Annotated in this window: 55 protein-coding genes and 1 riboswitch (2 of these 56 cut by a window edge); of the genes, 35 read left to right on the forward strand and 20 right to left on the reverse strand. The window is 70.0% G+C overall.

Annotated features, from left to right (window positions below; genetic code table 11):
• A protein-coding gene (locus ABZX12_RS06305; protein WP_355690357.1) for a GntR family transcriptional regulator crosses the window boundary here: on the forward strand, window positions 1–44 show its end. The gene continues 646 nt to the left of window position 1, outside the view; only the last 44 of its 690 coding nucleotides appear in the window; its start codon lies off the left edge, out of view; it ends in the stop codon at window positions 42–44.
• Here ABZX12_RS06305 and ABZX12_RS06310 read toward each other — a convergent pair.
• From ABZX12_RS06310 to ABZX12_RS06325, 4 genes are read right to left on the reverse strand one after another with little or no spacing between them, the layout of a single operon-like run.
• A complete protein-coding gene (locus ABZX12_RS06310) occupies window positions 10–747 on the reverse strand; it encodes a PIG-L family deacetylase (RefSeq protein WP_355690359.1) in 738 nt (245 codons plus the stop codon). The two genes, ABZX12_RS06305 and ABZX12_RS06310, sit on opposite strands and share 35 nt — an antisense overlap.
• Window positions 747–1,211 carry a PPOX class F420-dependent oxidoreductase gene (locus tag ABZX12_RS06315; RefSeq protein WP_355690361.1) on the reverse strand — a complete coding sequence of 155 codons (465 nt, stop codon included), beginning with the start codon at window positions 1,209–1,211 and terminating at the stop codon, window positions 747–749. The genes ABZX12_RS06310 and ABZX12_RS06315 overlap by 1 nt, the downstream gene beginning before the upstream one ends.
• Window positions 1,212–1,242: 31 nt before the next feature.
• Window positions 1,243–1,605: a hypothetical protein gene (locus tag ABZX12_RS06320; protein WP_355690363.1), complete on the reverse strand. Its 363-nt coding sequence runs from the start codon at window positions 1,603–1,605 to the stop codon at window positions 1,243–1,245.
• A complete protein-coding gene (locus tag ABZX12_RS06325; protein WP_355690365.1) occupies window positions 1,602–2,144 on the reverse strand; it encodes a hypothetical protein in 543 nt (180 codons plus the stop codon). Before ABZX12_RS06325 ends, ABZX12_RS06320 begins: the two co-directional genes overlap by 4 nt.
• A 76-nt stretch (window positions 2,145–2,220) precedes the next feature.
• On the opposite strand from ABZX12_RS06325, the gene ABZX12_RS06330 reads away from it, so the two are divergent.
• Window positions 2,221–3,036 (forward strand): hypothetical protein, encoded by an 816-nt coding sequence (locus tag ABZX12_RS06330; protein ID WP_355690367.1) that lies wholly within the window; start codon window positions 2,221–2,223, stop codon window positions 3,034–3,036.
• Window positions 3,036–4,649, forward strand: coding sequence for a DNA polymerase Y family protein (locus ABZX12_RS06335; RefSeq protein WP_355690369.1), 1,614 nt, complete (start codon window positions 3,036–3,038; stop codon window positions 4,647–4,649). Before ABZX12_RS06330 ends, ABZX12_RS06335 begins: the two co-directional genes overlap by 1 nt.
• A 1-nt stretch (window position 4,650) precedes the next feature.
• On the opposite strand, the gene ABZX12_RS06340 is transcribed toward ABZX12_RS06335, so the two are convergent.
• Window positions 4,651–5,262 carry a GNAT family N-acetyltransferase gene (locus ABZX12_RS06340; RefSeq protein WP_355690371.1) on the reverse strand — a complete coding sequence of 204 codons (612 nt, stop codon included), beginning with the start codon at window positions 5,260–5,262 and terminating at the stop codon, window positions 4,651–4,653.
• Window positions 5,263–5,321: 59 nt separating this feature from the next.
• Between ABZX12_RS06340 and ABZX12_RS06345 the strand changes: the two genes are divergently transcribed.
• Entirely contained in the window at window positions 5,322–5,708 is a 387-nt protein-coding gene (locus tag ABZX12_RS06345) for a VOC family protein (protein ID WP_355690373.1), read from the forward strand.
• Between the two features lie 3 nt (window positions 5,709–5,711).
• Here ABZX12_RS06345 and ABZX12_RS06350 read toward each other — a convergent pair whose 3' ends face one another.
• Window positions 5,712–7,022: a glycosyltransferase gene (locus ABZX12_RS06350; protein ID WP_355690375.1), complete on the reverse strand. Its 1,311-nt coding sequence runs from the start codon at window positions 7,020–7,022 to the stop codon at window positions 5,712–5,714.
• Window positions 7,019–9,238, reverse strand: coding sequence for a glycoside hydrolase domain-containing protein (locus ABZX12_RS06355; protein ID WP_355690377.1), 2,220 nt, complete (start codon window positions 9,236–9,238; stop codon window positions 7,019–7,021). The genes ABZX12_RS06350 and ABZX12_RS06355 overlap by 4 nt, the downstream gene beginning before the upstream one ends.
• A gap of 150 nt (window positions 9,239–9,388) precedes the next feature.
• On the opposite strand from ABZX12_RS06355, the gene ABZX12_RS06360 reads away from it, so the two are divergent.
• A complete protein-coding gene (locus ABZX12_RS06360; protein ID WP_355690378.1) occupies window positions 9,389–10,195 on the forward strand; it encodes a class I SAM-dependent methyltransferase in 807 nt (268 codons plus the stop codon).
• On the opposite strand, the gene ABZX12_RS06365 is transcribed toward ABZX12_RS06360, so the two are convergent.
• The gene (locus ABZX12_RS06365) at window positions 10,128–11,321 is read right to left on the reverse strand and encodes a sigma-70 family RNA polymerase sigma factor (RefSeq protein WP_355690380.1); all 1,194 of its coding nucleotides are present in this window, start codon (window positions 11,319–11,321) and stop codon (window positions 10,128–10,130) included. The genes ABZX12_RS06360 and ABZX12_RS06365 overlap by 68 nt on opposite strands.
• Window positions 11,321–11,689, reverse strand: coding sequence for a YciI family protein (locus ABZX12_RS06370; protein ID WP_355690381.1), 369 nt, complete (start codon window positions 11,687–11,689; stop codon window positions 11,321–11,323). The genes ABZX12_RS06365 and ABZX12_RS06370 overlap by 1 nt, the downstream gene beginning before the upstream one ends.
• A gap of 193 nt (window positions 11,690–11,882) precedes the next feature.
• Between ABZX12_RS06370 and ABZX12_RS06375 the strand changes: the two genes are divergently transcribed.
• From ABZX12_RS06375 to ABZX12_RS06425, 11 genes are all read left to right on the forward strand, one after another.
• Window positions 11,883–12,479: a CDP-alcohol phosphatidyltransferase family protein gene (locus ABZX12_RS06375; protein ID WP_355690383.1), complete on the forward strand. Its 597-nt coding sequence runs from the start codon at window positions 11,883–11,885 to the stop codon at window positions 12,477–12,479.
• Window positions 12,476–13,318 carry a DUF881 domain-containing protein gene (locus ABZX12_RS06380; protein WP_355690385.1) on the forward strand — a complete coding sequence of 281 codons (843 nt, stop codon included), beginning with the start codon at window positions 12,476–12,478 and terminating at the stop codon, window positions 13,316–13,318. The genes ABZX12_RS06375 and ABZX12_RS06380 overlap by 4 nt, the downstream gene beginning before the upstream one ends.
• Window positions 13,315–13,647, forward strand: a complete 333-nt coding sequence (locus tag ABZX12_RS06385; protein WP_012920789.1) for a small basic family protein — start codon at window positions 13,315–13,317, stop codon at window positions 13,645–13,647. Before ABZX12_RS06380 ends, ABZX12_RS06385 begins: the two co-directional genes overlap by 4 nt.
• A gap of 1 nt (window position 13,648) precedes the next feature.
• Window positions 13,649–14,512, forward strand: a complete 864-nt coding sequence (locus ABZX12_RS06390; RefSeq protein ID WP_355690386.1) for a DUF881 domain-containing protein — start codon at window positions 13,649–13,651, stop codon at window positions 14,510–14,512.
• Window positions 14,513–14,563: 51 nt separating this feature from the next.
• Entirely contained in the window at window positions 14,564–14,947 is a 384-nt protein-coding gene (gene gcvH / locus ABZX12_RS06395; RefSeq protein WP_355690388.1) for a glycine cleavage system protein GcvH, read from the forward strand.
• A gap of 131 nt (window positions 14,948–15,078) precedes the next feature.
• Window positions 15,079–15,618: an FHA domain-containing protein gene (locus ABZX12_RS06400; protein ID WP_355690389.1), complete on the forward strand. Its 540-nt coding sequence runs from the start codon at window positions 15,079–15,081 to the stop codon at window positions 15,616–15,618.
• On the forward strand, window positions 15,605–16,303 hold the full coding sequence (locus ABZX12_RS06405; RefSeq protein ID WP_355690391.1) for a MerR family transcriptional regulator: 699 nt from the start codon (window positions 15,605–15,607) through the stop codon (window positions 16,301–16,303). Before ABZX12_RS06400 ends, ABZX12_RS06405 begins: the two co-directional genes overlap by 14 nt.
• A 74-nt stretch (window positions 16,304–16,377) precedes the next feature.
• Window positions 16,378–16,872 carry a bifunctional nuclease family protein gene (locus tag ABZX12_RS06410; RefSeq protein WP_355690393.1) on the forward strand — a complete coding sequence of 165 codons (495 nt, stop codon included), beginning with the start codon at window positions 16,378–16,380 and terminating at the stop codon, window positions 16,870–16,872.
• A gap of 259 nt (window positions 16,873–17,131) precedes the next feature.
• A complete protein-coding gene (locus tag ABZX12_RS06415; RefSeq protein WP_355691311.1) occupies window positions 17,132–17,701 on the forward strand; it encodes a MerR family transcriptional regulator in 570 nt (189 codons plus the stop codon).
• A gap of 63 nt (window positions 17,702–17,764) precedes the next feature.
• Window positions 17,765–17,854: riboswitch (glycine riboswitch) on the forward strand.
• Window positions 17,855–17,923: 69 nt separating this feature from the next.
• A complete protein-coding gene (gene gcvP / locus ABZX12_RS06420) occupies window positions 17,924–20,758 on the forward strand; it encodes an aminomethyl-transferring glycine dehydrogenase (protein WP_355690395.1) in 2,835 nt (944 codons plus the stop codon).
• Window positions 20,755–22,056: a serine hydrolase domain-containing protein gene (locus tag ABZX12_RS06425; RefSeq protein WP_355690397.1), complete on the forward strand. Its 1,302-nt coding sequence runs from the start codon at window positions 20,755–20,757 to the stop codon at window positions 22,054–22,056. Before gcvP ends, ABZX12_RS06425 begins: the two co-directional genes overlap by 4 nt.
• Here ABZX12_RS06425 and ABZX12_RS06430 read toward each other — a convergent pair.
• Entirely contained in the window at window positions 22,053–23,114 is a 1,062-nt protein-coding gene (locus tag ABZX12_RS06430; protein ID WP_355690398.1) for a tetratricopeptide repeat protein, read from the reverse strand. The two genes, ABZX12_RS06425 and ABZX12_RS06430, sit on opposite strands and share 4 nt — an antisense overlap.
• Before the next feature lie 168 nt (window positions 23,115–23,282).
• Between ABZX12_RS06430 and ABZX12_RS06435 the strand changes: the two genes are divergently transcribed.
• The 7 genes from ABZX12_RS06435 (at window position 23,283) to ABZX12_RS06465 (ending at window position 31,687) form a co-directional block, all read left to right on the forward strand.
• The gene (locus tag ABZX12_RS06435) at window positions 23,283–24,779 is read left to right on the forward strand and encodes a pyridoxal-dependent decarboxylase (RefSeq protein WP_355690400.1); all 1,497 of its coding nucleotides are present in this window, start codon (window positions 23,283–23,285) and stop codon (window positions 24,777–24,779) included.
• The gene (locus tag ABZX12_RS06440) at window positions 24,776–26,404 is read left to right on the forward strand and encodes an IucA/IucC family protein (protein WP_355690402.1); all 1,629 of its coding nucleotides are present in this window, start codon (window positions 24,776–24,778) and stop codon (window positions 26,402–26,404) included. The genes ABZX12_RS06435 and ABZX12_RS06440 overlap by 4 nt, the downstream gene beginning before the upstream one ends.
• Entirely contained in the window at window positions 26,401–26,913 is a 513-nt protein-coding gene (locus tag ABZX12_RS06445; protein ID WP_355690404.1) for a GNAT family N-acetyltransferase, read from the forward strand. The genes ABZX12_RS06440 and ABZX12_RS06445 overlap by 4 nt, the downstream gene beginning before the upstream one ends.
• 1 nt (window position 26,914) lies before the next feature.
• Complete coding sequence (locus ABZX12_RS06450; RefSeq protein ID WP_355690405.1) at window positions 26,915–28,171, forward strand: SidA/IucD/PvdA family monooxygenase; 1,257 nt, start codon at window positions 26,915–26,917, stop codon at window positions 28,169–28,171.
• Window positions 28,168–29,871: an IucA/IucC family protein gene (locus tag ABZX12_RS06455; protein ID WP_355690407.1), complete on the forward strand. Its 1,704-nt coding sequence runs from the start codon at window positions 28,168–28,170 to the stop codon at window positions 29,869–29,871. The genes ABZX12_RS06450 and ABZX12_RS06455 overlap by 4 nt, the downstream gene beginning before the upstream one ends.
• A 323-nt stretch (window positions 29,872–30,194) precedes the next feature.
• The gene (locus ABZX12_RS06460; RefSeq protein ID WP_355690408.1) at window positions 30,195–31,097 is read left to right on the forward strand and encodes a hypothetical protein; all 903 of its coding nucleotides are present in this window, start codon (window positions 30,195–30,197) and stop codon (window positions 31,095–31,097) included.
• A gap of 44 nt (window positions 31,098–31,141) precedes the next feature.
• A complete protein-coding gene (locus ABZX12_RS06465; protein ID WP_355690410.1) occupies window positions 31,142–31,687 on the forward strand; it encodes a hypothetical protein in 546 nt (181 codons plus the stop codon).
• On the opposite strand, the gene ABZX12_RS06470 is transcribed toward ABZX12_RS06465, so the two are convergent.
• From ABZX12_RS06470 to ABZX12_RS06485, 4 genes are all read right to left on the reverse strand, one after another.
• A complete protein-coding gene (locus tag ABZX12_RS06470) occupies window positions 31,656–32,696 on the reverse strand; it encodes a carbohydrate kinase family protein (RefSeq protein ID WP_355690411.1) in 1,041 nt (346 codons plus the stop codon). The genes ABZX12_RS06465 and ABZX12_RS06470 overlap by 32 nt on opposite strands.
• 67 nt (window positions 32,697–32,763) lie before the next feature.
• Entirely contained in the window at window positions 32,764–33,009 is a 246-nt protein-coding gene (locus tag ABZX12_RS06475; RefSeq protein WP_355690412.1) for a hypothetical protein, read from the reverse strand.
• Window positions 33,010–33,213: 204 nt separating this feature from the next.
• Window positions 33,214–34,743, reverse strand: a complete 1,530-nt coding sequence (locus ABZX12_RS06480; RefSeq protein ID WP_355690414.1) for a PfkB family carbohydrate kinase — start codon at window positions 34,741–34,743, stop codon at window positions 33,214–33,216.
• Between the two features lie 92 nt (window positions 34,744–34,835).
• A complete protein-coding gene (locus ABZX12_RS06485; protein WP_355690415.1) occupies window positions 34,836–36,923 on the reverse strand; it encodes a hypothetical protein in 2,088 nt (695 codons plus the stop codon).
• Between the two features lie 135 nt (window positions 36,924–37,058).
• Between ABZX12_RS06485 and ABZX12_RS06490 the strand changes: the two genes are divergently transcribed.
• Window positions 37,059–37,712, forward strand: a complete 654-nt coding sequence (locus ABZX12_RS06490) for a class I SAM-dependent methyltransferase (RefSeq protein WP_355690417.1) — start codon at window positions 37,059–37,061, stop codon at window positions 37,710–37,712.
• On the opposite strand, the gene ABZX12_RS06495 is transcribed toward ABZX12_RS06490, so the two are convergent.
• Both ABZX12_RS06495 and ABZX12_RS06500 read right to left on the reverse strand, forming a co-directional pair.
• On the reverse strand, window positions 37,713–39,119 hold the full coding sequence (locus ABZX12_RS06495; RefSeq protein ID WP_355690419.1) for a metallopeptidase TldD-related protein: 1,407 nt from the start codon (window positions 39,117–39,119) through the stop codon (window positions 37,713–37,715).
• Window positions 39,116–40,627, reverse strand: a complete 1,512-nt coding sequence (locus ABZX12_RS06500) for a TldD/PmbA family protein (RefSeq protein WP_355690420.1) — start codon at window positions 40,625–40,627, stop codon at window positions 39,116–39,118. The genes ABZX12_RS06495 and ABZX12_RS06500 overlap by 4 nt, the downstream gene beginning before the upstream one ends.
• A gap of 114 nt (window positions 40,628–40,741) precedes the next feature.
• On the opposite strand from ABZX12_RS06500, the gene ABZX12_RS06505 reads away from it, so the two are divergent.
• Genes ABZX12_RS06505 through ABZX12_RS06515 form a run of 3 tightly spaced genes read left to right on the forward strand, consistent with a single transcriptional unit; the run spans window position 40,742 to window position 42,567 of the window.
• Window positions 40,742–41,251, forward strand: coding sequence for a sigma-70 family RNA polymerase sigma factor (locus ABZX12_RS06505; protein ID WP_355690422.1), 510 nt, complete (start codon window positions 40,742–40,744; stop codon window positions 41,249–41,251).
• The gene (locus ABZX12_RS06510; protein WP_355690424.1) at window positions 41,248–41,904 is read left to right on the forward strand and encodes a hypothetical protein; all 657 of its coding nucleotides are present in this window, start codon (window positions 41,248–41,250) and stop codon (window positions 41,902–41,904) included. Before ABZX12_RS06505 ends, ABZX12_RS06510 begins: the two co-directional genes overlap by 4 nt.
• Before the next feature lie 45 nt (window positions 41,905–41,949).
• On the forward strand, window positions 41,950–42,567 hold the full coding sequence (locus tag ABZX12_RS06515; RefSeq protein WP_355690426.1) for a hypothetical protein: 618 nt from the start codon (window positions 41,950–41,952) through the stop codon (window positions 42,565–42,567).
• Here ABZX12_RS06515 and ABZX12_RS06520 read toward each other — a convergent pair.
• Complete coding sequence (locus ABZX12_RS06520) at window positions 42,564–43,256, reverse strand: nucleotidyltransferase domain-containing protein (protein ID WP_355690427.1); 693 nt, start codon at window positions 43,254–43,256, stop codon at window positions 42,564–42,566. The two genes, ABZX12_RS06515 and ABZX12_RS06520, sit on opposite strands and share 4 nt — an antisense overlap.
• Window positions 43,256–44,098 carry an alpha/beta hydrolase gene (locus ABZX12_RS06525; RefSeq protein WP_355691313.1) on the reverse strand — a complete coding sequence of 281 codons (843 nt, stop codon included), beginning with the start codon at window positions 44,096–44,098 and terminating at the stop codon, window positions 43,256–43,258. Before ABZX12_RS06525 ends, ABZX12_RS06520 begins: the two co-directional genes overlap by 1 nt.
• A 165-nt stretch (window positions 44,099–44,263) precedes the next feature.
• On the opposite strand from ABZX12_RS06525, the gene ABZX12_RS06530 reads away from it, so the two are divergent.
• The 5 genes from ABZX12_RS06530 to ABZX12_RS06550 are packed head-to-tail and all read left to right on the forward strand — an operon-like array spanning window position 44,264 to window position 49,825.
• On the forward strand, window positions 44,264–45,193 hold the full coding sequence (locus ABZX12_RS06530) for an ABC transporter permease (protein WP_355690429.1): 930 nt from the start codon (window positions 44,264–44,266) through the stop codon (window positions 45,191–45,193).
• Entirely contained in the window at window positions 45,193–46,191 is a 999-nt protein-coding gene (locus ABZX12_RS06535; protein ID WP_355690431.1) for an ABC transporter permease, read from the forward strand. The genes ABZX12_RS06530 and ABZX12_RS06535 overlap by 1 nt, the downstream gene beginning before the upstream one ends.
• Window positions 46,184–47,179, forward strand: coding sequence for an ABC transporter ATP-binding protein (locus ABZX12_RS06540; RefSeq protein WP_355690433.1), 996 nt, complete (start codon window positions 46,184–46,186; stop codon window positions 47,177–47,179). The genes ABZX12_RS06535 and ABZX12_RS06540 overlap by 8 nt, the downstream gene beginning before the upstream one ends.
• On the forward strand, window positions 47,172–48,158 hold the full coding sequence (locus tag ABZX12_RS06545; protein WP_355690435.1) for an ABC transporter ATP-binding protein: 987 nt from the start codon (window positions 47,172–47,174) through the stop codon (window positions 48,156–48,158). Before ABZX12_RS06540 ends, ABZX12_RS06545 begins: the two co-directional genes overlap by 8 nt.
• On the forward strand, window positions 48,155–49,825 hold the full coding sequence (locus ABZX12_RS06550; protein WP_355690437.1) for an ABC transporter substrate-binding protein: 1,671 nt from the start codon (window positions 48,155–48,157) through the stop codon (window positions 49,823–49,825). Before ABZX12_RS06545 ends, ABZX12_RS06550 begins: the two co-directional genes overlap by 4 nt.
• Before the next feature lie 3 nt (window positions 49,826–49,828).
• Here the strand turns inward: ABZX12_RS06550 and ABZX12_RS06555 are convergent, their stop codons facing one another.
• Together ABZX12_RS06555 and ABZX12_RS06560 are read right to left on the reverse strand one after the other, a co-directional pair.
• Window positions 49,829–50,323: an HAD family acid phosphatase gene (locus ABZX12_RS06555; protein WP_355690439.1), complete on the reverse strand. Its 495-nt coding sequence runs from the start codon at window positions 50,321–50,323 to the stop codon at window positions 49,829–49,831.
• A complete protein-coding gene (locus tag ABZX12_RS06560; RefSeq protein WP_355690440.1) occupies window positions 50,316–50,867 on the reverse strand; it encodes a GNAT family N-acetyltransferase in 552 nt (183 codons plus the stop codon). The genes ABZX12_RS06555 and ABZX12_RS06560 overlap by 8 nt, the downstream gene beginning before the upstream one ends.
• Before the next feature lie 173 nt (window positions 50,868–51,040).
• Between ABZX12_RS06560 and ABZX12_RS06565 the strand changes: the two genes are divergently transcribed.
• The 3 genes in view from ABZX12_RS06565 to ABZX12_RS06575 are tightly spaced (at most 36 nt apart) and all read left to right on the forward strand, a layout consistent with a single transcriptional unit that may run on beyond the window.
• Window positions 51,041–52,168 carry a metallophosphoesterase gene (locus tag ABZX12_RS06565; RefSeq protein ID WP_355690442.1) on the forward strand — a complete coding sequence of 376 codons (1,128 nt, stop codon included), beginning with the start codon at window positions 51,041–51,043 and terminating at the stop codon, window positions 52,166–52,168.
• A complete protein-coding gene (locus ABZX12_RS06570) occupies window positions 52,165–54,906 on the forward strand; it encodes an AAA family ATPase (RefSeq protein WP_355690443.1) in 2,742 nt (913 codons plus the stop codon). The genes ABZX12_RS06565 and ABZX12_RS06570 overlap by 4 nt, the downstream gene beginning before the upstream one ends.
• A 36-nt stretch (window positions 54,907–54,942) precedes the next feature.
• A protein-coding gene (locus ABZX12_RS06575) for an AAA family ATPase (RefSeq protein ID WP_355690445.1) crosses the window boundary here: on the forward strand, window positions 54,943–55,651 show its beginning. 2,234 nt of this gene lie beyond the right edge of the window; 709 of the gene's 2,943 nt are visible here — the first part of the coding sequence; the start codon lies at window positions 54,943–54,945; the stop codon falls past the right edge of the window.

Here is a 55,651-nt window from a genome sequence, read left to right on the forward strand (position 1 = left end):
TGCAGCGCATCACCGCGACGATGGAGCGCCGTTCGAAGCAGTGAGCTCCTCGAAACGGTCGTGCTGCCAGCCGGCCGCGTCGAACACCGCACGCAGCAGCAGTCCGTCGCTGCTTGCCCTGTGTACGCCGAGGAGTTCTGCGAGCGGCTTGCTGCCCAGACCCTCGTAGTACGCGTCCAGTGCTTGCCGCCGTCGCTGCTCTGACGCTCCACCGATCACTTCCAGCGGCGCCTCGCATCCCTTGACCTTGCCCGAGCCGACACGCTCGCCTGGCGCGAGCTGTTGGACCAGTTGCTCGCCGGCGCGTACGTCTTGCGCCCTGACTCGTGCACCGAGCGCACGGCAGTCAAGGCGCCGCAGGGCTTGCTGGACGCCTTGTGAGATGGCGATGTGGTCCGGGTGACCCGTCAGTCCGTCGCTGCCCACGGTGAGGATGAGCTCCGGCTCGACCTGGGCGGCCGCGACCTCGATCGCTTCGGCCAGGGCGTCCGGCGACGCCGCGGCCGGCGAGCGCGGTCCACCGCGCCCGCCGTCGTCGATCCACTGGTCGACGTCTCCCAGCCAGTCCCACTCCTTGATCCCGAGCAGTGCGCAGGAGACGCCGAGGTGATCGAGGGCTCCGTGCATCCCGCCGGTGGCGACCCGCAGGACGACATGCCAGCCCTGATCGCTCAGCACGGACGTGGCGGCACCTGTGGCGAACACCTCGTCGTCCGGATGCGCGTGGACGACCAGTGCCGTCGGCATCAGTCGGCCAGGCGCGCCGGGAACCCACCGGTGGCGATCGGGCTCCAGCGCTCCGGGGTGATGCGGATCAGGCACTTGCCCTGCTTCACCATCGCCTCGCGGTACTCGTCCCAGTCCGGGTGCTCACCGGAGATGGAGCGGTAGTAGTCGACCAGCGCGTCCACTGCTTCCGGCAGTTCGATCACTTCGCCGCTGCCGTCCACTTGAACCCAGGCGCCGTTCCAGTCGTCCGACAGCACGACGACGCCGGCCTTGCCGGACCGCTTCACGTTCGTGCTCTTGGCGCGCTCCGGGTACGACGAGATGACGATCCGTCCCTCGGTGTCCACGCCGCCCGAGACCGGCGACGCCTGCACGGTCCCGTCGGCCCGGGTGGTCATCAGCAGCATGTGGTGCCGCGGCCGCACGAACTCCAGCAGACCGTCGAGCTCGACCTTGGTGTTGGTGGCAATAGTCCTTGGCATGCCTTCACCCTATGCGTCGCTGGAGAAGTCGCTAGAGAACTGGGGTCTCCTGCACCGCCAGCCAGCGGAGCTCGCCGGTGAGTACCGCGGTGACGCGGCGCAGACTGCCGACCGAGTGCCGCTCCAGGAACCTGCACACCGCCAGGTCGGGCGTGTGGGTCACGACCTCGAACTGCTCGATGTCGATCTTCAGTCCGGGCACGGCGTTGTGTGAGGTGGACAGTGCGTTCATGAGCGCCGGGAGGTCGACGCGGGCGCCGTCTATGGCGACGAGGACGAAGTCCGGGTGGTGTGCCCCGTGGAACGTGTCGAGGACGTCGGGAGCAGCCTCACCGGACAGCCAGCTCGCCAGGTGTTCATGGTGCCGGACGACCTCGGCGTACAGCTGGTTCATCGGGTTTCCTTTCGGTGCAGGTCCGCCGGGGTGAGCAGGTGTTCCAGCTCGTCGTCGGTGAGCTGGTTGACGAGGTGCTTCGCGCGCTGCGCCTCCGGTGTTGTGGGAAGCACCCCGTCCAGCAGATCGGGCAGCAGCAACTCGTATCCGGCCCGGGCGCGCGGCGAGTAGCGGTGGCGGGTGCGGGCGACCGCGGAGCAGACGCGGATCGCGTGCTCGTTCCCTGGCGGTACGTCGGGGCGGTCGGTCTCCCGGGCCGCGAACCGGAACCCGTTCGCCCGGTCGCAGCCCGGGCAGCCGGAGTCGCCGGCGCCGAGTGTGGAGCCGCAGTCCGGGCAGGTCAGCCGGTTCAGTGCGCCGTCGACGATCCGCCAGTCGAACTCGGAGGTGTCCTGCAGGACGACCTCGGCCAGCTCGCACGCTGCCGCCGTCCCCGGGGCGACGCCGGAGTCGGCGCAGAAACTGTCCCAGGCGGCCTCGATACTGTCCTCGACGCGCCGTAGCGCGGTGGTGAACCGAGGGTGTTCGACGCGTCGCATGCCCCGGACTCTAGCCAGCTGCGGGCCTGTGGACGACCGGATTGACTTGTTCGAACAGGTGTTCGAACATGGAGTCATGACGGGGAACGAGGCAGCGGAAGGCCGGGTCACGGCCCTCGATCACGCCCGCCTGCTCCTCGCCAGGGCAAGCGCCCAGAAGAAGGCGCAGAGGGATGAAGTCGACGAGGAGGAGACGCGACTCGCTCCGGTCGGGGGCGCGGGCCGGGTGCCTTCGGTGGCCCGGGTGCAGCAGGCGCTGGACACGGCGGGAGTGGACCGGGAGCTGCCGACGCATCCGGCGGTGAGTGAGCTGCTGGCGGGCGCGAGCCTGCGCGGCGGTTCGGTGTATTCGGTGCGCGGGAGTGCCGCGCTGGTGATGGCCCTGATGGCCGGGCCGTCCGCGGAGGGCGCCTGGTGCGGTGTGGTCGGCGTGCCGTCGTTCGGGGCCGAGGCGGCGCGTGGGCTCGGGGTGGACCTGGAGCGTCTCGTGCTCGTCCCGGATCCGGGGCGGGAGTGGCTGAGCGTCGTGGCCGCGCTGGTCGACGCGCTGACCGTGGTCGTCGTCCGTCCGCCCGGCGAGGTGACGCCGGGGGAGGCGTCCCGGCTGGCCGCGCGGCTCCGCACTCGCGGCGCGATGCTGATCGCCTACGGGTCGTGGCCGGGCAGCGAGGCCCGGTTCGAGATCGAGAGCAGCACCTGGACCGGCCTCGGCGACGGCGAAGGTCTGCTCACCGCCCGTCGGGCGACCGTCGCGGTGACCGGCCGGCGCGCCGCCGTGCGGGCCCGCCACGACCTCTGGCTGCCCGGCCCCGACGGCGCGATCCGCTCCGCAGAGCCGGCTGAGCCTGGCTGGCAGGAGGAGTGGGCGGACCGGATCGGCGCGGTGGGCTGATGGACAGCGGGCTGACCCGGACGATGGTGATCTGGGTGCCGGACTGGCCGGTGGCGGCGGCCGCGGCGGCGACCGGGCGTTCGCCGGACGAGCCGATCGCGGTGCTGGAGAAGGGGAAGGTGCTCGCCACCTCCGCCGCTGCCCGCGCCGACGGGGTGCGTCGCGGGCAACGGGCCCGGGACGCGCAGTCGCGCTGCCCGGAGCTGGTCGTGCTGAAGTACGACGCGGTCATCGACGCGCGGGCGTTCGACCCGGTGATCTCGTGCCTGGAGGCGATCACGCCGGGCGTGCAGGTGATCCGTCCGGGGATGTGCGCGTTGAAGGCGCGCGGACCGGCCCGGTTCTACGGCGGCGAGGAGACCGCCGCGGCGAAGCTGCTCGACCGGCTGGAGACGTTCGACGTGCCCGGCAGCCGGATCGGGGTCGCCGACGGCCCGTTCGCCGCGGAGCAGGCGGCCCGGGTGAGTTCCGCGCGGACCCGGGTGCACGTGGTGCCGCCGGGCGGTTCGCCGGAGTTCCTCGCGCCGCTGTCGGTCGACGTGCTCGAGCAGCCGGCGCTCACGGATCTGCTGCGTCGGCTGGGACTGCGATCGCTCGGTGCGTTCGCACGGCTGCCTCGCACCGAGGTGCTGACCAGATTCGGCCCGGACGGCGCCTTCGCGCACCGGCTCGCCCGAGGTGGCGACGACCGCCCGGTGACCGGCCGGGAGATCCCGCCGGAGCTGACCCGCACGCTCGACTTCGAGCCGCGGGTCGACCGTGTCGACCAGGTCGCGTTCGCGGTCCGGGTGGTCGCCGACGAGTTGATCGTCCGGCTGACCGAGCTCGGCCTGGTGTGTACGACGCTGCGGGTCGAGGTCGGCACCGAATCCGGGCGGATCCACGAGCGGGAGTGGTTGCATCCGCGCTGGTTCACCGCGGCGGACGTGGTGGACCGGGTGCGCTGGCAACTGCAGGGGAGCGGGACGGCGACCAGCGAGCTGACGTCACCGGTGGTCCGGGTGCGGCTGATCCCGGACCAGGCGGATCCGGTCGGTGCGCATGCCGACGGCTTGTGGGGCGGCGGGCCGGACGAGCGGATCCACCGCGCGTTGTCGCGGGTGCAGAGCATGCTCGGTCACGGTGCGGTCGCGTCCGTGGTGATCGGCGGCGGGCGCGGCTTCGCCGAGCGGCAGACGCTGGTCCCGTGGGGCGACCCGGCGGTGCCGGCCCGGCCGCCGGACCAGCCGTGGCCCGGCGCGATCACCGGCAGCGAGCGCTGGCCGGCCCTGGCGCCGACCACGATCTTCCCGGAGCCGATCCCGGCGAAGGTGTTCGCCGCCGACGGCACCCAGGTCTCGGTCACCGCCCGCGGCGAGCTGTCCGGCATCCCGTCCGCCTTCACCCTGCTCCCCACCGGCACCGCCGCCCGCGCACCTGGCGTCCAAGTTGCCGACAGCAACAAGATCCACCCGATCACCGGCTGGGCCGGCCCGTGGCTCACCGCGGAGCGCTGGTGGGACCCGGCCACCGAGACCCGCCAAGCCCGCTTCCAGTTCCAGACCGCCGACACCCGCGCCTGGCTCTTCATCCTGCACCGAGCCGCCTGGCAGGCCCAGGCCACCTATGACTGAGTCAGGTGAAGTCGATCCGCAGGACGGTGCGGCGCAGGGTGGGGTGGGTGAGTTGGCGGAAGCCGGCTTCTTCGAAGGCCTGGTGGGGGCCGACGTGGAGTTCGCCCCAGGTGATGGTCTTGCCGGGCTGGGTGAGCATCGGGTAGGCCTCGAGGGCCCGGGCGCCGCGCGTTCTGGCGTACGGGATCGTGGCGCGGGCGAGGTGGTAGGTGAGGCCGCGGCCGCGGAAGCCTTTGCGGACGGCCATGCAGGTGACGGCCCAGACGCTCTCGTCGTCCTTGTCCTCGGAGCGGTCCGCCCAGGGGATGCGCGACGTCCGCAACTTCGGGTACGCCGTCCGCGGCTCGACGGCGACCCATCCGGCCGGCTCGCCGTCGACGTACGCGACCAGGCCGGCCGTCGACGGCGCGTCCGGCGTACCGCAGGCGGTCTGGTCCTGCAGCCTCGTCATCCGCTCGTCGAGCGTCGAGTCCCGCCAGATCCAGCCGCGGATCTTGAACCGCTGGCACTGGCACTGCCCCGCGTCCGTCGTTCCGAACACGGCCTGCAGGTCCTCCCACGGCACCTCGTTCGCCGGGACGACGGTGACCTGCGACTCCTCGAGCGCTTCCATGCCGAGCAGGCTAACCCCGGTTCCGGACGACCCCCGTCCGGAACGTTAGGTTGGTTCGTATGCATCGGAGCCGGGTTTCCACGTTCCTGATCGACGTCCGGCGCGACGAGGTGGACGACGCCGCGGCGTTCTGGTCGCGGGCGCTGGGCGTCCGGACCTCGTCGCCGGCGGGGGAGCCGCAGTTCACCACGCTGCACGACGCGGTCCCGGGATACGTGACCGCGATCCAGTCCGTCGACGACGAGCCGCGCTACCACCTCGACATCGAGACCGACGACGTGCCGGCCGAGGTGGCGCGGCTGACCGGGCTCGGCGCGGTCGAGGTCGCGAGCTGGCAGGGCTGCCACACCCTCCGCGCGCCCGGCGGTCACCTGCTCTGCGTCATCCCGGTGCACAGCGACCCGGCGTACTTCGAACAGCACGCGACCGTCTGGAGCGGCGAGTAGACCTCAGGCGACGTGGACGGCGGGCGGCTCGGCAAGCGCGAAGAGTCGGTCGAACACCGCGGCCCGATCGAACTGCAACGCGTACGCCCGCGCGCGCCGCTCGGCCTCCGCCCGCTGCTCACGCGTCCAGTCGCAGACGACCTCGTCGAGCACGGCTCGCAGTGTGACCGGGTCGTGCTGCGGCACCAGCAGTGCCGTGTCGCCGACCGCCTCGGGCACGCCGCCGGTCGCGCAGGTGATGACCGGCCCGCCGCCGGCGAGCGCCTTCTCGACCAGTGCGATCCCGAACGTTTCCACGAACTCCGGCTGCTCGCGGGTCGGCAGCACGAACGCCGCGCTGCCGGCCATCAGCGCCGGCTTCTCCGCGTCGTCCACGTCCGTCAGCACCCGCACCCGCTCGCCCAGGCCCGCTGCCGCCACCCGCGCCACCACTTCGTCCTCCTGCGGCCCGCGCCCGGCCAGGACCAGTTGCACGCGTTCGGCCGACCGCGACCCGGCGTAGGCGTCGATCAGGTCGTCGACCCCCTTCGCCGAGGCGATCCGGGACAGGAACAGCACGTACCCGTCCCGCGCGAGGCCGCGCCGGGCGAGGGTTTCGGCGATCCTGTCGTCGGTGAGCGACAGGTACGACCAGGAGTCGACCGCCGGGTAGGAGATCGCGATCCGCTCCCGGCACTGCTGCGCGAACGTCGTGCCGTGCATGCCGTCGAGGGTCGCCGCCGCGGCCACGATCAGGTCCCTGGTGTACTCCGACACCGCCACGCAGTGATCGGCGGCCAGGTAGACCGACAGGATGTGCGCGGCCGCCCCGAACCGGCCGGTGTCCACGCACTCGCGCACCACGTTGGTGATGTCCGAGCCCACCGCCTCGGCCACCGTGATGACCTGGGCGGGCCCGATCCGGCGCGCCACCTGGACGGCCTCCTGGACGGCGATCGCGTGCGGGCTCAGGTACAGCGACATGGCCACTGTCGGCACCCCGTCGCTGAACAGCTCGACCAGCCGCCCGACGAGTCCGGACAGGTAACGCCCGTCCGGAACCCGGTAGTCGCCGACCGGGCCGGGCCGCTCCACGGTGATCCCGGGGCTGTACGGAAGCACGCGATCGAGCGGTTTCAACGGCAGCCCGGCCGCCTCGAGCGCGTCGAGCGGCCACGTCACGATCCGTACGTCGTCGAACCCGCGGGTGAGCGCCACCTCTGCGAGGCACCGCGCCTCACCGGAGTGCCCGCAGATCACCGGGTCGGCGCGAACGACGATGACCAGGCGGCGGTCGGGTGTGGACGGCTCGGGGGAGTGGTCGTCGATGGTCATGCCTCACCTCCAGTGGTGTGCAGTGGGTCGGACGTGGACGGTGGCCGGATCCGGGTGCCCCAGCCGGACGGCCGAGGGCCGAGCTCGATGTGCAGGGTGCGGATGTGCCGCAGTTCCCGGCCGGAGATCCAGGGGCGCTCGAGGGTCTTGCCGTCGACCGCGATGGATTGGACGTAGGAGACCGGTCCGCCTGCCTCGACCGGCTCGAAGCCTGTCGTGGTGATGGACAGGTCGCCCTCGGGCAGCCGGGTCGTGGACTCCGCCACGGCCGGCGCGCTCACCAGGAACAGGTTCTGGCCGGCGACCGGGAACAGCCCGAGAGTCGCCCACACGTACCACGCGGACAGCCCGCCGGAGTCGTCGTTGCCCGGCAGGCCGCCCCGGCCGGTGCCGAACTGGTTGGCGATCGCGGCGTGCACGACTTCGGCGGTTCGGTCCGGCCGGCCGGCGTAATGGTAGGACCACGGCGCCTCGTAGTCCGGCTCGTTGTTCAGTCCCTCGAACCGGCACAGGCCGTACCCGGCGTCCATCTCGGCCACGCTCGGCGCCACGCCCGGCTGGGTGACCGGCGCGGCGTCGTACCCGAAGAACGTGTCGAGCAGCCCGACGAAGGCGTCGTCGCCGCCGGCGAGGGCGATCCGGGCGCGCATGTCGTGGAGCAGCCGGAAGGAGTAGTTCCACCGGCCGCCCTCGTAGAACGTCGAGTCGCGCAGCAGACCGGTGTCCGGGTCGTACGCCGCCCGCCAGCCCTGCGCGAGGTCGCGCATCTGCCGCGCCAGCGGCCGGTCGCGGACCTTCTGGGCGATTGCCGCGGTGCAGTGGTAGGCGTACGCGAGGTCGAGGGTGTGGCTGATCGGGTGCGCCACGCCGTGCACCAGGTAGTCCTCGCCGTACGTCCGGCGCAGGTCCATCTCCAGGTGCACCATGGCCCAGTCCCAGTCGATCCCCGGCAGGTCCAGGTGGCACAGGTCGGCCAGGAAGGTGTGCGCGAGTGCGCTGCCCTGCCGGGAGAACCGGTCGGCGCCCTTGGCCATCCGGTAGCCGATCGGCAGGTTGCCCTCCTGCTCGCAGATCGACAGCATCGCGCCGGCCAGCGCGACCGAACGCTGCGGGAACAGCGTGGTCATCAGCGGCAGTTGGGTGCGGTAGATGTCCCACATGGTGCAGATGTCGAACGCGTACGGGCCCTCGGTCGTCCACGAAGGGCTCTCGTCCGGGGCGAAGCACGGTTTGACCAGCGAGTGGTAGAGCGCGGTACCGAACACCGTCGCCTGGTCGTCGGATGCGGCGTCGATCGCCACCTTGCCGAGGTGGTCGCGCCAGGTGGCCGCCGTACGGTCCCGCCGTACGGCGAAGGTGGTCCGGGTGCGGCCGACGTCCGAGTGCAGGTTGTCGCGGGCCGTCTCGCATCCGCGCAGGGAGAACCCGAGCCGCACCTCGACGGCCTGCTCGGCGCGCGAAGGGCCCATGAAGATCAGCCCGAAGGGCCGCAGTGTCGTCGGCCGGATGTAGTCGAAGTCGAGGCGGGTGCCGCCGGGCATCAGGCGCCGGTCGTACCACAGCAGTTGCCGCCAGCCGGGGGCGTCGACCTCCAAGTGCACGGCCAGCGGCACGCCCTCGACGTGGATCTCGCCCTGCGCCACGCCGGGCTCCAGCAGTGCCAGGTGCGCCTTCAGCGGAACGGTCTTGCTGTGCGGGATCGCGAGGCCGCCGGTCGACGCGTCGATGACGATCCGGGCGGCGTCGTGCGACGGGAAGGTGTACCGGTGCACAGCCGACTTGGGGCCGACCGTCACCTCGCAGCGCACCCCTGAGCTCAGCGTCGCGGCGTAGTAGCCGGGCTCGGCGACCTCGTCCAGCAGGTCCCACGTGGTGCCCAGGTCGTCGAGCGGTCCGAGCATCGGCGTGACCCGGAAGTAGTTGTAGTACTTGCGGATCGCGCCGGTGCCGGACTGCTGGAAGTGCGTGAAGCCGGAGGCGACCGGGCGGTCGTACAAGTGTCCGGGCAGGCCCTCGGTGTTGAAGTCGTACAGCCCGTAGCCGGTCGGGTAGGCGCCGGAGTACGGGCAGGCCGACACCATCCCGAAGGGGTGCAGGGCGCCCGGGTGGGTGTTGCCGACCTGCGGCTTGGGCCACCACCACGTCGCGGCCAGGCCCTTGGGCGTGGGCAGGTCGGTGGCGCCGGTCCCGATGAACGGGTCGACGTACTCGTACATCGGCCTCACCGCCTCGTGCGGGCTGACGTGGACTCTCAAAAAGTAAGAAGCGCATGTTTCAGCCGCGTGACCGGACGAGACGGGCAGGTTACGTCGGCCCGCAGCAGAATGCGGTACTCGGGTGGCGCACCGCGGTCTACGCTCCGACGCATGACTGAACTCGCGGCGACGTTCCAGCAGGCGGCAGTGGCGGAGGCCTACCAGCATCGGCCGCCGTACCCGGACGAGGTGTTCGACCGGCTCCTGGAGCTGATCACCGACGAGCCGCGCCGGGTGCTCGACATCGGCGCCGGCGAGGGCGCGATCGCCCGGCCGCTCGCGCCGCACGTCGAGCACGTCGACGCGGTCGACTTCTCGGCGCCGATGGTCGAGGCCGGCAAGCTGCGACCGGGCGGCGACCGTCCGAACATCAGCTGGCAGGTCAGCCCGATCGAGACCGCCGCCCTTAACGGCCCGTACGCACTCGTGACGGCCGGCGCCAGCATCCACTGGATGCCGTGGGAGGAGACGTTCGCGCGGATCGTCCCGCACCTGACGCCGCACGCCCAACTGGTCGTCGTCGACCACGGTCCCGTCAACGAGCCCTGGCTGCCCGAACTCGTCCAGGTCATCGAGCGGCATTCCCGCAAGCAGAACCACGACCCGAAGTTCAATGTCGTCCACGCGATCAGGGACCGCGGCCTGCTCGACCTCACCGGCACGGCGCGGACGGCGCCCGTCGCGTACCACCAGACCGTCACCGACTACATCGAGCGGCTGCACTCGACGTCCAGCCTCGCCCGTCACCTGATGCCGGCCGACGAGGCCGCCGCGTTCGACGCCGGGATCGAGGCCGCGGTCCGTCCGTACGCGAAGGACGGCGTACTGGAGCTGACGATCGAGGCCGAGCTCAGCTGGGGCCGGCCGCAGAGCCCGCCCGGGACAGCAGGTAGCGCTGCTCGGGAAGGCTCTGCGTGAGCCGCGCGGCGAGTTCGTAGGCCTCCCGGGCGGCCGCGGTGTCGCCGGACAACTCGAGCAGATGCGCCCGTACGGCGGCCAGCCGGTGGTGGTCGTGGAGCGCCGGATCCACGTCGTCGAGCAACGTCAACCCGGCGGCCGGTCCGTGCACCATCGCGACCGCGACGATCCGGTTCAGCGTCACCATCGGACCCGGCGCGGTCGACTCGAGCAGTTCGTACAGCATCAGGATCTCGCGCCAGTCGGTCGCGTCCGCGGTGGCCGCGGCGTCGTGGACCGCGGCGATCGCCGCCTGCAGCTGGTACGGCCCGACCGGCGCGGACCGCAACGTCGACTCGATCAATGCGGTGCCCTCGGCGATCGCCGCCGCGTCCCACAACGACCGGTCCTGCTCCGGCAGCGGCACCAGTGCACCGTCGGCCGTCGTCCGCGCGGGGCGACGCGCATCCGTCAACAGCATCAACGCCAGCAGCCCGGCCACTTCACCTTCGGCCGGCAGCGAGGCATGCAGTTGGCGGGTCAACCGGATCGCCTCGGCGCTCAGCTCGACCCGGTGCAACGACGCACCGGACGAGGCGGTGTAGCCCTCGTTGAAGACGAGATACAGCACATGCAGTACGGCGGCCAGACGCTCGGGCTGCTCGGACGCCGGCGGCATCGCGAACCGGGCGCCCTGGAGCTTCGCCTTCGCCCGGCTGATCCGCTGGCCGATCGTTGCCTCCGGCACCAGAAATGCGCGGGCGATCTCACCGGTCGTCAGCCCGCCGACCGCCCGCAGCGTCAACGCCACCTGGGACTGCGGCGTCAGCGCCGGATGGCAGCACAACATCAGCAACGTCAACGAGTCGTCCTCCGCCGACGCCGGCTCCGGGGCAGTCCACGAGGCCACGGTCTCCTCGCGGCGCGTCCGGGCCGCCTCGTTCCGCAGCACCTCGATCCGCCGCCGCGACGCGACCGTGACCAGCCAGCCGCGCGGATTGTCCGGCACACCGTCTGCCGGCCACTGCAGCGACGCCGCCAGCAGTGCCTCCTGGACGGCGTCCTCGCACGCGTCGAAGTCGCCGTACCGCCGGACCAGTGCGCCGAGCACCTGCGGCGCCTGCTCCCGGAGCAGCTCCTCGAGCATCACATGAACGCGCCGAGGTCACGCACCGGCCGCACCTCGACGACGCTGAACGGCGCCTCCGGGATCTGCGCGACGATCTCCACCGCGCGGTCCATCGAATCGCACTCGAGCAGGTAGAAGCCGGCCAGCTGCTCCTTCACCTCGGCGAACGGACCGTCCGTCGTCATCGGCCTGCCGTCTCGGACAAGCACTTGCTTGGTGAGCTCCGGGGCGTCGAGCGACTCCGACGCGACCAGCTCGCCCCGCACGGCCAGCGCCTCGTGCAGGGCGGCGTACCCGGCCATACCTTCCTTCTTCTGCTCATCCGTCAACGCGTCCCACACCGCCCGGGACTCCGGGTTGCCGTAGATCAGTACGAGAAACCTCATGTGCTCAGCGTAAGCATCACCAGGGGGTATCGATCGGGTCACTGGTTCGTCGCGGGCGTAGCGGCCGCCGGGCCGGCGCGTTCTGGTATCAGGGGAAAGCCGGGGCCTGCCCCGGGCCAGGCGGCCGTAAACCTGTCGTGGCGCCCCAGTAGAGTTACGACGGGTATCCAGGGTGGAGAGAGGGAGGGGTCGCGTGCCGGACTTGGAAGTGTCCGACCGGGTGTGGACGATCCCGAACGCACTCAGCTTCTTGCGGTTGCTGGGCGTGCCGCTGTTCCTGTGGCTGGTCCTCGGGCCGGAGGAGGACGGCTGGGCACTGCTCGTGCTGGCCGTGTCCGGGTTCACCGACTGGGCCGACGGCCAGATCGCCCGGCGGATGAACCAGACGACCCGCCTGGGCCAGATGCTCGACCCGGTCGCCGACCGGCTGTACATCTTCGCCACCGTCATCGGGCTGGCGTTGCGCGACATCATCCCGTGGTGGCTGGCGATCGCGCTGCCGCTGCGGGACGTGCTGCTCACCCTTACCCTGCCGGCCCTGCACCGCCGCGGCTTCAACGCGCTGCCGGTGCACTTCCTCGGCAAGTCCGCGACCTTCTGTTTGCTGTACGCGTTCCCGCTGCTGCTGCTCGGTGACGGTGACAGCACGCTCAACCTGCTCGCCCGCGTGTTCGGCTGGGCGTTCGCGATCTGGGGCACCGGTCTGTACTACTGGGCCGGCGCGCTGTACTTCGCCCAGTTGCGGCACCTGATCCAGACGGTCAAACCGATCAAGGACTCGGCCGGGTGACCCAGCAAGCCCCCCAGCAGACGCCACCTCGACGCGTCGACGCGTCGATGTCACTGCTGAACAACCTGATGGCGCACCCGATCGACGAGGGGTACGCCGTCGCGGCCCGCACCCGGTCGACCGCCGACGGCAAGCAGACCCGCTCCCGGCACCGGATCATGCTGGTGCTGGCCGCCGCCGTCCTCGGCTTCCTGCTCGCCGTGGCCGCCGCGCAGAACTACCGCAGCGCGCCCGAGGCGGAGAAGCAGCGCAAGGAACTGATCACCCGTATCAACCAGGCCGACACCCGGCTGAACGAGCTGCGCAACCACCAGTCCCAGCTCGCCGACGAGGTCCGCCGGCTGCAGGCCAGCGGACTGAGCAACGACAGCACCGGCGCGGCGCTGCAGCAGAAGCTCGACGACCTGGAGCTGCAGACCGGGGCGATCGCGGTCACCGGCCCCGGGATCAAGGCGGTGATCGACGACGCCAAGAACGCCGACGCCAAGGAGGGCCGGCTGCTCGACGTCGACCTGCAGCAACTCGTCAACGGCCTGTGGACGTCCGGCGCGGAGGCGGTCTCGGTGAACGGGCACCGGATCACGTCGCTGACCGCGATCCGCGGCGCGGGCAGTGCCATCACCGTTGACTACAGTTCGCTGACCCCGCCGTACACGGTGCTCGCGATCGGGGACACCGCGACCATGCCTGCCCGGTTCGCGCAGAGCTCCGGCGGGCAGTGGGTGCAGTACCTGGTCAGCAACTTCGATGTCCGGATGACGATCACGACGGAGGATTCCTTGCTGGTGCCGGCCGATGCGACCATCGCGTTGCGCTACGCGAAGGTGCGAACGAGATGATCGCCGTACTCGGGCTGGTGATCGGTGTCGTCATCGGTCTGCTGGTCGCGCCCGACGTCCCGGACTGGGCGCAGCCGTACCTGCCGATCGCGGTCGTGGCCGCGCTCGACGCGGTGTTCGGCGCGCTGCGTGCGTTCCTGGACGGGATCTTCGACGACAAGGTGTTCGTCGTCTCGTTCGTGTCCAACGTGCTGATCGCGGCCCTGATCGTCTACCTGGGCGACCAGCTCGGCGTCGGGTCGCAGCTGTCCACCGGTGTGGTCGTCGTGCTCGGCATCCGCATCTTCACCAACATGGCCGCGATCCGGCGGCACATCTTCCGGGCCTGACATGAGCGACGAGACACCGGACAAACCCGCGCAACCGGCCGCCGACACACCTGCCGACACACCGGCCGGCACGCCTGCAGGTTCGCCTGCCGATGCGCCGCCGACGCCGATGCCCAAGCCGAAGCCGCGGACGCCGAACCTGGCCCTGCGCCGGCTGCGGGCCGGGTTCAAGCCGTCCCGCGGCCAGGCGATCGTCGCGGTCGTGCTCGCGCTGGTGGCCTGCGTCGCGGTCGTGCAGGTCCGGGTGAACCGGGCCGACGACGGCTACCAGAACGCCCGCCGCGAGGACCTGATCGCGATCCTCGACGGCCTCGGGCAGAACACCCGGCGGCTGGAGAGCGAGATCGCCGACCTCGAGGAGCGGAAGAACTCGCTGTCCTCCAGCGCCGACAAGGCGCAGACCGCGCGCGAGCAGGCCGAGGCCCAGGTCCGCACCCTCGGCATCCTCGCCGGTACGCTGCCCGCGCAGGGCCCCGGGGTCCGGATCACGCTGAACGACCCGCAGGGCAAGATGACCTCGAGCAACCTGCTGGACGCGATCGAGGAACTGCGCGACGCCGGCGCGGAGGCGATCCAGGTCAACGGTTCGGTCCGGGTGGTGGCCAGCACGGACTTCGTGGACGACGCCCCGGGAATCTCGATCGACGGCCAGAAGGTGAACTCGCCGTACGTCATCGAGGCGATCGGGGAGGCCCACAACCTGGCCGAGGCGGCCAACTTCCCGGGCGGTCTGGTCAGCGAGGTGACCGGTCCGCAGGTGGGCGGAACGGCCGAGGTCACCGAGCTCGAGAACGTCCCGATCACCGCCTTGCACGCCCCGGAGGAGCATCGTTACGCTCGCCCGGCGCCCAGCCCGACCAAGTAGCTGTACCTGTCGCTGTACCTGTAGCTGTACTTGAGTGAAAGAGGAACGAAGGTGTACCCCGAAGACCTGAAGTACACGGCCGAGCACGAGTGGTTGAAGGCCGGCGAGGAGGGACCCGTGCGGGTCGGCATCACCGACTTCGCGCAGGACCAGCTCGGTGACATCGTGTACGTGCAGCTGCCCGACGTCGGCAGCGCGGTGCGGGCCGGCGACGCGTGCGGTGAGCTCGAGTCGACCAAGAGCGTGAGCGACCTGTTCGCCCCGGTGAACGGCACCGTGACCGCGGTCAACGAGGCGCTGGCCGACCAGCCGGACCTGGTGAACAGCGACCCGTACGGCGAGGGCTGGCTGCTCGACATCGAGGTCGAGGACGCCGCCGAGGTGGCCGCGCTGATGGACGCCGAGGCCTACAAGGGGCAGCTCGACCAGAGCTGACAACTGACTGGTAGCGTTACCGGCCTCAACCGCTGGTCGAGGGTTGAGGCCGCTGTCCACACTGTCAACACTGTCAATACGGGGTCTATCGAAGACGTCGCCGGACCGCCGGCGATCGGGAGGATCACAGCATGCCGTTCTGCAACCAGTGCGGGCACGAGAACTCCGAGGGCAGCCGGTTCTGCTCGCAGTGCGGAGCGATGCTGCCTGGCGCGGACCGCCCGGCGGCAGCCCCGGCGACCCCCCAGCCGACACCCGGTGTCACCGACACCGCGATGCTCACGCCGATCGGCGCCGAGCCGGAGCCGGAGCAGCAGACCGGTGAGCCGCTGTCGGCCGACGACGCGGCCGCGGTCGGCGCCCTGCCGGCCGGTTCCGCCCTGCTGATCGTGCAGCGCGGCCCGAACGCGGGCAGCCGGTTCCTGCTCGACGTCGACGTGGTGACCGCGGGCCGGCACCCGGACAGCGACATCTTCCTCGACGACGTGACCGTGTCGCGCCGGCACGCCGAGTTCCGCCGGGACCCGTACGGCGTGAAGGTCCGCGACGTCGGCAGCCTGAACGGCACGTACGTGAACCGGGACCGGATCGACGAGGTCCTGCTCAACAACGGCGACGAGGTCCAGATCGGCAAGTACCGGCTGGTGTACTACGCCAGTGGCCAAGCCTGATCCCAGCGCCGAAGGGCCGGTGGGCGGCCGCGGCATCGGCGAGGTGCTGCAGCTGCTGCAGGCCGAGTTCGCCGACGTCACGATCTCCAAGATCCGGTTCCTGGAGGCCGAGGGGCTGGTCACGCCGGCCCGGACGGCGTCCGGCTACCGCAAGTTCAGCGCCGCCGACCTGGAGCGGCTGCGGTACGTGCTGACCGCGCAACGCGACCAGTACCTGCCACTGAAGGTGATCAAGGAACATCTCGGCGCGATCGACCGCGGCCTGCGTCCGGCGGCCGCGGGGCCACCGGTCGCGCCGAGTTCGTTGCCGCAGACTCCCGGCCAGCCGGTCGCCGAGGACTTCGGTGCCGCGGGCACCGAGCTGCGGCTGACCCGCGACGAGCTGCTGCGCGCCGCCGCGGTGTCCTCGGAGCTGCTCGCTGAGCTGGAGGGGCACGGCCTGGTGGTGGCCAGCGGCAACCACTACGGCGGCGACGCGATCGTCGTCGCGCAGGTCGCGGCCGAGCTGGCGTCGTACGGGATCGAGCCGCGGCACCTGCGGGCGTTCCGGACGGCGGCGGACCGCGAGGTCGGCCTGATCGAGCAGGTCACGGGACCGCGCCGTACCGAACAGACCGGGGAGCTGGCCGCCCTCACCGTCCGGCTGCACACCGCCCTGGTCCGCTCCCGCCTGCCGCGTCCCTAGGCCGCCGCACGGCCTTCGTCCACAGGTGACCCCAACGGCGCGCCGGGTGCTTCGGCTCGGAGTAGGCTGAAGGGGTGCGCGAAGTCGACGTGGTCGGAGTCCGGGTGGAGATGCCCTCGAGTCAGCCGATCGTGCTGCTCAAGGAGGTCGGAGGTGAGCGATACCTGCCGATCTGGATCGGTGCTGCCGAGGCGAGTGCGATCGCCTTCGCCCAGCAGGGGATGGAGCCGCCCCGGCCGCTGACCCACGACCTGTTCGCGGAGACCATCCGCGTGCTCGGGCACACGCTCAGCCAGGTCCGGATCGTGAACCTGACCGACGGCGTGTTCGAGGCGATCCTGGTGTTCGACGACAAGACCGAGATCTCGGCCCGGCCGTCGGACTCGATCGCGATCGCGCTGCGGACCGGCACGCCGGTGTTCTGCGCCGACGAGATCCTCGCCGAGGCCGGCATCCCGGTCCCGGAGAGCGAGGCGAACGACGCCGACGAGGTGGAGGAGGAAGAGGAGGTCGAGCGGTTCCGGGAGTTCCTCGACCAGGTGACCCCGGAGGACTTCGACAAGAGCTGACACCCCGGCCCCGCCGTGGTGCGCAGATGGTGCAAGTGCGGCTAGGTAACGATTCGTACGACGGTCGCGACACGCTCGCGGCTCGACGCGGTTGTCGTTGACCCGGTTCGGGCGGCGGCTTACCGTGAAGGAGTCGTGGGGTGATGTCACTCCACGCAGATGACTCGTTCCAGTCGGTATCCAGGGAGGCTCAGGCGTGACACGCACCGGGGACACGGATCTGACGGCGCAGTCGACGTCCGACGCGCACGCAGAGGCCATGGCTGCCGCTACAGCCACCGCCGGCGTCCAGGGTCTGCTGTTCGACGACGACCTGCGGCCGATGCCGGAGGACGTCGGGTTCCGGGGGCCGACGGCCTGCGCCGCGGCCGGGATCACCTACCGACAGCTCGACTACTGGGCCCGCACCGGCCTGGTTTCCCCGTCCGTGCGCCCGGCGACCGGCTCGGGAACGCAGCGGTTGTACGGTTTCCGTGACGTTCTGTTGCTGAAAGTGATCAAGCGGCTGCTCGACGCCGGGATCTCGCTGCAGCAGATCCGGACCGCGATCGCGCACCTCAGCAAGCGCGGCTTCGACGACCTGACCCAGATCACGCTGATGAGCGACGGCGCGTCGGTGTACATGTGCACCTCGCCCGACGAGGTCATCGATCTGCTGGCCGGCGGCCAGGGCGTGTTCGGTATCGCGCTCGGCGGTGTCTGGCGGGAGGTCGAGGGCTCGCTGTCGGAGCTGCCGACCGAGCGCGCCGACGGTCACGACGACGGCGATTCGGAAGGCCACGCGGGCGACGAGCTCGCCGCCCGGCGCCGCGCCCGGATGACCGGCTGACGTCTCGTTCGGTCCTGCGTGCCCGAACTGTGCGCGGATTCCTGGTAGCCTCGGGACAGCCGTTCACAGCACTCGGGAGAGTCCCGTGTCATCGGGCGCCGAAGGGGCAATTCCTCCCCGGAACCTCTCAGGCCCATGGACCGAGTGTCACAGGCGACTCTGGAGCGTAGTGCGTGACAGAGGGGGAGGCGACCGGAAGCACGTCAGCAACGGAGCCTCTTGATGACCGAACAACTCTCCGCCACGTTCGCCGACCGCCACATCGGGCCGCGTCCCGACGAGGTCGCGCGGATGGTGCAAGCCCTCGGGTACGCCGATGTCGACGCGCTCGTCGACGCCGCGGTCCCGGCGTCGATCCGCTCCGCCGAGGCGCTGCGGTTGCCCGAGCCCGCGTCCGAGGTGGACGCGCTCACCGAGCTGCGGCAGCTCGCGGCCCGCAACACCGTCGCCACCTCGATGATCGGCCAGGGGTACTACGGGACGTTCACGCCGTCGGTGATCGTCCGCCGCCTGGTCGAGAACCCGGCCTGGTACACCGCGTACACGCCGTACCAGCCGGAGATCTCCCAGGGCCGCCTCGAGGCGCTGCTGAACTTCCAGACCGTGGTCTCGGACCTGACCGGCCTGCCGACCGCGAACGCGTCGCTGCTCGACGAGGGCACCGCGGCCGCCGAGGCGATGACGCTGGCGCACCGGTCGAACAAGAAGAGCAGGTCCGACCGCTTCCTGGTCGACGCCGACACCTTCGCCCAGACGATCGCGGTCGTGCAGACCCGCGCCGAGGCGCTCGGTATCGAGGTCGTCGTCGCCGACACCACCGACGGTCTGCCCGAGGGCGACTTCTTCGGCTTCCTGGTGCAGTACCCGGGCTCGAACGGCGCCGTCCGCGACCTGAAGCCGCTGATCGAGGCGGCGCACGAGCGCGACACGCTGGTCGCCGTGGCCTCCGACCTGCTCGCGCTGACGTTGCTCGAGGCACCGGGTGAGGCCGGCGCCGACATCGTGATCGGCTCGTCGCAGCGCTTCGGCGTCCCGCTGTTCTACGGCGGTCCGCACGCCGGGTTCATGTCCGTGCGTTCCGGTCTGGAGCGGTCGCTGCCCGGTCGTCTCGTCGGCGTCTCGGTCGACGCGGACGGCGCCCCGGCGTACCGGCTGGCGCTGCAGACGCGGGAGCAGCACATCCGTCGCGAGAAGGCGACGTCCAACATCTGTACGGCGCAGGTCCTGCTCGCCGTCGTGGCGTCGATGTACGCCGTGTACCACGGCCCCGACGGCCTGAAGGCGATCGCCGAGCGCGTGCACTCGTACGCCGGCAAGCTCGCCGCCTCGCTGCGGGCCGGCGGCGTCGAGGTCGTGCACGGCGAGTTCTTCGACACCGTCCTGGCCCGGGTCCCCGGACGTGCCGCCGACGTGGTGGACGCCGCCCGGCAGAACGGCATCTGGCTGCGGCTCGTGGACGCCGACCACGTCGGCATCTCGTGCGACGAGAAGACCGACGTCGCGACGCTGACCCGGGTCTGCCAGTCCTTCGGCGTGCAGTACGACGACACGCTCGGCGCGCCCGCGATCGCCGTACCGCGGACCACGGACTACCTGACGCACCCGGTGTTCAACACGCACCGGTCCGAGACGGCGATGCTGCGCTACCTGCGCAAGCTGTCCGACATGGACTACGCGCTGGACCGCGGCATGATCCCGCTCGGCTCGTGCACGATGAAGCTGAACGCGACCACCGAGATGGAGCCGGTCACCTGGCCGGAGTTCGCGGACCTGCACCCGCTCGCGCCGATCGAGGACGCGGCCGGTTACGTGAAGCTGATCGGTCAGCTGGAGCGCTGGCTGGCCGAGGTCACCGGCTACGCGAAGGTGTCGATCCAGCCGAACGCCGGTTCGCAGGGTGAGCTGGCCGGTCTGCTCGCGATCCGCGGCTACCACCGCGCCCAGGGCTCGGCGGACCGCAACGTCTGCCTGATCCCGGCGTCCGCGCACGGTACGAACGCCGCCTCCGCGGTGATGGCCGGCATGAAGGTCGTCGTAGTCAAGGGCAACGACGACGGCACGATCGACCTGGACGACCTGCGCGCGAAGGCGTCCGAGCACGCGGAGAAGCTGGCCGCGATCATGATCACCTACCCGTCGACGCACGGTGTGTACGAGGAGAGCGTCCGCGAGGTCTGCCGGATCGTCCACGAGCACGGCGGCCAGGTGTACGTCGACGGCGCGAACCTGAACGCCCTGCTCGGCCTCGCGAAGCCGGGCGAGTTCGGGGGCGACGTCAGCCACCTGAACCTGCACAAGACCTTCTGCATCCCGCACGGCGGCGGCGGCCCGGGCGTCGGCCCGGTCGCGGTCGCGGCGCACCTGGCGCCGTACCTGCCGAACCACCCGCTGCTCGACCAGGCCGGCCCGGAGTCCGGTGTCGGCCCGATCAGCGCGGCGCCGTTCGGGTCCGCGGGCGTGCTCGCCATCTCCTGGGCGTACATCCGGATGATGGGAGCCGAGGGGCTGACCGCGGCGACCAAGGCCGCCGTGCTGACCGCGAACTACGTGGCGAAGCGGCTCGAGGGTGCGTTCCCGGTGCTGTACACGGGCGAGAACGGCCTGGTCGCGCACGAGTGCATCCTGGACCTGCGGCCGATGACCAAGGAGACCGGCATCAGCGTCGACGACGTCGCGAAGCGGCTGATCGACTACGGGTTCCACGCCCCGACGATGTCGTTCCCGGTCGCCGGCACGCTGATGGTCGAGCCGACCGAGTCCGAGGACCTGGGCGAGCTGGACCGGTTCTGCGACGCGATGATCGCGATCCGGCACGAGATCGACCGGGTCGCCGCCGGGGAGTGGCCGGCCGCCGACAACCCGCTGGTGAACGCGCCGCACACCGCCGAGTCGGTCATCAACGACAAGTGGGAGCACGCCTACACCCGCGAGGAGGCGGCGTTCCCGCGCTCGGTCGACCGCACCTCGAAGTACTGGCCGCCGGTCCGCCGCATCGACGGCGCGTACGGCGACCGCAACCTGATCTGCTCGTGCCCTGCCCCGGAGGCCTTTGAGTGACTTCCGTACGTCCTGACACCGCCGCTGCCCTGTTCGCCGAGGTCGCGGCGGCGCAGGGGGAGTCGAAGCTGCCGTCGGTGAACGCCGGGGTGGTGCGCGACGGCGCGCTGGTCTGGACGGGGTCGCGCGGGCGGTTCGCGACGGCGGACGGGGCGTTGCCGGGCACGGACGTGCAGTACCGGATCGGCTCGATCACCAAGACGATGACGGCGCTGCTGGTCATGCAGTGCCGCGACGACGGGTTGCTCGCGCTGAACGATGCCGTCGGCAAGCATCTGCCCGGGATCGCGTTCGGGGACCGGACGGTCCGGCAGCTGCTCGCGCACAGCGGCGGGATGAACGCCGAGCCCAAGGGCCCTTGGTGGGAACGCAATCCGGGCGTCTCGTTCGACGAGCTGACTGCCGCGATGAACGACTCGCAGGCCGCCGGCCCCGCGGACCGGCGGCACCACTACTCGAACCTCGGCTACGGCCTGCTCGGCGAGATCGTGGCGCGGCTGCGCGGGGCGTCCTGGCTGGAGCTGGTGCGGGAGCGCATCCTCCATCCGCTGGAGATGCGGCGTACGACGTACTTCCCGGAAGGCCCGTCCGCGCAGGGCTTCTCGGTGCATCCGTTCAGCGGGCAGCTCGACCCGGAGCCGTCATACGACTCGGGCGCGATGGCTCCGGCCGGGCAGCTGTGGAGCACGATCGAGGACCTGGCGCGGTACGCCGGGTTCTGGATCGACCCGCTGCACGAGGTGCTGAGCCGGGAGTCGGTCGAGGAGATGGCGTCGCCGGTGGCCTCGGATCCGCGCGAAGGGCTGAACGCGTCGTACGGGCTGGGCTTGCGGCTGATCGCGGACGACCCGCACCTGCTGATCGGGCACACCGGGTCGATGCCGGGCTTCCTCGCCGGGTTGTTCGTCGACCGGGTCCGCCGGGTCGGAGCGGTGACGCTGGGCAACGCGACGTACGGCCGGGTGGCCTCGCTGGCTCCGGACATGATCCGGATCCTGATGCGCTATGAGCCGCCGATCACCCAGGAATGGATCCCGGAGCCACCACTGGCCCAGGGCGACGAGCTGCTCGGTCACTGGTACTGGGGCAACACCCCGCTCACCATCTCGGCGACAGCCGGCATCCTGCAGCTGTCCGGCGGCCTCACCACCCGCCTCTCACCCCTCGGCCCCGACCTCTACCAAGGCCGCGACGGCTACCTGGCCGGCGAGAAACTCCACGTGATCCGCGACGGCACCACGATCTCCCACCTGAACGTCGCCACCTTCGTCCTCACGAGGACGCCTTACGGTCGCTAGCTGTCCGCTGCCATCAGTGCCGCGATCTCCTCCTCCAGCGGAGGAGTCTCGTCATGGCGCCCCAGCTCCCGCAGGTCGTCGGCGAGGATTCCGAGCGCGGCCGTGAGCCTCACGAGCGATCTTTCGTGCCGGTTCTCGGACTGGTGATCGGTGCGCAGTTTGGCAACCACCGCCTGCTGGAGAGGCACCACCTCGGCGTACCGCCGGAGGTCACGCAGACTGGTGCCCAGGTTCACCTGGAGCGCGAACACGTCGTCCGGTGCGGCCGGGTCGAGCGCGAGGGCGATCCTGAGCCCCTCGGCATAGCTGGCCCTGGCCTGCTCGGGTTCGTCCAGATACAGCAGATTCGTGCCCAGGTCGTTCAGTGCCGCCACCAGTTTCGGGCCGGATGCGAGGTGACGGTGGATCCGCACTGCTTGCTCGAGGAGCGGCCGCGCGGCGTCATACTCACGCCGATTCATGTGGCGTTCGGCGACGAGTGCCAGCGACCGGGCTTGCGCCCGGTCTGCGTCGCCGGCGAGCTGTGCTCGCAGTGCGAGCAGTTCGCCCGCCTCGGGACCGATCGGCTCGTCGGCAAAGTCGCCCAGGCTGGTTTCGACAAGCTCGAGAGCCTGGTCGAGGCGTGGTCGGCCGGCGTCGACGAGCCGGCCGACCACGACCGCCTCTTCGGCGACGACGAGCGCCTCCGCGTGCCGTCCGAGCTTCGTCAGCGCGGTCCATTGAGCTGTCAGCGCCAGGTACAGCCGCGAGGTCTCGCTCGGCCGCATGAAGGCGAGCTTGCGGAGGTGTCGCACCTGCTCGGCCAGGTGGTCGGCGGACTCCTCGAACTGCCCGGCGCGGAAGCTCTTCGCGCCCTGCCTGCCGCTGTGGAACCCCATCGCGCCGTACCACGCCCTTCGCCCGGGCACGATCGTGCACACATAGCCGATCAGGCCGAGCGTGAGCAGGCCATGTCCGTACGGCCGGCCGGCGATCCATCCGGCGCCGCCGGCGACCACGGCGGCCAGCCCGATCATCTGCAGTCCGCCGCGGATGTAGACCTTGCCCAGGTTCGTCATAACCCACCCCCTTGGCGAATGAGACGCGCCCGGCGGGTGAGGCGTTGCTTCGGATCGTGAGGATGTTCACTCCGGCCGTGGCCGAGTTGACACGGTGAGTGAGGCGGGTAAAAGTTAGGGCTACCTTAGTAAGGGTTGCCTTACTCGACAACTTCCCGGGAGATCTGGATGTCGCAGCCCGCGCGTCTGTCCGCCGTGACAGTGCCGCCCGCACCCGTTCGCGATCGGTTCGGCGCGCGTTGGCCGTTGGCCTCGACGGTGCCGGACCGTGAGCGTGGACCGTTGCCGCACGGGTCGCCGGGAGCGGTCCTCCGGCGCGCTGCCGAGGTGCTGGGTGAGCCGCGGGTCCCGTCGACCGGGATGGGGGAGTCCGCCGCGCTCGACCTGATCGCGGGGCTGCTGGACGAACACGGGATCGACCTCAGCCACCCGCACGCCGCCGCGCACCTGCAGCCGCCCGTGCTGCAGGTCGCGGTCGACGCGGACGCGCTGGCGTCGGCATCGAACGCCTCGCTGGACACCTACGACTCGGGCCCGGCGACGCTGGCGATCGAGCAGTGGGTCGTGAAGGCGCTGGCCGGCCTGGCCGGCTTCGGTCCGCGGGCGGACGGAGTCCTGACGCCGGGCGGCTCGATCTCGAACCTGCTCGCGGTCCTGATCGCGCGCGACAGTGCGGCCGCCGCGGCCGGGGTCGACGTACGGCGCAACGGCCTGCACGGTCTCGACCGGCCGGTCGTGTTCTGCTCCGAGCTCGCGCACTTCTCCGTCCAACGGGCCTGCGCCGCGCTCGGGCTCGGGGAGGAGGCGGCGATCACGATCGCGTCCGACGAGGACTTCCGGATGCGGACCGACGTCCTCGCCGACGAGCTCTCCCGGCCCGGCCGGACGCCGGTGGCGGTGATCGCGACCGCCGGTACGACGGATTTCGGGTCGGTGGACCCGATCGCGCCGATCGCCGCACTGGCCCGGCAGTACGGCGTCTGGCTGCACGTCGACGCGGCGTACGGGTTCGGGGCGCTGTTCTCGGACCGGCTTGCGCCTTTGCTCGCCGACCTGCCGCTCGCCGACTCGGTGACGCTGGACCTGCACAAGATCGGCTGGCAGCCGGCCGCGACGAGTGTGCTGCTGGTGGCGGACCGGACGCGGTTCTCGGCGCTCGACCGCTCGGTCGATTACCTGAACCCGGCCGACGACATCGACTCGGGGCTGGACGGGCTGCTCGGTCGCAGCCTGCAGACCACGCGCCGTCCGGACGCGGTCAAGGTTGCCACCACGCTGGCGGCCTACGGACGGGCCGGACTGGGAACGATGCTCGACACCTGCCACGAGCTCGCGCAGGCCGCCGCGGCCCGGGTCGTTGCCGACAGCAACTTGGAGCTTCTGGCGCCGGTGACCCTGACCACGGTGCTGTTCCGGGTCGCCGGGCGGGGGCTGGAGCCGTCCGCGCTGGACGCCGTCCAGGGTGAGGTCCGGCGCCGGTTGCTGACGTCCGGTCGGGTGTTGATCGGCCGAACGAAGCTGCCGGCCCGCGGCGGCCGCCCGGCGGCGGTCGCGTTGAAGCTGACGCTGCTGAACCCGAACGCCACCGCGTCGGACATCGAAGACCTGCTCGACCAGGTCGTGGCCACCGGCCTCGACGTCCTGACCGGTGAAGGAGCGGCGTGAGTAGTGGTCTGAGTGTTGCGGTCGACGCGCACTTGAACGCGATCCTGCGGTGTTACACGAGGGAGTCGGCGGTACCGGTCGCCGTCGGGCCGTTGACCTTTCCGGTCGGCGATTCGACCGTGACGGCGCGGGTCGAGCACGCCTCGCGGACCGGGCTGCACCAGTTCGGCGATGTCCGGGTGGGCGGCGTCCGCCCGGCGCCCGAGGAGCTCGTGCGGTTGCTGTCCGCGGACGCGGATCCGGCCGAGATCGACGACCTGGCCGCCCGGACAGCGGAGTCGGTGCGGAACGTGGCGCTGTTCGTCGACCAGGCCGACGGCGTACGCGGGCCGGGACGCTTCCTCGAGTTCGAGCAGGCGTTGCTGTTCGGGCATCTGAACCATCCGGCGCCGAAGAGCCGCGACGGACTGAGCGGTGACGAGCTGGCGGCGTACTCGCCGGAGCTCGGCGGCCGCTTCGCCATGCACTGGTTCGAAGCCGACGCCGAACTGGTGTCGTCGGACCAGGTGGCCGGCGCGCCCTCGCTGCAGGGACTGGACGCTGTGCAGCTGATGGGCGCGCTGGCCGGTATCACCCCGTCGTCGGGTCGCGTGCTGATCCCGGCCCATCCGTGGCAGGCGGCTGCTGTCGCCGCGCGGCCGCGGGTCGCCTCGCTGATCTCTGCCGGCCGGGTGAAGGCGTTGGGGCCCGCCGGTGACCAGTGGTACCCGACGTCCAGCCTGCGGACCGTGTTCCATCCGGATCTGCCGGTGATGCTGAAGCTGTCGCTCGGGCTGCGGATCACGAACTCGCGGCGGGAGTCGACGCCGACCGAGCTGCGCCGCGGGCTGGAGATCAACCGGCTGCTCGACGCGGCGTACAACGCGGGCACGGCGACTGCGCACCCGCGCTTCAGCATCGTCCGCGACCCGGCGTGGGTTGCGCTCGACGAAGGCGGACCGACGTTGACCGGTCTGGACGTGGCGGTGCGAGAGGTACCGGCCGACGTCAACAGCTACGCCTGCCTGGCGGGTCTGGTCGCGCCGCGTCCCGGTGGTGTGAGCCGGCTGAGCGATTTCGCCGCCGATGATCCTTCCGGCTGGACAGCGGCGTACATCGACAACGTGTTGATCCCGATGCTGCATTTGTACGCCGAGACAGGCATCGGCCTCGAAGCGCATCAGCAGAACACGCTGGTGCGGCTCGACGGGGCAGGGCGGATCAAAGGCGGCGCGTATCGCGACAACCAGGGGTACTACCTCGCATCGTCGTATCTGCGTGGTCTGCTCAGAGTCACTGGGCTGCGTGACTCGACGCTTGCGGTGGTCGACGACCCGATTGTCGACGATCGACTGACCTACTACCTGCTGCACAACCAGGCGCTCGCCGTGGTCGGCTGCCTGGCGGCGGATGGCGTTGCCGACGAGAGTGAGCTGCTCGATGTGGTGCGGGAGCGGCTGACGCTCGCGCTGCCGTTGCTGAAGGCTGCCGGACCGGACGGCGACCGGTTGGCGCGCCGTTGGCTCGAAGCGGAGACCCTGCCGTGCAAGGCGAACATGCTGACTCGACTGCGTGGCATCGACGAGGTCGTGGCGCCACTGGACGCACAGTCCGTGTACCTCGACATCACCAACCCGCTGCGGTGAGGTCCTTCGAACTGCGCGCCGCGGACCCGTCCGACGCCCCGCGGATCGCGCTGTGGATGTCGCAGCCGCACATCGCTCGCTGGTGGCACCAGGGCTGGTCGGTTGAGCGCTGGGCGCAGGAGATCGAGCAGCAAGCGGCGGGGGAGCACTCCACGCCGTACCTGGTCGCGGTGGACGGTGAGGAGTTCGCGTACGTCGAGTTGTATCGGGTCCGGCACGACCGCCTGGCGGAGTACTACGCATACGACGAAGACGACTGGGGTGTGCATGTAGCGATCGGTGATGTCAGCCGCGTCGGGCGGGGACTCGGGCGGGAACTGCTGCGCTCGCTCGCCGACGAGGTGCTCCGCGCAGAGCCGGCCTGTACGCAGGTAGTGGCCGAACCGGACATCGAGAACACCCCGTCCGTCCGGGCGTTCGGCGCGGCGGGTTTCGTCCAGCACGGGGAGCTGCAGTTGCCCGAGAAGACAGCGCTACTGATGGTCCGCACCCGGGCCTGGGAGGCATGACATGTACGACGTGATCGCGATCGGCTGCGGGCCGTTCAACCTCGGACTGGCCGCATTGGCCGACGGCGTGGACGACGTACAACTGGCTGTGCTCGACAGCCGGCCGGAGTTCACCTGGCACCGCGGGTTGATGTTCGAGGACGCGATGCTGCAGGTGTCGTTCCTGGCGGACCTGGTCTCGTTGGTCGAGCCGGCGCACCACCTGTCGTTCCTGTCCTATCTTCGCGAGAGCGACCGGCTTTACCAGTTCTATGTGCGTGAGAAGTTCCATCCGACGCGGCGGGAGTACGAGGCATACCTGCGCTGGTGTGCGGCGCAGCTCGACTCGCTGCACTTCGGGCAACACGTCCGGGAGGCCGTTTGGAACGGGTCGTCGTTCGAGCTGACTGTTGAGCGCGGTGACGCCGTAGAGCGTTTTGAGGCTCGGCATCTGGTGATTGGCGTTGGTACGGAGCCGTTCGTACCTGCTGCGCTGGCTGGGCTGCCTGCTGAGCGGTTCACGCACTCTGCGGACTACCTGTTCCGCCGGGACGACCTGCTGCGCACCGGCCACGTGACTGTGGTCGGCTCGGGGCAGTCGGGTGCTGAGTGCTTCTTGGACCTGCTCCGCGCCGACGATCCGGCAGTGTCGTGGCTGACTCGCACGGCGGCGTTCACACCGCTCGACTACTCGAAGCTCGTGCTGGAGATGACGACGCCGTCGTACGTCGACTACTTCCACGCACTGGACGAGCGTGTGCGCGACCAGTTGGTGAAGGACCAGTGGCGCCACTACAAGGGCATCTCGTCGGAGACTCTCGAGGAGATCCACGACCTTCTGTACGCGCGGGACCTGAGCGCTGCACCCGCTGAGCTGCAGGTCGGCGTGGGCGTCGTGGCCGCGGTGGCGCGTGCTGACGGTCTTGAGCTGACCATGCTGCACGCGGACAGTGGGAAGACCTTCCAGCACACGACTGGTGCTGTTGTCGCGGCCACGGGCTACCGGAACCGGCCGCTGCCTTTCATGGCTGGGCTGCTTTCGCAGATCGACCACGACGCCGCCGGCCGCTGGGTCATCAACCGGAACCACAGTGTGCAGGGTGCCTTGGAGGGCCGTCTGTTCGTGGCGAACGCCGACCTGCACAGCCACGGCGTCGCTGCGCCCGACCTTGGCATCGGGGCTGTCCGTAACGCGACGATCCTGAACAGCGTGGCGGGCCGAGAGGTATTCCGGCTGCCCAAGTCCACCTCGTACACGACGTTTGCGATCCCCGGATGAGTGTCTGGACGCAGTGCTCGTCGGAACTGCTGGCGAAGCTGATCTCACAGTTCTGCACCGAGGGGCTGCTGGAGCCCGTCGACAACCGGCTCGACTTCGGTTCGGTGTCGTATGGCTTTGAGGCGACCCGCGGCGGGTTCGGGAGCTGGCGGGTCGATCCGGCGTCGATCCGACGGACCACGGCCGGCATCCTCGGCAACGACGAGAGCGAGCCCGCGACCGACCCGGTCCAGTTCTTCGTCGACGCCGCCGACGTACTGGGGGTGGACGGGTCCACGGTCGCCGGATACGTCGCGGAGCTGACGAGCACGCTGGCCGCCGACGTGCGCCTCGCTGCTTCGGCGGTGCCTGCCACCGAACTGCTGGACCTCCACCACAGCCGCCTGGAAGGCCACCTGACCGGCCATCCCCTGCTGGTGGCCAACAAAGGCCGGCTGGGCTTCTCCGCCTCCGACAGTGAGCGCTACGCCCCCGAGGCGCGCACACCGCTGCGTTTGACCTGGCTGGCCGTACGCCGGGGCCTGGCCGAATTCCGCGGCACCCCGGACCTGTCCGAACACGCCGTCATCAACCGCGAACTGGACGCTTCTGTGGTGGATGCCTTCCGCGCGCGCCTCGACGACCCCGACGCCTACGTCTGGCTCCCATGCCACCCCTGGCAACTCGACCACGTCATCCGCACCCAGTGGGCCCGCGAACTAGCCACCGGCGAGGTCGTCGTCCTGGGGGAGAGCCCCGACGAGTACCTCCCGACCCAGTCGATCCGCACGATGGTCAACATCACGAACCCGTCGCGCTACCAGGTCAAGCTGCCTCTCAAAATCCTCAACACCTCGGTCTACCGAGGCATCCCCTTCCACTGCACCGTCGCCGCCCCCATGATCACCCAATGGCTACGCGGCCTGTGGAACCGCGACGAAGCCTTGTCCGGCACCGAGCTCCTGGGCGAGGTCGCGTCCGTCACCGTCCCGCACCCCGAACTCTCGACCCACACCGGCATCCCCTACCAGTGGACCGAAACCCTGGGCTGCATCTGGCGAGACCCCATCGACCCCCGTCTGGCAGCCGGAGAGACCGTCTGGCCCCTGGCCGCCGTACTCCATCCAGGCTTCGCAGCCACCGCGATCACCCGCGCCAACACCGACCCGCGAACCTGGCTCGCCCACCTGCTGGCAGTGGTCCTGCGCCCCCTTCTCCACCTTCTCCACCACTACGGCATCACCGTCAACCCCCACGGTGAAAACCTCGCCGTCATCTGCACCCCCACCGGCCTCCCCGCTCGCCTGGTCATCAAAGACCTGGTCGACGACATCAACATCTCCACCGACCCGATAGTTGCCCGAGGCCCCGAACCCGACTCCCACGCCAGAGTCCTACCCCGCAAACCCTGGCCAATCCTCCGCCAGTACGTGGTCGACGCCCTCCTACTAGGCGTCCTCAACCCCCTCTCCGCCCGCCGCCTGATCCCCGAGAACACCTTCTGGGGGATGGTGCGCGGCGAGGTACACCGCTACACCGAAAAACACCCCGAATACACCGACCGTCTGACCGCGACCGCCCTGACCGCCGAGTCCTTCCTCCGCTATCCCCTCAACGGCTACCGCCTGACACTCGGCTACACCGACCTGTCCACCCGTCCACCGATACCGGTGACCGGCAGCATTCCAAACCCCTTGCACACCGTCGATCCGGTGTATTGAGAAATGATCTTGCCAACGGAATAACGCTGCGCTCACAATCGCCAATGAACTCGTTGCCGCCACGCAGGGGGCGGGGCGGACGAGTCTCGTTGGGGAGGATGACCGTGTCTCAGTCCGCCTTGGCACCCAGCTGTCCGGAGTGTGAGTCCACGTCCGATGATTCGCAGGCCGACGGCAACTTTCCGGCAATTCGAGAATTGCCACGTGTAGTTGCACACAAGAAATTCGCACCCAATTCCCGCGGCAATCCCGACGCCGGCCCGCCGAAACGCGCGGTTCACGGAGTTGCCGAGCTGTCCGGGCGAGCAGCTAGCATCCCGGTCATGCCGACGACTCCTTCGGTCGCGCGGCGCCGGTATGCGACGGGGCGGTTTCCGATCACGGACACCGAGACCCTGGACCGACTGCTGGGGCTGGCTCGACGGTACGGCGTCAACCAGCGCGAACTCGCTGTTCGTACCCGCCTGCACCTGCCGTGCTACGCCAACGCCGCCGGGACGATCAGCTATCTCGCGGCGGCGGCCGTTGTCATCAGCAACGCCGCGCGGCTGCGCAAGGACCAGCAGGCTGTGCGCGACCTGGCCCCGCGGCGGGAGTACGCCCTGTCGGAACTCGAGTTCCGGCCGATCGGAGACGACGCCGGCCGGATCTTCGACAGCATGCACTACCTGCGCAACGCCCGGCGCGGCTCATCGAACTTCGGGCTCGTCGATCCGAAGACCGGCGCCCTGGTGACACTGTGCAGCGTCTCGCCGATGGAGTGGAAGCGGGTCGCCAACCAGTTGGTGCGCCAGTTCGGCGTGCCGCGGGCCGCGATCTGGGACGTGTCGCGCGTGTACTCGTTCGACGGCGCACCACCCAACGCGGTGTCCTACCTGCTGGCCCGAGTTCGGAAGTACCTCCACAAGCGTGGCGACGTCGAGCTGCTGACCACCGTGGTCGACCCGAATCTGGGTTTCACCGGCGCCAGCTACCTGGCATCGAACTGGAAGCAGTGGATGACCGTACGGGCGCGGCCGTACCTGTACTACCAAGGCCGGTACATGAGCCTGCGCCAGATGTGGGCCGATTTCCCCTCGGTCCGGGGTATCGACGAGCTGTGCGCGCTGGACCCGAACGCGACGAGGAGCCACGTCGAGCTCCGCGATTCCCTGATCTTCTGTTGCCGGATCCGCGGTGCGACGGAGCGCGTGCCACCGGAGGACCAGCACCGGATCTTCCGGTGAAGCGGGAGCTGGTGGTTGCCGCGTCGCACTGGTAACCTCGCCGAGTGACTCTGGGTGATGATCCAGCTACCGCGGCTCCGGCGACGGACTGGCGGGCGGCGCTCACGGCGTACCGCGAGCTGGTGTCGAAGGGGTGGGGGGAGAAGACGGTTCATTGGCGGTACGCCGACCACCGGGACCGGCCCTCGACCGGTCAGTGCGGTGTGACCTCGGCCTGGCTGATGGCGGTCCTGACCGAGGTTCACTCGGTGCCGGCGATGTACTGCTACGGCGATGTCTGCGCCATCCGGGAGTCAGCGGACGATCTGCCGGACCACTGCTGGCTGGAGGTCGGCGACGCGGAGGACCCGGACCGGATCATCGTCGACCTCACGTGCGACCAGTCGTCGACGTTCGGCGACAACGAGGTGCTGCACGCGTCCCACAGCAGCATCTGCTCGAGCCACGGCGTTTCGTACGAGGCAGTTCTGCGGCTGGGTCCCACGGACCTTGACGACGACGAGGTCCAGGACCGTCTGGGACAACTTGTCACGGCCCTCGGCCCCGACCATCTGCCGTTCATGCCTGAGCGGCTGCAGAGATTCTTCTGAACGACGACCCGGCCTCGAGCATCTCGTTGATGCGGCGGCGGGTCGGTAGCGGGTTGCGGCGTGGGAAGTCGGAAGCTGCGCAGGACATGGCTGCGGTTGCCCAGCGGGCCGTTTCCTCGGAGAACTTGCGCTCGTTGTCGACTAGCTGGGCAGCCAGCGCGGCGCAGAACGCGTCGCGGGCGACAGAGGACTCCTTGGAGATCGCCGGTGGCGCGGGCACCCGGAGAACGTTCGGCCGTGAGTAGGCGGTGCATCCGCCGTTCATGAGCAGGCACAAGGTGTCGACGCCGAACGCGAGCAACGCGCCCGCCACGGACTCAGGATCGAATGCGTCGGGAGGCGCGAACGGCTCCAGCTCCCAGGCATGCGCGACGATGTAGTCGATCTGCGCGAGGGTGTCGGCGGCGACCTCGTCGTCCTCGTACGGCTGACCTGGTGTGGCGATCACGGTCGGGCGGCTGCCCGGCGCGTCGTGGACGAGCGCGACGGCGACCTCCAACGTGTCGCGGGGCACCTCGAAGGTGACCAGCAGTACGTCGCAGTCGGCAAGCTCGGCGCGGCGTTCGTACACGTCGCTCGACTCCAGGCGGATCTGCTTCTCGTTGCGCCAGTTCACGGCGATGCTGTCGCCGAGCTGCTGCTGGAACACGCCTGTGACCGGCGTTTCGGCGTCCGGGACCCGCTTGATCAGCGAGGTGTCCACCTGCTCGTTCTCGAGGTACTCGATGATCGCGTCCCCGAATCGATCGGCGGCGACGGCGGCCACCAGCGAAGTGTGCAGTCCCAGGCGCGCGGACGCGACTGCCTGCATCAGCCCTTTGCCGCCAGGACAAAGATTGAACGCGAACGCCTCGGTCGACGTCTCCGGAGCCGGCAGCTGTTTGATCCTGAAGGTGGCATCCATGACCGCGCCACCGACCACCACGACCCGGCCCGGCGATGGTTCATCCGAGGTCGGCCCGGCCTCCGTCCGTACGACGTGCTCCGATTGAGTCGTGCTGTCGAACATCGAGTCCCCACCCGTTCCTGTGATGGGCGCCGTGGCCGGTCGGCCACGGCGCCGCTTCTGTTTGCTGTCAGCGTCCTTGCGGTGCGGCCGACTGTGCGGTCGCGTCGGCGGGACCGGCCTGTACGCCGGCGGGGTCCACGTCGCTGTGGATCGTGTCGATGTTGCGGACCGACTCGACGACTGAGTAGACGCCGAAACCGGCCGCGGTCAGGGCCAGTGCGCCGAGGAAGACCAAGACCTTCCTCCAGTTCTTGGCGATCGTGAACGACAAGCCGAAGATGAGCATCAAAACGAGTGCCTGGTTGGTTGCCATGGCGTCCCTCGATCCTCGATCTCGCGCGGCCGCGGGTTCCGGGTTCGGATCCCTGCCGACTCCGCTGAAGGCGCTGGTGGTGCCTCTGACTTCGAGCGTGACAGGGACACTTGGTATCGCCAGAGTCGGATTTGTGGCCACTTCGGCCGCTTCGATCCCTCCGCCGTTGCCAAGTTTTGGACCACGGCCTGCCAATTGGCAGAGTCAGCCGGCCTGGCCGCGAGGCATCCGGGAGAATTGCTGGTCGACGGCTGCTCGGGACGGGTGGGTGGTCGGCGCTTGGTGGTATGTGTCGGCGAAGCTTGCCATTGCGGCTGCAGCCCAGAGGAAAGTGTTGTCTGTGCGGGATCGGTCCTCGATGAGGCGGGCGGCCAGGGCGGCGCAGAAGGCGTCGCGAGTGATGGAGGCCTCCCGGATGTTTCGGTGCGGGCGGGGAATCTGTGCGGTCGGCTTGCCGCGTTCGTAGATGCTTCCGCCGTCGGGAATGCTCAGGAGGCAGAGCGATCTGAGGCCACGGCTCAGTAAGTCGTCGCTGAGCAGCTCCGGGTCGTACTTCGCCTCGTCGGAGAATGCGAAACCTTCGAGCTCCCACAGATGGGCGACCAGGTAGTCGATCTGCTTCAGCAGCGGGCTGACGAGGTGGCCGTCCGAATAGGGCTGACCTGGGGTGACGATGACGACGGGTGGATTCGGCGCGTTGGTGACCAGATCGAGGACATGTTTCAGAACCGACTGGGGAAGTTCGAAGGTGAGGAGAAGTACGTCGCAGGTGCGGATCGCGGTCGCGTGGCGGTCGATGGTTGCCACGTCGAGATCGATGTCGCGGAACACCGCGGCTGAGCTGTTTCCGTACGGCAGCTCGTAGATTCCCGTGGTGGGAGTCCTGGCGCCCGGGCGCTCGACCCGGTGCAGCAATGAGGTGTCGACGCCTTCGCGTTGGAGGTGGGACTCGATCTGACGGCTGTCGTCATCGCCCGCAATCGCGGCGATCAGCGATACGTCGAGGTCCAGATGGGCGGCCGCCACGGCCTGGCTGACGCCTTTGCCTCCGGGGGTACGGGCGAAAGACATCGCCATCGTGGACCTGCCTACCGGCGGCACCGAACCGATCCGCCAGGTGTGGTCGAAGGCCGCCCCGCCGACCACGATGACCTTGCCGGCTGCCTCCGCGTCGACGGTGTGCGCCGTCGACGTCGCGATCGGTTCGCCAGGTGCGGAGATCTCGAAGGTCGACCTTGGGTTGACGAGCAGGGCGCTCAGTCGCTCGAAGACCTCGCGTTCCAGACGGCTGCGAAGGGTGTGCTCACCGGGAGCCGGTCCGGCTGGCGGCTCTTCGTCGAGTGCTTCGTGGAGGGCGCGCCACTGGTTCACGAGGGCGAGTCGGCGGTCGCCCACGCCGCCGGCGGTCAGTTGATGGAGGGCTCGTGCGGGGATGTGTTGAGCCTTGTACCTGTCGCGGTAGATTCCGAGGTTGAGGATCGCGTCGGCGATGATCCGATCGGTCGGCGAATCGAGCTCCGCGACCTGTTCGGCGATCACGCTGATCGCCGCCTGGGCAGGTTTGCGGCCGGTTTGGACCGCCTTGTTCTGCACGATCGGGAGACGCAGGAGGTTCTGGGCGACGCCCGGGGCGGCGAGACGCTTGGCGGTCAGTCCTTCATGCCCTCGGAGCGCGAGGAGCACAGGCGCCAGGTACGAGCCGTCGGGCACTCCTTGGACCAGAGGATCGGACATGCGTCCCCCAACGCGGTGAGACAACAATCTCATTATGAGGCGGGTTGCTGCGGTGGGGGCGCCGTGTCAGCGCGTCGCGGCAAGCGCTTGAGTCAACGGAGGGAGCTGATCCAGCGGGTGGCTTGTTTGGCTTGGGTCAGGCGGCGTTCGTAGGTGGCTCCGGTGGTGAGGAGGATGAGGCCGGCGGTGGCGAGGGTGATCCAGCGGGGGATGAGCGGGGCCACCTCGAGGAACTGGGCGATGCCGATCTTGGCTACGGCGGCGGCGCCGATGATGAACGGGGCCTGGAGGGAGCGGCGGGTGCCGATGAGGATCAGGAGGACGGCGGCGGCTACGACCAGGGTTGCTCTCAGCCAGTTGTCGGTGGTGTCGGCGATGAGGGTGGACGGGGCGAGGCCGAGCAGCAGGCCGGGGCCGAGGAAGACCCAGCTCGGTTCGTTGCGCCAGGCAACGATGCCGGTGGCGAGCAGGATCAAGGCAGGCGGGAGCGTGTACCACTCGAGGGTGTGGGCGTCGGCGCCGATCATGAAGGCGGTGTTGGCGATGACGAGGAGAAGCGCGGCCTGCAGGAGCGAGGGGCGGCGGCGCGGGTTCATGCCGTAGGCAATCAGTGGGGCCGCGACGACGGTGAGGACGACGCCGGTCGCGGTGTACGGGGAGGCTGCCACGGCAGCGATCTCGGCCAGTGCGGCGGCGCAGGCGGCTGTGCTGAGCAGGGCGGGCTCCAACGGTCGACCGACGTGTCCGCAGGTGACGGCGATGCCGATCGCGGCGACGACGGCAAGCGCGACGGCGGCCGGCCACGTGTCGACGTACCCGTCGAAGGCGAACAGGACGATCGCGAACTGGGCACTCAGGCTGGCGACGGTGGCGGTGGGGACCGGGTCGGTGAGCTTACGGACGGCGGCGAGGACGGCCAGTACGGAGAGGATCGCGGCGAGGTAGCCGAGCTGGCGGATGTCTTCGGTTGCCAGGCAGTAGGCCAGGTCGACAGCGGCGACGGTGACGGTCGCGGCGTGCAGGATGACGGCGAGTTTGCCGGTACGGCGGCCTGCGACGAGTTCGGTGATGGCCAAGGCGGCGGCGAGGGCTGTGGTGAACCAGCGGCTCGGTCCGGGGAGCTGGGGGAGGGTGGTCGCGACCGCGAAGGCGGCGGAGGCGGCGCAGACGCATTCGCCGAGTCCGGCGGGGATCGCGGCGGGGAGCGGGCGGTTGCGGAGGATCGCGATGCCGGTTGCTGCGGCGAGGCCGACGACTGCTGCGGTCGCGATCGTGGTGGTCAGGTTGGTGGTTGTGAGGAGGAGGCCGAGGAGGGTGCGGGCCATGCCGACGACCAGGATGCCGCTGAAGACGATGGCCGCGGTGATGGAGCCGGTGCGGCGGACGATCGGTATGCCCTTCGCGGACAGGACGAGGGTGGCAACGACTTGGGCGAGGAGTGCGCCGAGGAGGACGGGGAGGCTCGCGCGGTCGATGAGGACGAGGGGGATCGGGAGTTGGGCGGCGATGACGGTGCTGACGCCGTACGTGACGACTTTGGGGGCGAGGCGGGTCATCAGGAGGGCGAGTACGGCGATGGTGGTGAAGACGATCGCGCTGTAGGTGAAGCCGTCGACCGCGGTCGGGGAGATCAGGCCGAGGGCGCGGGCGCCGTACAGGTCGACCGTGAGCAGGCCGGTGCTGAGGATGGCCAGGGCTTCGGCGGTGCCGACGAGGGTACGGCGGCTTGCGGGGACGGAGCCGGCGAAGGCGAGGGCGGCGAGGGTGCCGATGATCGCGGCCTGGGCGGCTACCGGGATGCTGCGCCAGTTGACGGCGAGGAAGGTGACGCCTGCGGCCAGGAGGAGGAGTACGCCGAGGGTGAGGAGGGTGGCTTGGGGGCTGAGGCGGCGGATCTTGGAAGGGCGCGGGGTGGTGGGCGGCTGGGAGAGCGGGGCCGGGGCGCTGAAGGTTGATTGGAAGCGGGGGCGGGTGCCGGAGGGCGGGCGGACGGTGGGAGGCGCAGAGTCAGGTGTGGCCAGGGGCATAGGAGCGGGCGCGGCCGGGGCCACGGAAGCAGGGCTGGTGGGCGGTACGGCAGCCGGCGTGGTGTGAGGGTAAGGCTGTCGATAAGGGGCCGGCTCGAGGGTGAGGTGGAGCTGGGTGCGGCAGGTGGGGCAGGTGATGGCGGCGGTCGGCATCGGGTCCTCCTCGGGTCCGTTCCACTCTCGCGGGACGGAACGGCCCACCGCCTGAGTACGTCTACTCAAAGTTCTGACGTAGGCTGCTGCGGTCTGCCGATCGTCCAGACCGGCGTGACGACCACGGGGAGCACTATGAATACTGGGCATGTCGAGCTCGCAAGAGCTCAGCAAGAACGGTGGGACTCGGCGTACGCGAAACGCCCGCAGCTGCACGGGCTGGGGCCATCGGCCGCGGCGCACCGGGCCGCGGAGAGGTTCGGTGCCGCGGGCATCGACGACGTCCTGGAGCTCGGCGCCGGCCACGGCCGGGACGCGCTTTTCCTGGCCAGACAGGGTTTCAGCGTGCACGCGACCGACTTCAGCGAGACCGCGCTCGACCAGCTCCGGCACGAGGCGCAGCGCGAGAAGCTGGACGACCGGGTGACCGCCGCGCTGCACGACGTACGCGATCCGCTGCCGCCGGCCGACGCCACGGTGAACGCGGTGTTCGCGAATCTCCTGCTGAACATGGCGTTCTCGGCGTCCGAGCTGCGGTCACTGGTCGCCGAGATCCACCGGGTGCTGTGCCCGGGCGGCGTTTTCGTGTACGCCGTGTGGTCGTCGGACGATGCTTGCTCGCGGCACTGGCAGCAGCTCGACGACGGCCTGCGTGTGCACGACGGCTTCGTCGGCCGCTTCTTCGACGAAGCCCTGGTCCGTGAACTCGCCGAGAACTGGACCCTCGACGAGCTCACGCCGTACCAGGAAGGGCAACGCGTGCTGTGGCGCGTCGCCCTGTCCAAATAGCTAACTCGCCTGGCTGACGCTCGACATGTTGAAGTCCGGGATCAGCAGTGGCGGTGTCGCGGTGCGGGAGAAGTAGTCGCCCCATTCCCTCGAGTACGACGGAACGGTCGCGCCGGCCGTGGTGAACCGGGCGAGCAGGTCGACCGGGCTCTCGTTGAAGCGGAAGTTGTTGACCGCTCCGCTGACTTCGCCTTTCTCGACCAGGTAGACGCCGTCGCGGGTGAGACCGGTGAGCAGCAGCGTCTGCGGGTCGACCATGCGGATGTACCACAGGCAGGTCAGCAGCAGTCCGTTGCCGAGCCCGGCGACGAGGTCGTCGGTCGAGCCGGTCGCGCCGTCGACCGAGACCACGTAGTTCTCGATGTCCGGTGTCGCCGCCGGTGCGCCGATCAGGTCGGCCGTGTACCGGCTCGTCATCAGGTTTTCCAGCTTGCCGCCGCGGATCCAGTCGGTCGCGGCGAGCGTGAGGCCGTTGTCGAAGACGCTCGACGAGCCGCCGGACGAGCGGGCCACGGCGAACGCGAACGCCTCGAGCCCGGCGAGCGCCGGGTCGGAGTGCAGGGTGACCGGCTGCGACGACAGCGTGTGACCGATCCGGGTGCCGCCGCCGGGCTTGGAGAAGACGGTCCGGCCCTCGAAGGCGTCCCGGCCGTCGAGCTGCCAGAACAGGTACGTCATCAGGTCCGCGACCGCGGCCGGCGGCAGGATCGTCGGGTGCCGGCCGGCGTCGACCGAGACGGTCCGGGTCGCCCAGCCGAGCCGGCGCGTGAGCTCGGCGTCGAGCGCGAGCGCGTCGACGTCGGTGAAGTCGCGCGTCGCCGTGCCGACCCAGGCCGAGTGGCTGAGATCGGCGTTCTTGCCGGTCGACGACACGTAGCCGCGGGGCAGCGCCTGCCGCAGCCGCAGACCGGTCGAGGAACCGACGTACAGCGTGGCGACCTCGTGGTTCGCGAAGCCGTACAGCCGGCGCCGCTCGCGGCCGGCGCGTTTCAGCGATTCACCGAGGGACGGCGCGAACTTCTCGTACACGCCGACGGAAGTCACTTCCGGCTCGAGATCCCAGTCCGCCGACGCCGTACCGTCGACGAGCGGACGGGCGTCCTCGGCGGGCGCCGCCGCGCGGGCGGTGGCGATCGCGGCGGACACGATCCCCTGCAGCGAGTCGTCGGTGACCGACGACCGGCCGACGACGCCGGCCGCCGTACCTTCGCCGGCGCCGACCGTGGCGATCACGGTCACGCTCGAGCCGCGCATCGCGCCGTTCGTGGTCAGGGTGTTGTTGGCCCACCGCAGGTTGGTGCTCGAGGTCTCCGCGACGAGTACGACGCAGCCGTCGGCGCCCCCGTCCGCGGCCAGGGCCAGCCCCCGCTCGATCGTGTCCTGCGGGGTGAGTTGGATGCCCGTCACCGGCCGGCCTCCTGAGTGGTGTTGAGAATGCGGACGCCGCGGAAGAGCGCGGACGGGCAACCGTGGCTGACGGCGCCGGACTGCGAGGGCTCGGCCTTGCCGCAGTTCAGCGCGCCGCCGAGGACGTACGTCTGCGGGCCGCCGACAGCCTCCATCGAGCCCCAGAAGTCGGTCGTGGTGGCCTGGTAGGCGACGTCGCGGAGCTGACCGTCGAGCTTGCCGTCGGTGATCTTGTAGAACCGTTGCCCGGTGAACTGGAAGTTGTAGCGCTGCATGTCGATCGACCAGGACTTGTCGCCGACGATGTAGATCCCGTTCCGGACCCGGCCGATCAGTTCCTCGGTCGAGGGGCCGTCGGCGGCGGGCTGCAGCGAGACGTTCGCCATCCGCTGGATCGGGATGTGGCCGGACGAGTCGGCGTACGCGCATCCGTTGGAGCGGGGCGTGCCGAGCACGTCCTCGTTCTTCTTCGCCATCCGGCGGTCGACCTGGTAGCCGACCAGGACGCCGTCCTTGACCAGGTCCCACTGCTGACCGGCGACGCCCTCGTCGTCGTACCCGACGGTGGACAGGCCATGTTCGGCGGTGCGGTCGCCGGTGACGTGCATGACGGGTGAGCCGTACTTCAGCGCGCCGAGCTGGTCGAGCGTGGCGAAGCTGGTGCCCGCGTAGTTCGCCTCGTAGCCGAGGGCGCGGTCGAGCTCGGTCGCGTGGCCGATCGACTCGTGGATGGTGAGCCAGAGGTTCGACGGGTCGATGACGACGTCGTACGTACCGGCCTCGACGCTCGGCGCGGCCATCTTTTCGGCCAGCCAGCCGGGGATCTGCGCGAGCTCCTCGTCCCAGTTCCAGCCCGTGCCGGTCATGTACTCCCAGCCGCGGCCGGCCGGCGGGGCCGTGGACGACATCGAGTCGAAGCGGTCCTCGGCGACGGCGTGCGCGGTGATGTCGGGACCGATACGGACCCGTTGCTGTGTGTACGACGTGCCGGCGGTGTTCGCGTAGTACTTGCACTCGTGGATGGTGGCGACGTGCACGCTCACGTGCGCCACGCCGTCGGCCTGGAGCAGGCGATCGCTGTAATCGGTGAGCAGCGCGACCTTCTCGGCCCGCGGCACGCTGAACGGGTCGATCTCGTACGACGAGATCCAGGTGACGTCGTCGTACACCGGCTCGTCGGCCAGCTCGATCGTCTCGGCGTTGATCGGCCGCGACACCTGGGCCATGTTCACGGCCTGCTCGGCGAGGCTGACCGCCTCGTCGGTGGTGAGCGCGACGCCGGCGGCGAAACCCCAGGTGCCGTCGTGGATGACGCGCACGGCGAGACCGAGGTCCTCGTCGTCCGTCGCGCTCTCCAGCACGCTGTCGCGCAGCGAGATGGACTCGGACCGGATCCGCTCCAGCCGGAACTCGGCGAACGTGGCCCCGAGGTCACGGGCGCGCTGCAGGGCGGCCGCCGCCAACTCCTGCCGGGGGAGAGCGAGAAAGCTTGCGTCGATATCTGGCACGAACCCGACCTTATACACGGGAACCTGGAGATGATCGGCGGTGTAGTGCCAGTGTCCGGAAGTAGACAGGAGGCACGGATCAGCCTGGATGGGGAAGCCGACATCGTGGCTCGGGTGCGGGGCGGGGAGACCGCCGCGTACGGCGAGCTGGTGGCGCGGCACGCCCTCGTGGCCCAGCGGACGGCCGTCTTCCTCGGCGCCGGGGCGGAAGCGGACGACGTGGTGCAGGAGGCGTTCGTCAAGGCGTACCGGAGTCTCGGCAGCTTCCGGGAGGGCGCGGCGTTCCGGCCCTGGTTGTTGCGGATCGTGGCCAACGAGACCCGGAACGCTCTGCGTGCCCGCGGGCGCCGGGCGCGGCGGGAAGAGCTGGCGGCGCCGCTTGACGTCGTACTGGACCCGGCTGACGCAGCCGTGTCGCTGGAACGCCGTACTGCGTTGCTGGCCGCTGTCCGGGCGTTGCCCGAGCAGATGCGGCTGGTCGTGACCTGTAGATACCTGCTGGAGCTGGATGAGCAAGAGACTGCAGTAGTACTTGGCTGGCCGCGCGGGACCGTCAAGTCTCGTCTGCACCGGGCGCTGGGCCGCCTGCGTGACGCACTACCCGACAAGGAGGTGCAGCGATGAGCCTGGAAGACGAACTGCGGTCCGTGGGACGCTCCGTCGTCGTGCCTCCCGTGGACGACGGCCTCACCGCAGCCGTGCTGTCGCGAGTCGCCAACGTCCCCGTACGGAAGCGTCTGCGGGACAGATGGCGGATGTTCCTGGCCGGCTTCCTCGTGCTGCTCGCGGGCGCTGCTCTGACACCTCCGGTCCGCGCGACGGTCGCGGAGTGGCTGCAGATCGGAGGCGTTCAGGCGGAGCCGGTAGGCGCTCGGCCGAGCACTGCACCGCCTCCGCCGACAGCGGCCGGAAACCTGTCCCTGGAGGCCGCTGAACGCGTCGCCGGCTTCACGCCGAAGCTCCCAGGTGCACTGGGCGCTCCGACGGGTGTCGAGGCCTCAAAAGGCTTCCTGGCGATCAGCTGGGGAAGTGTGCGCCTGGAACAGTTCCAGTCCGGTATCGAGCCGAGGTACATCAAGCAGTACTACGACGGGCTCGACTACGTCCCGGAGATCTCCGGCTTCTGGTTCCGTACGCCGCACCAGCTGGTGCTGGTCGACAACCGCGTCGTACGGATCGCCGGCCCGACCCTGGTCTGGGAGCGCGACGGCGTCACGTTCCGCCTCGAAGGAGCCGACAAGGAGCGTGCGGTGGAGCTGGCGACCGGAACCTCCTGACCGCGAGCGGTGTACCAGCAGTGAATCCTCGAAGGGAGAGCTGCCATGGTCCGCCGCATCCTCGTGCTCGTCGTCCTGCTCATCTCGCTCGGTGCCACCCCCGCACAGGCCGGCGGCCCGACCAGCGTCCTGCTCAGCGCACCACCGTCGGTCATCGCCTTCGGCTACAACGACCAGCAGTACTCCGACCTGCAGCAGCTGGTCCAGACCACGGCCCAGCACGACGAGGGGACCGGCGAGAGCCACGCGATCGGCAGCTTCGTCCGCGCGACGTGGCTCATCCATGACATGAGCGTCTGGCGGATCGACGTCATCTACCCCGACGCGCCCGGCGGACCGTGGATCGCCACCGAGGAGTTCACCGGGGAGCTCAAGCCGGCGCAACCCACCTGGCACCGCTCAACGGCTCCGGTCAAGCTGCTGCAACTGCTGACCTCGCTCAAGCTTCTCGAAGGCGAGTTCGAGGGTGGGCCTACCCTCAGCGACGAGGTCCCGTCGCAGGAACAGCCGACCACACCGCCGCCGGTACAAACCAACGTCACCGCGTCGCCCGACTTCTTCACCGGCTGGCGGTGGATCATCCCAGGCATCCTGCTCGGTGCAGCGGTCGCAGTCGTCGCCGTACGCCTCTTCCCGAAGCGTCAGTGGGACCTGATCGACTAGATCTCAGCAGCCAGCTCGAAGCCGTTGAACAGCCGTCCGCCGTACCTGGCCAGGATGCGGTCCACTGCGACCACCAGGCGGTCGTCCGACGCCCGCACTCCGTCCAGCAGCACGGTCGCGTAGTCGGTGCCGTGAGCAACGTCGTACGCGGTGAGCTCGCGCAGTAGGCCCTTGCCGGTGCCGGACCAGTGGCCCGAGCCGGTCAGTAGCAGCCGAGCCGCGTCCTGCCACAACACCGAGGTGATCGCCAGACGGACATCCCCTGAGGCGTCGGACAGGTCGTCCAGCAGGTTCGTGATCATGTAACGCAGGAGATCCAGCTCGGCGGTGGACAGCGGCTTCGGCCCAGCCGCCACCTCGGCCAGACACTCCTGCTGCAGCCGCGCCCCGGACCCGTCCGTGTCCAGCAGTACGACGGACTCACCGACGAGCCGCATCATCGTGGGCTGGCGTCGCAGCTGGTCCTTGTCTGCGAAGTAACGCAGTGACTTCTCGGTGTGGACGAACAGCTCGACCGGCCACCCGGCGTACGCCAGCGACTTCCGCCGTGGTGCCGGGGGACCGTCCAGCAGCACCGTGATGTCCAGATCGGACGTCGGACCTGCGTCACCGCGCACCACACTCCCGCCGAGCCAGGCGGCCCGGGCGTCCGGATACAGCTCGAGAACGAGTTGGCGTGCGAGGTCCATCAGGACAGTGTCAGCCACTGCAGCAGTTCGCGGTACGCATTTGCCGGCGGGATGTGGCCGCCCACGTAGTACCTGCGCTCGGCATGCGGGATCGCGGCGGCGAGCAGTTCGGCGTACCTGCCGGCGCGCTCGTCGGCCGATCCGTGCCAGAGGCTGACCGGGACCTCGATGGCGCCGAGGTCGAATCCCCACGGGGTCGCGAACGCGATGTGGTCGTCGATCCAGCCGTCGTGGCTGGTGACGAAGGTGGCCGCCAGCCGCGCCACGGCCTCCGGATCCTCGCGCGCCGGAGGTCCCGGCGGCGCGCCGGGGTCGGGCGGGAACTCCGGCCCACCCGCCTCGACCGCGGCCATGATCGACCGCGCCGTCTCCTCGAGCCCTGGTCGCAGGTCGCCGTGCACCGCCAGCCAGGACGTGCGGTTGCGGCGCGGGTCGGCTTGCTCCTCCGCCTCGGTCGGCTCCGGGCCGTCGACGATCGGCGGTGCGTTGCTCGCAGTCACCGCGCAGCGCGTCACCCGGTCCGGCAGCAGCGCCGCGCACGCCAGCGCGTGCGGCCCGCCGCCGGAGCCTCCGGTGACCGCGAAGCGATCCCATCCGAGCGAGTCGGCGAGCGCGGCCGCGTCGGACGCCACGGAGGCCACCGATCGGCCCGGTTGCCGTGTCGATCCGCCGTACCCGGGCCGGTCCGGCATCACCATCCGCAGTCCGGACGCCTCGATGGTCGCGACCACCTCCGGCCGCTTCCACCGGGTGCTCGGCGTGCCGCCGAACGACAGGGCGGGGGCGCCTCCGGCCGTGCCGTAGACCGCGTACATGAGCATCCGGTCGCCGATCCGCACCATCTGATCCACCTGCGGAGCGTAACCGTCCGGGAGCACCTAACCGAATGCACAGTTAACAGCCAGACATTCTCGGGATTCGAGATGCGTGCGGCGTGGTGGGAGGATGCCGCCTAGGTTTTGTCGGCCATCACACATGACTGTGATTCGAACCTGTCAGGAGTGCTTGTGAGTTCCTCGGTCGCCGGGACCGTATCGCCCACCCGGCAAGCGATGCGCCGGTTCCGGCGGGACCGTAGTGCGCGGATCGGCCTCGTCCTGGTCACCCTGCTGATCGTGATCGCCGCGGCCGCGCCGTTGCTGGTGCGACTCGCCGGTCAGGACGCCACGACGTACCACATCGACCTGCTCGACCCGGCGCGCGGCAACGCGCCCCGCGGCCCGGTCGGGGGTGCGAGCGGCACCCACTGGTTCGGGGTGGAGCCGCTGACCGGACGCGACCTGTTCGCGATCACGGTCCTCGGCCTGCGGACGTCGTTGTTCATCGCGGTCGTGGTCACGCTGATCACCACCGTCGTCGGCACCCTCGCCGGGATCAGCGCGGCGTACTTCGGCGGCTGGTACGACGCGGTGCTGTCGCGGCTGCTCGATTTCCTGTTCGGCTTCCCGCAACTGGTCTTCATGATTGCCCTCGGCATCATTGTGCCGGCCCGGTTCCCGCGCTGGCTGCTGCTGATCCTGGTGCTGAGCTTCTTCGGCTGGGCCGGCCTCGCGCGGCTGATCCGCAACCAGGCCCGGTCGCTGGTCGCCCGCGAGTTCGTCGAGGCGGCGCGCAGCGTCGGCTCCAGCGGCTGGATGGTGATCACCCGTGAGCTCCTGCCGAACCTGATCGGCCCGGTGCTCGTGGTCGCGACCCTCGCGATCCCGGGCTACATCGGCGCCGAGGCGGCGCTGTCCTTCCTCGGCGTCGGAGTCCCGCCGCCGACACCGAGTCTCGGGCGGTCGATCTCGGACTCGATCGCCTGGGTGTACACCGGCGCGGACCCGTGGTTCCTGCTGTTCCCGGGCACGATGCTGTTCTTCGCCGTGCTCGGGTTCACGTTGCTCGGCGACGGCGTCCGGGACGCGTTCGACGTCCGGCTGCGGAGGACGAGCTGATGCCCGGTCTCGTCTGGTTCGTGATGCGGCGCCTGGCCGCCGCCCTGATCGTGATGCTCGCGCTGAGCCTCGCCGTCTATCTGGTCTTCTACGCGATCCCCGCCGACCCGGCACACCTGGCCTGCGGCAAGCCGTGTACGCCGGACCGCCTCGAGCAGGCGCGGCACTTCATGCAGCTCGACCAGAGCACCTTGCAGCAGTACGTGAACTTCCTGAAGGGCATCGTCGCCGGCCGTACGTTCGGTGACGGCGCGGCCGCGGTGCAGTGCAACGCGCCCTGCTTCGGGTACTCGTTCCCGCTCGCCCGTCCCGTCAGCACGCTGATCCTCGACCGGCTGCCGGTCACCGCGTCGATCGCGGTCGGCGCCGCCGTCCTGTGGCTGGTGCTCGGTGTGTCGCTCGGTGTGATCGCGGCGCTGAACCGCGGCCGCCTCGCCGACCGGCTGGCGATCGGGGTCGCGCTGCTCGGTGTCTCGACCCCGTCGTTCCTGCTCGGCCTGCTCGCGATCCTGGTGTTCGGGTTCTGGCTCAACATGGTCCCGGTCAGCGGCTACGTGCCGTTCACCGAGAGCCCGGTCGACTGGGCCTGGCACCTGATCACGCCGTGGATCGTGCTCGCGATCCTGTCGGCCGCCTCGTACATCCGGCTGACCCGGTCGCAGATGCTCGAGGAGCTCAACCTCGACTACATCACCACGGCCCGCGCGAAGGGCGCCGGCGAGGCGCGGGTGGTGCTGACCCACGGGCTGCGCGGTGTGCTGGTCCCGGTCGTCACGCTGTTCGGCCTCGATCTCGGCGCCCTGCTCGGCGGCGCGATCCTGACCGAGAAGGTGTTCAGCATGCAGGGTCTCGGCGACCTGCTGATCACCGCCGTCGGTCAGCTCGACGTGGCCGTGGTCGTCGGTGTCACGCTGTTCTCGGCCTTCCTGATCATCTTCGCGAACCTGGTGGTGGACATAGTGCACGGTGTGCTCGACCCGAGGGTGAGCCATGGCTGAGCCGGTGCTCGAAGTCCACGATCTGAAGGTCACGTTCACGACCGAGGGCGGCCTGGTGCCGGCCGTCGACGGCATCGACTTTGCCGTCGCGCCGGGCGAGACGCTGGCGATCGTCGGCGAGTCCGGCTCCGGCAAGAGCGTCAGCTCGGCCGCGGTGATGGGGCTGCTGCCGTCGAACGCCGAGGTCGCCGGCGAGGTGCTGCTCGACGGCCGCGAGCTGAACGGCCTGCCCGCCGACGAGCTGCGCAAGATCCGCGGCAACGACATCGCGATGGTGTTCCAGGACGCCCTGTCCGCGCTCAACCCGTACTACTCCGTCGGCTGGCAGGTCGCCGAGGCGTACCGGCTGCACCACGACGTCTCGAAGAAGGCCGCGCTCCGCCGGGCCGTCGAGCTGCTCGACAAGGTCGGCATCCCGGACGCCGCCCGCCGGGCGGACAGCTTCCCGCACGAGTTCTCCGGGGGAATGCGGCAGCGGGTCGTCATCGCCATGGCTCTGGTGAACGACCCGAGAGTGCTGATCGCGGACGAGCCGACGACCGCACTCGACGTCACCGTGCAGGCACAGATCATGCGTCTGCTGGACGACGTCCAGGAGGAGTTCGGGACGGCGCTGATCCTGATCTCGCACGACCTCGGCGTGGTTGCGGAGGTCGCCGACGACGTCCTCGTGATGTACGCCGGGCGCGCGGCCGAGCGCGGCACCGTCCGCGACCTGTTCTTCCGGGCCGCGCACCCCTACAGCCTCGGTCTGCTGGGCGCGATGCCGCGCGTCGACGTACCCCCGAAGCCGCGGCTGACCACCATCCCGGGCAGCCCGCCGACGCCGGGGTCGATCACCACCGGGTGCCCGTTCCAGCCGCGCTGCGCGTACACGCATCTGGTGGGAGAGCGCTGCGTCACCGAGCGTCCCGAGCTCACCCCGCGTCCCGGGGAAGGCGATCACGAGGCGGCTTGCCACCTGGGACGGAGGCCGTCGGATGTCTGACGAGCTGCTCAACCTCAAGGACGTCAAGAAGTACTTCGGCCTGCGCGGGGTGCCGTGGCAGCAGGCCCAGGCCGTGCGCGCGGTCGACGGCGTCAGTCTCGTCGTCCGCAAGGGCGAAACGGTCGGGCTGGTCGGCGAATCCGGGTCCGGCAAGTCCACACTGGCCCGGGTCGCGACCCGGCTGCTCGACCCGACCCAGGGCCGGGTCGAGATCGGTGGCAAGGACGTCACCAAGGTCAGGGGCCGCCGGTTGCGGCCGATCCGCCGCCGGATTCAGATGGTCTTCCAGGACCCTCAGGCCTCGCTGAACCCGCGGCAGTCGGTCGGCACGATCCTGAGTACGCCGTTCCGCGCGCAAGGGATCCGGCCGACCCGGGCCCAACTCGTCGAACTGCTCGAACAGGTCGGGCTGTCCGAGCAGCACCTGGAGCGGTATCCGCACGAGTTCTCCGGCGGGCAGCGGCAACGCATCGGGATCGCCCGGGCACTGTCGGTGAAGCCTGACCTGCTGGTGTGCGACGAGCCGGTGTCCGCGCTCGACGTGTCGGTGCAGGCGCAGGTGCTCAACCTGCTCGCGGACCTGCGCGACGAGCTCGGCCTGTCGTACGTCCTGGTCGCCCACGACCTCGCTGTCGTCCGTCAGGTCGCCGACCGGATCGCCGTGATGTACCTCGGCACGATCGTCGAGGAAGGTCCGGCCGCGCAGGTGTACGGCGCGCCGGCCCACCCGTACACGAAGGCGTTGCTGTCCGCCGTGCCGGTGCCGGAGCCGGGCGCCGTCCGTGAGCGGATCGTGCTGACCGGCGACGTCCCGACGCCCGTCGACCCGCCGTCCGGATGCCCCTTCCGGACCCGCTGCTACAAGGCCGAGGACGTCTGCGCGACGAAACGACCCGTGCTCGAACCCGTCGACGGGAATACGGAGCACCGTGCCGCCTGCTACTTCCCTGAGCCCCGCACCTCTGAGAGGACAGAATGAAACGCATAACCCGAGCGGTCGCGGCAGCGGCCGTGCTGGCGCTGGCCGCAGCCGCGTGCAACGCCAACGACAAGTCCAGCAGTGGTGGCGGCAGCACCGCAACCGCCGAACAGGGCGGCACCTTCCATGTGCTGAGCACGGCCAAGGAGATCAGCTTCGACCCGGCCAAGAGCCAGAACCTCGGCACCAGCTCGATCCACCTGGTGCTGCGCGGCCTGACGTCGTGGAAGACGTCGCCGGACAAGGCGGCCGAGCTCGTTCCGGACCTGGCCACCGACACCGGTCAGGTCAGCGACGGCGGCAAGACCTGGACGTACAAGCTGAAGTCCGGCCTCAAGTACGCCGACGGTTCGCCGATCGTCGCCGCGGACATCAAGTACGGCGTGGAGCGGTCGTTCGCGCCCGAGCTGTCCGGCGGTCTCGGCTATCACAAGTCGCTGCTGGTCGGCGGCGACAAGTACACCGGCCCCTACAAGGGCAGTGAGCTGGCTTCGATCGAGACGCCCGACGACACCACGATCGTCTTCAAGCTGAACAAGCCGTACGGCGACTGGCCGTGGATCGTCAGCATGCCGGCGTTCTCGCCGGTGCCGAAGAAGGCCGACACCGACCCGGCGCACTACGGCGAGAAGCCGCTGGCCAGCGGTCCGTACCAGGTGCAGTCGTACACGCCCGGCTCGAAGCTGGTCCTGGTCCGGAACCCGAACTGGGACAAGTCGACCGACGAGGCCCGGACCGGCCTGCCGGACTCGATCGTCACCGACATGGGTCTGCAGCCCGACGTGGTCAACCAGCGGCTGATCGCAGACGCCGGCGACGACAAGTTCGCCGCCGCGACCGGTGTCTCGGTGCCGGCCGCGCTGATCCCGACGATCACCGGCAACCCGGCCGTCAAGGCCCGCGTCGCGACCTCCCCGGCCGGCGCGCTGCAGTACCTGGCGATGAACACCAAGCGCCCGGCGCTGTCGAACCCCGAGGTCCGCAAGGCGATCGAGTACGCCGTCGACAAGCAGGCCTTCCAGGTCGCCTCGGGCGGACCGGAGTACGGCGGAGAGATCGCGAGCACCCTCATCACGCCGGGCATCGACGGGTACAACAAGTACGACCTGTACCAGGCGCCCCCGGCGGGTGATCCGGAGAAGGCCAAGCAGATGCTGGCTGCGGCCGGGGTGAGCAACCTGAACCTCGTGCTCGCCGCGGACAACCTGGAACTCGGCCCCGCGCAGGCGATCCAGCAGGGACTGAAGCGCGCCGGCATCAACGTGCAGATCAAGCCGCTGGACTCCGAGCCGCTGACCGACCTGATCACCGGGAACAAGCCGGACTTCGACCTGACCGTGTCCAGTTGGCTGCCGGACTTCCCGAGCGCGATCGGTAACATCCAGCCGCTGTTCGCGTCCTCGGAGATCGGCAACGGCGGGTACAACATCTCCCGCTACTCCAACCCGGCCGTCGACTCCGCGATCGCCGCCGCCACCGCCGAGTCCGACCGCGCCAAGGCGGCCGGCATGTGGGGCGCCGTCGACAAGCAGATCATGCAGGACGCCCCGATCGTCCCGCTGATCTACGCCCGCAACGCGTTCCTGCACGGCTCCAAGGTGCAGAACTTCTACCTGCCTCCGTACCCGCCGTACCCGAACGTCCTGATCGTCGGCCTGAGCAAGTAGCGGTCAGGTCCGGCCTTCGGATTCCTGGGCTTCGAAGAGGGTCGGCTGGGTCTCGGGATCGAGGCCCCAGTCGGCCCTCATCACGGTGTAACCGGCTTTCTGGGCGGCGGCGACGACCTTGGCGTCGTCGTCGACCAGGACGGCCACCGGGCGGTGTTCGGCGAGGCGTTTCAAGCGGCCGAGCTTCATCAGCATCGACGGGCGGCGGTCGGTGTTGCCGCGCATGTAGAGCTTGCCGTCGGGGAAGCCGTTGTCCTTCAGCCACTTCTCGGTGTCTCGCCGCAGCCGCTCCGGCCGGCCGGTCAGGTAGACGATCTCGTGGTCCGTGGCGAGTGTCGTGGCGACCGCCAGGCCCTCGTCGAGGACGGCGTCCTCCTTGGCGTGCGCGAAGAACGAGTCCCAGTCCTTCGGCTTCCGCTCGAGGAAGTGGATCCGTCGGCTGGTGTCGGACAGCGTCGCGTCGATGTCCAGTACGGCGTACGGCCGGTCGTCACCCATGCCGCACAGCTTCCCAGGTCGCGCGGTCGGTCGCGTACAGGACCTCCCCGAACTCGGTTCCGGGCAGCGGATCGTCGAAGTGCTCGTGGTAGATCTTCTCGAACCGCAGCCCGGACCGCCGCATCACGTCCCGCGACCGGTGGTTGACCGCCATCGTGTCCGCGACCACCCGCTGCACGCCCAGCCCTTTGAACGCGTGCGCGATCAACGCCCGCGTCCCCTCGGTCGCGTACCCCTTGCCCCACGCGGTCCGCAGCAGCCGGTACCCGACGTCCACGGTCCCCGGATCCGCGGTCGGCTGCAGCCCGAACCACCCGACGAACCCGTCCCGCGTCTCGGCCTTGAACGTGCCCAGCCCCGGATGCTCGTCGTACACCTTCAGGATCGTCGGCAGGACCACGTCCTCGATCTCGGAGCGCGGCGTCGGCTGACCGGTCAGGTACCGCATCACCTCAGGATCCGAGTCGAGCTCGACCAGCAGCGCGACGTCGTCCGCCGTGAACCGCCGCAGCACGAGCCGCTCAGTCGTCAGGTACGCATCCACTGTCCGACCCTCTCATCCGTCCTTGAGCACGCACCAACCGTTTCCGGCGCACGAAAATGGTTGATCCGTGCTCGAAGTCGGTTCGGCGGAGCGTCCGGAGTGTGGGCGGTGTAGCGGTTTGTGTGTGTTGGGTTGCGCGGTTGTCGGTGCCGCGGGTTAGCGTTCTCAACGCTATGGGCGAGTCGATCACGTTTCTGCACAGCTCGGACTGGCAGCTGGGGATGATGCGCCGGTTCCTGGGGCCGGACGGCCAGGCCCGGTGGGGTCAGGCGCGGCTGGACGCTGTCGCGCGGATCGGCGAGGTGGCGACGGACACGGGCGCGGCGTTCGTGGTCGTCACCGGGGACGTCTTCGAGCACAACCAGGTCGAGCGGCAGACGATCCTGCGGGCCTGCGAGGCGCTCAAGCGGATCCCGGTCCCGGTGGTGCTGCTGCCGGGCAACCACGACGCGCTGGAGCCGGGGTCGCTGTGGACGTCGAGCCAGTGGCTCGCGCACGCGCCGGAGCACGTGACGGTGCTGACCGAAACGACGCCTTTTCAGATCATGCCGGGGGTCGAGATCGTCGGCGCGCCATGGCGTTCCCGCCGCCCGCTGTCGGATCCGGCCGCGCCTGGGTACGCCGACCTCCCGCCGGCTGCCGAGACCACGCGGATCCTGCTCGCGCACGGCCAGTTGACCAGCCTGTCCGGCGGCATGTCCGACGTACCGCCGATCGACCAGGCCGCCCTCGAGGCCGCGGTCGCGGACGGCCGGCTGCAGTACGTCGGCCTCGGCGACCGGCACTCGACGACCCGGGTCACCGACCGGATCTGGTTCTCCGGGACGCAGGAGGTGACGTCGCCGGAGGAGGACGACCCGGGCAACGTCTTGAAGGTGACGCTCGCCGACGGCGCGATCGATGTGGAGCCGGTGCGGGTCGGCGCCTGGCACATGGTCGACCACCGGATCGAGCTGTTCGACGAGGAGTCGATCACGGCGCTCGAGGACTGGTTCGCCGAGCTGCCGGACAAGGAGCGGACGTACGTGCGGCTAGCCGGTGACGGCTCGCTGTCGCTTCCGTTGCTGGCCCGGCTGGACACGATCATCGACGCCCAGGGCGAGGTCTTCGCGAGTGTCGAGCGCTGGGTGAAGTTCTGGACCGTGCGCCCGGCGCCGGACGCGGCGGACCTGGAGTCGCTGCAACTCAGCGGCCCGGCCCGGGCCGCGATGGAGGAGCTGCGCCAGGCTCTGGCCGGTGGGGACGAGAGCGCCGGCGCCGCGCTGTCCCTGATGCACCGATTGGCGCGGGACGCGGGATGAGACTGCACAGCCTGGCGCTACGGGACTTCCGTGGCGTCAAGGACCGTATGGTCCGGTTCCGTGCGCTCGGCACCACCGTCGTGGTGGGCGACAACGAGGTCGGCAAGTCCAGCCTGGTGGAGGCGTTCGGGCTGATCTTCGACCTGCCCGACGACTCGAAGTCGACCCGGATCCGCGACATCCAGCCGGTCGGCCAGGACGTCGGACCGCAGGTGACCGCCGAGCTGAGCCTCGGCGGCCGGGAGCTGACGTACTCGAAGCGCTGGCTGAAGAACCGCTCGACCGAGCTGACGATCGTCGAGCCCGACGGCCGCCGGCAGTCGTGGACGGGGCGCGAGGCGCACAACGAGGCCGAGCGGCTGTTCCGCGAGCACGTCGACCCGGTGCTCTGGCAGACCTTGATGGTCAGTCAGGGGCAGTCGTTGGTGCTGCCAACACCGGCCGATGCCGAGCCGTTGATCACCGCGGTGACGGCGGAGTCCGGGACGCCGGTGGACGGTGCGTCGATGCCGCTGGTGACGGCCGTCGAGCACGAGTACCTGCGGTACTGGACGCCCCGCGGCAAGCCGACCGGCGACTTCGCCCGGTCGGCGAAGGCCGTCGCCGCGGCCGAGCTGTCCTGCAAACAGGCGTTCCAGGCGATGGAGGAGGTCCAGTCCGACATCCGCCGCGCCGAGCGGCTGAACCTGGACCTCGACGACGTGACGGGCCGCCTGACCGAACATCTCACCGTCCTCGAGGCACTGCGCGACCGCAAACAGGCGACCGACGAGATCCTGCTCCGGCGCGATTCGGTGCGGTCGCGGGCGGAGACCGCGCGTGCCCGGCTGGAGAACCACACCCGCACCCGGCTGGAGCGGGAGCGGCTGCTCGACGAGGTCGAGCGCTTCACGAAGTTCGAGGCCGAGCTGGCCGGGCGACGAGCGGACGCGGAGCTGGTCGCGAAGACCGCGGCCGAGACCGTTCAGGCGGCGGAGGCCGCGCTCGCGGAGGTCGTGGAACTCAAGGACCTGCGGCGTACCGACGTCCAGACGGCCGAGCGGCGCGTCTCGGACCTGATGGACCGCGCCGAGCTGGACCGGCTGGTCGGGCAGCAGACCGAGCTCGTCGACGTCCGCGCGCGGATCGCGGCCGCGGGCACGATCCTGGACCGGATCAAGGTCGACGACGCGATCGTGGCAGCGCTGGAGGACGCCCGCGCGGCGGTGGTCGAGGCGCGCGCGGCGCTCGCGGCCGGCGTACCGGAGGTGACGGTACGCCGACTCGGCGCGGAGCCCGTGGAGCTGTCGGGGACGGGGCTGGAAGGCAACGCGCCGCCCGAGCTGGGCTTCGACGAGTCGACCGAGGTGCTGGTCTCCGGCGAGCTCGTGGTCGGCGTACCGGGCCAAGTCGAGGTGATCGTCCGGGCCGGCGGCGAGGCGGCGACACTGCGCGCCCGGGTCGACGACGCCGTACGGCGGGAGAAGGACCTGCTGAAGAAGGCCGGCGTCAAGGACGTCGCCGCGGCGCGGGAGCTGCTGCGTAAGGCCGACACCGCGAGCGCGGAGCTGAACGAGGCACGCCGGACGGAGAAGTCGCTGACCGCCGGCGGTGACCCGGGGGAGCGGATCGCGGTGCTGACCGCACGCCTCGGGCCGGACGAGCCGGACGAGCCGGCCGAGAAGCCGGTCGAGGGTGTACCGGGCCAGATGTCGCTGTTCGAGGAGTTCGCCTCGCCGCACGACACGCTGTTCGACGACTTCGACGGACCCGGGCCTGCGGCTGACGACCTGACCGGCGCGCAGCGGGCGCTCGACGCTGCCAGGGACGGGCTGGCCGAAGCGGAGCGGCTGCTGAAGGACGCCGAGTTCGCCGTGGAGCAGGCGCGCAAGGCCGCGGACGAGGACCGGTCCGAGGCGCAGAACGCGCGCGCCCGGTCCGAGCTGGCGGGGGAACGGCTCGCCGCCGCGGTCGAGGCGCTGGAGTCGGCGCGGTCGGTGCTCGACGACGAGGCCGTGACGGTGGCCGAGACGGAGGCGACGGCCGAGGTCGAGGCGGTGCTCGAGGAGCTGACCGCCGTCCAGGCCCAGGCCGACGAAGCCGGGGCCGACCGGGTCGCCGACGAGTTGGCGCACGCACTGGCCGTCGCGAAACGGCTGCAGGACGAGCGCGACCGGCTGCGCGACGCGCTCCGTACGACGGAAGGCCGGCTCGAGCAGTCCGGCCGGGACGGACTCGCGACGCGGCGCGACCTGGCCGAGCTGGAGCTGGCCGCCGTACGGACGGAGCACGACAGCCTGCTGCGGCGCGCGGAAGCGGCGCAGCGTGTCCACGAGACGTTGAGCCGGCATCGGGCCGAGGCGCAGACGAAGTACTCCGAGCCGCTGCAGAGCCGGATCGAGTCGCTCGGGCGCAGCGTGTACGGCCCGTCGTTCCGGGTCTGGCTGGACGACGACCTCGCGGTCGCCGAGCGCGAACTCGACGGCGTCCGGTTGCCGGTCGAGGCGTTGTCGACGGGCGCTCAGGAGCAGCTGGCGATCATCACCCGGCTGGCGATCAGCCACCTGGTCAGCACCGGCGAGGGCAGCGTGCCGGTGATCTTCGACGACGCCCTCGGCTGGTCCGACAAGGCCCGCCTCCGCGACATGGGCGCCCTCCTCGGCCGCGCCGGCGACCACGGCCAGATCATCGTCCTGACCTGCATGCCGGACCGCTACGAATACGTCCCGAAGGCCACGTTCATCACACTCGACGGGTGATTGGCGACCACCTGCGGCGGGTGGAGACTGTTGGTCGTGAGGGGGCAGGCACAGCCTGGTCATCGGTTCGTCGGGCGGGGCGCCGAGCGGGAACGGATCAGGCAGATCCTGGCCGGCGGCGCAGCGGGGCGGCCGGCCGCGGCGATCGTGCGCGGTGAGGCAGGGGTCGGCAAGACCCGCCTGGTGCGGGAACTGTGCACAGATCCGGAGCTCCTGGTGCTCTGGGGTTCTTGCGTCCGTTTCGGCGGAGCATCCGTTCCGTACGCGCCGGTCGTCGGCATCCTGCAGGACTGGCTCCAGGCGGCCGACCCGGCCGAGCAAGCTCAGGTACTCGCCGGCGCCGATGAGTTGGGCAGTCTGTTGCCCGGCGTGCGCGCTGCACACGACGTGCCGGCCGGGCGCCTCGTTCCTGTCGTCGACCTCGTCCTGAACCGCATCGCGGATCGGCATCGCACCGTCGTGGTCGTCGACGATCTGCAGTGGGCAGATCTCGCGTCGCTGGACGTTCTGGCCTATCTCATCACCGGATTCCGCCGCCGGCGCCTGACGGTGCTCGGCACGTGCCGCGACGAGGACCTCGGCGTGGGCCATCCACTGCACGGCTGGCTCGCCGACATGCGGCGGATGCCGTCGTTCGAGGAGATCCAGCTCGAACGCTTCGAGCTCGCCGAGACCGGTGCCCAGGTGGGGGACCTGCTCGGCGTCCTGCCGGACGTCGACCTCGTTGCCCAGGTCCAGGCCCGAT

Origin of the sequence: Kribbella sp. NPDC003505 (assembly GCF_040610875.1) — a bacterium.
Taxonomy (GTDB): Bacteria; Actinomycetota; Actinomycetes; order Propionibacteriales; family Kribbellaceae; genus Kribbella.

Excerpts from the sequence above, each read along its gene's own strand:
- ABZX12_RS06310 (WP_355690359.1), bottom strand. The coding sequence starts at position 747 with ATGCCGACGGCACTGGTCGTCCACGCGCATCCGGACGACGAGGTGTTC.
- ABZX12_RS06315 (WP_355690361.1), bottom strand. The coding sequence starts at position 1,211 with ATGCCAAGGACTATTGCCACCAACACCAAGGTCGAGCTCGACGGTCTG.
- ABZX12_RS06320 (WP_355690363.1), bottom strand. The coding sequence starts at position 1,605 with ATGAACCAGCTGTACGCCGAGGTCGTCCGGCACCATGAACACCTGGCG.
- ABZX12_RS06325 (WP_355690365.1), bottom strand. The coding sequence starts at position 2,144 with ATGCGACGCGTCGAACACCCTCGGTTCACCACCGCGCTACGGCGCGTC.
- ABZX12_RS06330 (WP_355690367.1), top strand. The coding sequence starts at position 2,221 with ATGACGGGGAACGAGGCAGCGGAAGGCCGGGTCACGGCCCTCGATCAC.
- ABZX12_RS06335 (WP_355690369.1), top strand. The coding sequence starts at position 3,036 with ATGGACAGCGGGCTGACCCGGACGATGGTGATCTGGGTGCCGGACTGG.
- ABZX12_RS06340 (WP_355690371.1), bottom strand. The coding sequence starts at position 5,262 with ATGGAAGCGCTCGAGGAGTCGCAGGTCACCGTCGTCCCGGCGAACGAG.
- ABZX12_RS06345 (WP_355690373.1), top strand. The coding sequence starts at position 5,322 with ATGCATCGGAGCCGGGTTTCCACGTTCCTGATCGACGTCCGGCGCGAC.
- ABZX12_RS06350 (WP_355690375.1), bottom strand. The coding sequence starts at position 7,022 with ATGACCATCGACGACCACTCCCCCGAGCCGTCCACACCCGACCGCCGC.
- ABZX12_RS06355 (WP_355690377.1), bottom strand. The coding sequence starts at position 9,238 with ATGTACGAGTACGTCGACCCGTTCATCGGGACCGGCGCCACCGACCTG.
- ABZX12_RS06360 (WP_355690378.1), top strand. The coding sequence starts at position 9,389 with ATGACTGAACTCGCGGCGACGTTCCAGCAGGCGGCAGTGGCGGAGGCC.
- ABZX12_RS06365 (WP_355690380.1), bottom strand. The coding sequence starts at position 11,321 with ATGCTCGAGGAGCTGCTCCGGGAGCAGGCGCCGCAGGTGCTCGGCGCA.
- ABZX12_RS06370 (WP_355690381.1), bottom strand. The coding sequence starts at position 11,689 with ATGAGGTTTCTCGTACTGATCTACGGCAACCCGGAGTCCCGGGCGGTG.
- ABZX12_RS06385 (WP_012920789.1), top strand. The coding sequence starts at position 13,315 with ATGATCGCCGTACTCGGGCTGGTGATCGGTGTCGTCATCGGTCTGCTG.
- ABZX12_RS06390 (WP_355690386.1), top strand. The coding sequence starts at position 13,649 with ATGAGCGACGAGACACCGGACAAACCCGCGCAACCGGCCGCCGACACA.
- ABZX12_RS06400 (WP_355690389.1), top strand. The coding sequence starts at position 15,079 with ATGCCGTTCTGCAACCAGTGCGGGCACGAGAACTCCGAGGGCAGCCGG.
- ABZX12_RS06415 (WP_355691311.1), top strand. The coding sequence starts at position 17,132 with ATGGCTGCCGCTACAGCCACCGCCGGCGTCCAGGGTCTGCTGTTCGAC.
- gcvP (WP_355690395.1), top strand. The coding sequence starts at position 17,924 with ATGACCGAACAACTCTCCGCCACGTTCGCCGACCGCCACATCGGGCCG.
- ABZX12_RS06430 (WP_355690398.1), bottom strand. The coding sequence starts at position 23,114 with ATGACGAACCTGGGCAAGGTCTACATCCGCGGCGGACTGCAGATGATC.
- ABZX12_RS06435 (WP_355690400.1), top strand. The coding sequence starts at position 23,283 with ATGTCGCAGCCCGCGCGTCTGTCCGCCGTGACAGTGCCGCCCGCACCC.
- ABZX12_RS06450 (WP_355690405.1), top strand. The coding sequence starts at position 26,915 with ATGTACGACGTGATCGCGATCGGCTGCGGGCCGTTCAACCTCGGACTG.
- ABZX12_RS06455 (WP_355690407.1), top strand. The coding sequence starts at position 28,168 with ATGAGTGTCTGGACGCAGTGCTCGTCGGAACTGCTGGCGAAGCTGATC.
- ABZX12_RS06460 (WP_355690408.1), top strand. The coding sequence starts at position 30,195 with ATGCCGACGACTCCTTCGGTCGCGCGGCGCCGGTATGCGACGGGGCGG.
- ABZX12_RS06470 (WP_355690411.1), bottom strand. The coding sequence starts at position 32,696 with ATGTTCGACAGCACGACTCAATCGGAGCACGTCGTACGGACGGAGGCC.
- ABZX12_RS06475 (WP_355690412.1), bottom strand. The coding sequence starts at position 33,009 with ATGGCAACCAACCAGGCACTCGTTTTGATGCTCATCTTCGGCTTGTCG.
- ABZX12_RS06480 (WP_355690414.1), bottom strand. The coding sequence starts at position 34,743 with ATGTCCGATCCTCTGGTCCAAGGAGTGCCCGACGGCTCGTACCTGGCG.
- ABZX12_RS06485 (WP_355690415.1), bottom strand. The coding sequence starts at position 36,923 with ATGCCGACCGCCGCCATCACCTGCCCCACCTGCCGCACCCAGCTCCAC.
- ABZX12_RS06490 (WP_355690417.1), top strand. The coding sequence starts at position 37,059 with ATGAATACTGGGCATGTCGAGCTCGCAAGAGCTCAGCAAGAACGGTGG.
- ABZX12_RS06510 (WP_355690424.1), top strand. The coding sequence starts at position 41,248 with ATGAGCCTGGAAGACGAACTGCGGTCCGTGGGACGCTCCGTCGTCGTG.
- ABZX12_RS06515 (WP_355690426.1), top strand. The coding sequence starts at position 41,950 with ATGGTCCGCCGCATCCTCGTGCTCGTCGTCCTGCTCATCTCGCTCGGT.
- ABZX12_RS06520 (WP_355690427.1), bottom strand. The coding sequence starts at position 43,256 with ATGGACCTCGCACGCCAACTCGTTCTCGAGCTGTATCCGGACGCCCGG.
- ABZX12_RS06525 (WP_355691313.1), bottom strand. The coding sequence starts at position 44,098 with ATGGTGCGGATCGGCGACCGGATGCTCATGTACGCGGTCTACGGCACG.
- ABZX12_RS06535 (WP_355690431.1), top strand. The coding sequence starts at position 45,193 with ATGCCCGGTCTCGTCTGGTTCGTGATGCGGCGCCTGGCCGCCGCCCTG.
- ABZX12_RS06540 (WP_355690433.1), top strand. The coding sequence starts at position 46,184 with ATGGCTGAGCCGGTGCTCGAAGTCCACGATCTGAAGGTCACGTTCACG.
- ABZX12_RS06545 (WP_355690435.1), top strand. The coding sequence starts at position 47,172 with ATGTCTGACGAGCTGCTCAACCTCAAGGACGTCAAGAAGTACTTCGGC.
- ABZX12_RS06550 (WP_355690437.1), top strand. The coding sequence starts at position 48,155 with ATGAAACGCATAACCCGAGCGGTCGCGGCAGCGGCCGTGCTGGCGCTG.
- ABZX12_RS06555 (WP_355690439.1), bottom strand. The coding sequence starts at position 50,323 with ATGGGTGACGACCGGCCGTACGCCGTACTGGACATCGACGCGACGCTG.
- ABZX12_RS06565 (WP_355690442.1), top strand. The coding sequence starts at position 51,041 with ATGGGCGAGTCGATCACGTTTCTGCACAGCTCGGACTGGCAGCTGGGG.
- ABZX12_RS06570 (WP_355690443.1), top strand. The coding sequence starts at position 52,165 with ATGAGACTGCACAGCCTGGCGCTACGGGACTTCCGTGGCGTCAAGGAC.